We start from the raw sequence: 57,394 nt of genomic DNA, 5'->3' as shown, positions 1-57,394 counted from the left end.
TCCGCTGCTACTGGGCGCCGGAGATGGCCGACAGCAGCTCCTCCAGCTCCTCCTCGCGCTCCTGCGCGGCGACGAAGAGCAGCTCGTCGCCGCCCTCCAGGGTGTCGTCCTTGCCCGGCACCAGTACCCGGCCCTCGCGGATGATGGTCACCAGCGCGGTGTCCTGCGGCCAGGCCACGTCGCCGACCCGGGTGCCGACCAGCTCGGTGTCCGAGGCCAGGGTCAGCTCGACCAGGTTGGCGTTGCCCTGGCTGAAGCGCATCAGCCGGACCAGGTCGCCGACGCTGACCGCCTCCTCGACCAGGGCGGACATCAGGCGCGGCGTGGACACGGCCACGTCGACGCCCCAGGACTCGTTGAAGAGCCACTCGTTCTTGGGGTTGTTCACCCGGGCGACCACCCGCGGCACCGCGTACTCGGTCTTGGCGAGCAGCGAGACGACCAGGTTGACCTTGTCGTCGCCGGTCGCGGCGATCACCACGTGGCAGCGCTGCAGGGCGGCCTCGTCCAGCGAGGTGATCTCGCAGGCGTCGGCCAGCAGCCACTCCGCCATCGGCACCCGCTCCACCGAGATGGAGTTGGGGTTCTTGTCTATCAGCAGGACCTCGTGGCCGTTCTCCAGCAGCTCGCCCGCGATCGAGCGGCCCACGGCACCGGCCCCGGCAATGGCGACCCGCATCAGTGACCCTCCTCCTTCGGCCCCTGCGCGAACGCGGCCTCGACGGCCGTCAGGTCGGCCCGGCGCAGCATCACGTGCACCAGGTCGCCCTCCTGCACCACCATCTGCGGCGTGGGCAGGATGCCCTCGCCGAGCCGGGTGACGAACGCCACCCGGGCGCCGGAGGCCTCCTCCAGCAGGCTGATCCGCCGGCCGACCCAGCGCGGGTCGTAGGCGACCTCGGCCATCTGCACGCCGCCGCTCGGGTCCTGCCACAGCGGCTCGGCGCCGCTCGGCAGCAGCCGGCGCAGCATCTGGTCGGCCGTCCAGCGGACCGTCGCCACGGTCGGGATGCCCAAGCGCTGGTACACCTCGGCCCGGCGGGGGTCGTAGATCCGGGCGGCGACGTTCTCCACGCCGAAGTTCTCCCGGGCCACCCGCGCGGCGATGATGTTGGAATTGTCGCCGCTGGAGACCGCGGCGAACGCGCCGGCCTCCTCGATGCCCGCCTCGCGCAGGGTGTCCTGGTCGAAGCCGACGCCGGTCACCCGGCGCCCGTTGAAGCCGGCGCCCAGCCGACGGAACGCGGTCGGGTCCTGGTCGACCACGGCCACCGAGTGGCCCTGTTTCTCCAGTGCTCTGGCGAGGGCCGAGCCCACGCGGCCGCAGCCCATGATGACGATGTGCACCGGCGCTACCTCACCCGTTCCGTCAGGGTACTGACCTGCGCAAACACCGTTCATCTCCCTTTCCCGCCCGGTCGTCCGGGGCGAGCGTTCTCGTGGGGCGCCGGTCCCGGCACCACCCGACAATCCGTGTGGTGCCCACCGACTCGTATCCGACACGCTAGCCGGTCCGTACAACGCAGTCGCGACGAAGGGGGGGACAAACGGCGGAGCCTTGTCCGGGGAGCCCCTACGATTCCTTAACGTGCCTATGCCGAAAGACCTTCCGAAACGCATCCTGATCGGGCGTGCCCTTCACAGCGACAAGCTCGGGGAAACCCTTCTCCCCAAGCGGATCGCGCTGCCCGTCTTCGCCTCGGACGCGCTCTCCTCGGTCGCGTACGCCCCCGAGGAGATCCTGCTCACCCTGTCCGTCGCGGGCGCCTCGGCGATCCACTTCTCCTGGCAGATCGGTCTCGTCGTCGCGATCGTGATGCTCGCCGTCGTCGCCTCGTACCGGCAGAACGTGCACGCCTACCCCAGCGGTGGCGGTGACTACGAGGTCGCGACCGTCAACCACGGGCCCAACGCGGGTCTGGTGGTGGCGAGCGCCCTGATGGTCGACTACGTCCTCACCGTGGCCGTCTCGACCACCTCGGGCGTCGCCAACGTCGTCTCCGCCGTCCCCGCGCTGCGCGGCCACGAACTGACCCTGTCGGTGATCGTGGTCATCCTGCTGATGGGGATGAACCTGCGCGGCGTGCGCGAATCCGGTTCCGCCTTCGCCGTCCCCACCTACGCCTTCATGATCGGCGTGATCGGGATGGTCGGCTACGGCGTGTTCCGGCACTTCGTGCTCGGCCAGGACATGCCCGCCGAGAGCTCCGGCTTCCGCCTCGTGGCGACGCCCGGCAACGAGTCGCTGGCGGGCTTCGCGATGGTCTTCCTGCTGCTGAAGTCCTTCTCCTCCGGCTGTGCCGCGCTCACCGGCGTGGAGGCGATCTCCAACGGCGTGCCGGCCTTCCGCAAGCCCAAGAGCAAGAACGCGGCCACCACGCTGCTGATGATGGCGAGCATCGCCGTCGTGATGTTCATGGGCATCATCTGGCTGGCCCGGCTGACCGGCGTCCAGATGGCCGAGAATCCGGCCGAGCAGCTCGGCGGCGTCTCGGCCGGCTACCACCAGAAGACCGCGCTGGCCCAGATCAGCGAGGCCGTGTTCAGCAACTTCACGGCGGGCTTCTACTTCGTCGCCGCCGTGACCGGCCTGATCCTCGTCCTGGCCGCCAACACCGCCTTCAACGGCTTCCCGGTGCTCGGCTCGATCCTGGCCCAGGACCGCTACCTGCCGCGCCAGCTGCACACCCGCGGCGACCGGCTGGCCTTCTCCAACGGCATCATCCTGCTGGCGATCGCCGCGATCCTGTTCGTGATCGCCTTCGACGCCGACCCGAACCGGCTGATCCAGCTCTACATCGTCGGCGTCTTCGTCTCGTTCAACATGAGTCAGTCCGGCATGATCCGGCACTGGACCCGGCTGCTGCGCGCCGAGACCGACCCGGCCAAGCGCCGTCACATGCAGCGCAGCCGGGCGATCAACACCTTCGGCCTGGTGATGACCATGGCCGTGCTGATCGTCGTCCTGGTCACCAAGATCAGCCACGCCTGGATCGCGATCGCGGCGATGATCGTGCTGTTCGTGATGATGAAGGGCATCCGGCGCCACTACGACCGGGTCTCCGAGGAGCTGATCGCCGCCGAGGAGGCGGACGACGTGGTGCTGCCCACCCGGGTGCACGCCATCGTGCTGGTCTCCAAGCTGCACAAGCCGGCGCTGCGCGCCCTCGCGTACGCCAGGCTGGCCCGCGCCCACACGCTGGAGGCCGTCACGGTCAACGTGGACCCGGCCGACACGGCGGCGCTGCGGCGGGAGTGGGACGAGCGGGGCATCGAGGTGCCGCTCAAGGTGCTGGACTCGCCGTTCCGCGAGATCACCGGGCCGGTGCTGGACTACGTGAAGAACCTGCGGCGCAACAGCCCGCGCGACGTGGTCTCGGTCTACATCCCCGAGTACGTGGTCGGCCACTGGTACGAGCACCTGCTGCACAATCAGAGCGCGCTGCGGCTCAAGGGTCGGCTGCTGTTCAAGCCCGGGGTGATGGTCACCTCGGTGCCCTGGCAGCTGGAGTCCTCGGAGCGCCGCAAGCCGCAGAAGGCCTGGTCGGCGCCGGGTGCCGTCCGGCGTGGCGAGCCTCGGGCGCCGAAGGCCGTAAAGTCGAAGGATTCCGTCTCCGCCGGTGCGAGCACCGGCGGCGCCAGCTCCGACCTCAGCAAGGACGCCTCCCAGTGACCCGCAACACTCCGCCCCGCTCCTCGGGCTCCTCCGGCAAGGGCTCCCGCCGGGGTGGCTCCCAGCCCGGGCAGGTCTCCCGTCCGCGGTGGGGCCGGCCGTCCCGTCCGGAGGCCACCGACCGCGACGGCCTGACCGCACGCACCGCGCCGATCGTCCCGGGGGAGCAGACGCCGTCGGAGGACCGCGCGCCGGGCCGGGGCGCGGGCGACAAGGGAGCAGGCAAGGGCGCGGGCGGGAAGGGCGCGGGCGCCGGCAAGGGCGCGGCGAAGAGCACGGGCGGCAAGGGGGCTCCCGGTTCCGCCGGTTCCGCCGGCGGCGCCCGGAAGGCTCCGCGCAAGCAGGCGGTGCGGCCGCCGAAGGCACTGCGCGGCGCCGCCGCCCGGGCGCCGCGGCCCGAGACGCCGTCCGGCGAGCCGCTGGCCGGACAGCGGTACGAGGTCGAGGTCGGCCCGGTCGCGCACGGCGGCGGGCACTGTGTGGCCCGGCACGAGGGGCGGGTGCTGTTCGTGCGGCACGCGCTGCCCGGCGAGAAGGTCGTCGCGCTGGTGACCGACGGCACCACCACCTCGCGGTTCCTGCGGGCCGACGCGGTGGAGGTCCTGGAGCCCGCCAAGGACCGGATCGAGGCGCCGTGCCCGTTCGCCGGGCCCGGCAAGTGCGGCGGCTGCGACTGGCAGCACGTCACCCCGGGCGGGCAGCGCAAGCTCAAGGCCGCGGTGCTGACCGAGCAGCTGGCCAAGCTGGCCGGGCTCACCCCGGCCGAGGCGGGCTGGGACGGCAGCGTCGAGCCGGTCGGCGGCAAGCTCCCGGCCGGGCAGGTGCCGGCCTGGCGCACCCGGGTCCAGTACGCGGTGGACCCGGAGACCGGCAAGGTCGGCCTGCGCAAGCACCGCTCGCACGACGTGCAGGCGATCGACCGCTGCCTGATCGCCGCCGAGGGCGTCACCGAGCTGGGCATCGAGGCCCGCGACTGGCCGGGCGTGGCCAGCGTCGAGGCGATCGCCGCGACCGGCTCCTCGGACCGCCAGATCGTGCTGACCCCGCGCGACGGCGCCCAGCTGCCGCTGGTCGAGCTGGACAAGCCGGTGTCGATCGCCCGGGTGGACGCGCAGGGCGACGTGCACAAGGTGCACGGGCGCGGCTTCGTCCGCGAGCGGGCCGCCGGGCGGACCTGGCGGATCAGCAACGGCGGCTTCTGGCAGATCCACCCGGAGGCGCCGGACACCCTGGTCGACGCCGTGCTGGACGGCCTGGACCCGCAGTGGGGCGAGAGCGCGCTCGACCTGTACTGCGGGGTCGGCCTGTTCGCCGGTGCGCTGGCCGACCGGGTCGGCGAGGAGGGCGCGGTGCTCGGCATCGAGTCCGCCAAGCAGGCCGTGGTCGACGCCCGGCACAACCTGGCCGCGCTGGACAACGTGCGGATCGAGTGCGACCGGGTCGAGACGCTGCTGCCGCGCACCGGCATCACCGCCACCGACCTGATCGTCCTGGACCCGCCGCGCTCGGGCGCCGGGCGCGAGACCGTCGCGCACCTGGTCGGCCTGGAGGCGCGCCGGATCGCCTACGTGGCCTGCGACCCGGCGGCGCTCGCCCGGGACCTGGCGTTCTTCCGGGAGGGCTGCTACCGGCCGGTGTCGTTGCGGGCGTTCGACCTGTTCCCGATGACCCACCACTTCGAGTGCGTGGCGATCCTGGAGCCGACCGGGGAGTGACCGGGGTCGGTCGGTAGGCCGGTCGGTCGGCTTTCCGGTGGTTCGGCTGCTCGGCCGTTCGGCTGTTCGGCGTAGGAGGCGGTGCCCGCTCGGCGGGTGCCGCCTCCTCGTCGTTCGAGGGGCGGGCCGGTCAGGGCTCGTTGTGCTCCTCCTCGTCCGGGCTGTGCGGAAGGTCGATGCCGTGCTGGGAGGCGAGCCGGAGGAGCGAGGAGACCCGGCCCTCGTACGCCTGGACGCCGTCGGCGTCCCCTTCGGCCCGCGCCGCCGCGAGGTCCTGTCGGGCCCGGGCGAGCTGTTCGCGGAGCTCCTGGTCGAACATGGCTGTCATTGCCGGCCTCCCCACCGGTCGGTGCCGCTCGGTGGAACGCTCAGGGGAGTTCAGAGTCCCGGATGGTGAAGGACTCTTCAAGTCTCGCTCGTCCTGGTGGGGTGGGGCGGCGATGGGCGGGTATGGGAGGTGGGCGGCCCGGAGCGGGCGCGGGCGGCGGCTCCGGACGGTTCCGGTGACGGCTCGGCCGGCGGTTCCGGTGACGGTTTCGGTGACGGGGAGGTTGCGTGGGGGCGTGCGGCAGGTGTGCGGGCGGGGTGCGTGCGCCCTTGTTGTGCTAGCACTTCGGCGCTAGCTTGAGGGCATGGCCAAGAAGCAGCTGAACGTCCGCGTGGACGCCACGACCGCGGAGATGGCCCGGGAACGGGCGGAGCAGCAGGGGATCAGCATGAACCAGTACATCGAGCGCCTGGTCCAGCAGGACATGGGCGAGTCCGGGCGGGCCTTCGTCGACGCGGCCGCGCAGTTCATGAAGGAGTACGAGACGGCCTTCCTCGCCGAGTTCGGGGAGCCGGGCGACCTCCAGGACGTGCGCCGTTGAACCTGGAGGTCGACCTCTCGTGGCTGCTGATGACCGCCGAGCAGTACACGCCCGGTGACCCGCAGGTCACCGACTACGGCTCGCTGCTCGCGGCCGTCACCCGGCACCAGGCCGAGATATTCGACATCGCCGTCTACCCCGAACCGCAGGACCGCGCCGCCGCGCTGATGCACCAGCTGATCCGGGTGCCGGCCCTGGAGAAGACCAACGAGCTCTTCGCGACCGCCGTCGCGTACGCCTACCTCGTCGCCAGCGGTTGCACCGTCGCCACCACCGCCCGCGAGGTGCGCAGCCTCTCCCGGGCCATCCGCGAGGGGCGGATCGGGGTGTCCGGCGTCGCCGAGCGGCTGGCGGCGTGGGTGGTGGACGAGGCCGAGGGGGAGGGCGTCAGCGGGGCGGACGACGAGGACGAGGACGAGGAGTGACCGCCGTTCCCGCCCCCGCCGCCGCCCCCGGTCAGGCCCCGGGGGCGGCGGGCTCCGCGATCAGGGCCGTCGCGAACGGGCGGAAGCCGGCCCGGCGGTAGATCCGGGCGACGTCCTCGTCGGAGGCGGACAGGAAGACCGTCCGCACGCCGTTGGCCCGGGCGTGCGCGACCAGGGCCGCCGTGACCGCGAGGCCCAGGCCGCGGCGGCGCGCGGAGGGCAGGGTGCCCACGCCGACCACCTCGCCGACCGGGCCCACCGGGTTGTACCGGCCCGAGCACAGGGCGGCGCCGCCCTCCAGCGCGGCGGCCAGCACGGTGGCGCCGTCGGTGAGCCGCCGGGCGACCCGCGCCAGCCCGCCGTCGGCCGTCAGGGCCGCCGTGCTCGCCGCCAGTTCGGTCGCGCCGGCCGGGCCGACGGCGGTGCCGGGGGCGCCGAAGGCCACCTCCGGGACGGCTGCCGCCTCCGCCAGCTCGGGCGCGTCCGCGGTCAGCACCCGCACCTCGACGGGGTCCGGCAGCTCGGGTGCCGGGGCCGGTTCGTCCTGCGGGCCGAGCACCAGCAGCGGGTGCTCGTGCACGGTCAGGCCCGCGGCCTCGACCGCCGCGCGCAGCTCGGGGTTCTGCTCGGCCACCCACTCGAAGGCCTCCGGCACGCCCAGCTCGCGCTGCCGCTCCAGCACCCGGCGGACGTCCTCGGCGGTGACGGCCGGGCCGTCGTGGCCGGGCGTCGGGCGCGCGTAGTAGTGCCAGCCGGTGCCGTCCTCGCGGACGAAGAGGGTCAGCGGGCCGAAGTCCTCGGCACGGGCGGCGCTGCGCGGTGCGGCGTCGTAGTAGCGCTCGATCTCGTCGAGCAGCGGGCGGTCGGCGGCATGATCGGCAGGGGTCACGGCGTGCATCCAAGCAGCGGAGCGGGCGGGCTGCCACCGATTTACGCGCCTCGATCCGGCTGGGCGGGGGCGGCCGGGGGCTGGACGGGCGGGTTCCGGCGGGGATTGTTGCCGAACGCTTACCGGTCCGCAGCGATCTTGTGCGGCCACAGAGTGCATGCTGATTCTTTTACAGCTCTGCCGAGGGGGACGGCGGACGTCTGCACTCGGCGAGGCAAGGGGGAAGACAGGCCCATGAGGCTCTGCTTTCTGGTGGAGGAACACTACCGGCACGACGGCATGCCGCTCGACGTGGCACGTCAGCTCACCGCGTGGGGGCACCGGGTGGACGTGCTGCGCCCCGGGGACTCGCTGCTGGCGATCTCCGAGGCGGTCCGGGCCGGCAGCCACGACGCCTGGGTGCTGAAGACCGTCTCCGGCGGGCCCGGGCTGACCCTGCTGGAGGCGGCCGCCGCCGTCGGCCTCACCACGGTGAACGACGTGCGCTCGATCCGCGGCGTCCGGGACAAGGCGCTCGCCGCGGTGATCGGCCGCACCCGCGGGCTGCCCGTCCCGGTGACGTACGCGGCCGCGCGGTGGGAGCGGCTCGCGGAGATCCCGGTCGCCGAGTACCCGCTGGTGGTCAAGCCCGCCGACGGCAGCTCGGGGCGCGCCGTCCGGCTGGTGCGCAGCCCGGACCACCTGCTGGTGGTCGGGCCCGAGCTGGCGGGGGAGGGGCTGCTGATCGCGCAGCCGTACGTGCCGAACTCCGGTACCGACCTCAAGGTGTACTGCGTCGACGGCGAGCTCTTCGCGACGGAACGTTCCTCCCCGCTGCACTCCGGGCAGGGCGTGCGGGAGCGGCAGGTGCCGCTGCCGGGGAGCGTCGCGCGGATCGTGGCGCAGGTCGGCGAGGTGTTCGGGCTCGACCTGTTCGGGGTCGACGTGCTGCTCGGGCCGGACGGGCCGGTGGTGGTCGACATCAACGACTTCCCGAGCTTCCGGCAGGTGCCGGACGCGGTGGCCCGGGTCGCCCGGGCGGTGCTGCGGCTCGCGCGCAGCGGGACGGCCGTCTCGGTGCCCGGCGAGCCCGCCGCGCTGGTGCCGGCGGGCGGGGCGTCGTACGGACGACTGGGCTTCGGTGACGGGGAGTTGCTGTGAGGATCGGGCTGATCGCCGGGGATCCGGGGCACCCGGTGCTGGCGGCGGCCGCCGCGCTGCTGGTGGAGCGCGGGCACGAGGTGTCGGCCGTCCCGCCCGCCGGGCCGGTGGACGTGCTCGCGGACGTCTACCTGCTCAAGGCCCGGACGCCCCGGGCGCTGGCGCTGGCGCGCGAGTTGGAGGGCCGGGGCGCGCCGGTGGTCAACTCGGCGGCGGCGACGGAGCTCTGCCAGGACCGGGTGCGGATGGCCGAGCTCGCGCGCGCCGCCGGACTGCCGTTCGCGGCGACGGTCGACGCCGGGCGGCTGGGCGAACTCACCGCTGCCGCCGGTCCGTTCGTGGTCAAGAGCCGGCACAGCAGGCGGCACGACCTGGTCGCCCGGGTCGACGGCCCGGCCCGGCTGCGCGAACTCGCCGAGGTCTGGGCCGAGGAGCCCGTCGTCACCCAATCGTTCGTCCCCGGGACCGGGTGGGACCAGAAGCTGTGGGTGGTCGACGGGCAGGTGTTCGCCGCCCGGCGGCGCTCCGAACTGGCCTCCGGGCCGGGGGAGCCGGGGCGGGCGGCGGACTGGGAGCCGCCCGCCGAGCGGGCCGCGCTCGCGCTGCGGGTCGGCGAGGTGTTCGGGCTCGACGTGTACGGGGTCGACCTGCTCGACGGGCCGGCCGAGCCCGTCATCGTGGACGTCAACGCCTTCCCCGGGGTCCGCGGGCGGCCCGGTGCGCCCGAGGCGCTCGCCGCGCTCGCGGAGCGGGTCGCGGTGCGGCGGGGTGCGGCGGAGCGGGTCGCGGTGGGGTAGGAGGAGGCGTCGTCCGGGGTCGCTGCTCCGGGGCGGGGGCCGCAGGCAGGGGCGCCGGGTCGGTCGGCGCGGTCGGTCGGCGTGAATCGGGCAGGGCGGTTGATCGGCGCGGTTGATCGGCGCGGTCGGGCGGGGCGGGGGTCGTTAGGCTGGCTGGCGCCCCGACCGGCCGGGGCGTACGGCGAGAGAAGACGGAACGTTGCTGCAGGACATCGAGCGCTACCTGGCCTGCCCCCTCTGCGCGCAGGCCCTCACCCGGCAGGACCGCAGCCTGCGCTGCCCCGCCGGGCACAGCTTCGACCTCGCCAAGCAGGGCTACGTCAGCCTCCTCGCCGGCGATGCCCACACCGGCACCGGGGACACCGCCGAGATGGTCGCGGCCCGTGCGGACTTCCTCGCCGCCGGGCACTACCGGCCCATCGCGGACGCCCTCGCCGAGGCCGCCGCCGGTGCCGTCGCCGCGGCGCCCGCCGATGAGCCCGGCGGGCTGGTCGCCGACCTCGGCGCCGGCACCGGGCACTACCTGGCCCACGTCCTCGACGCCCTGCCCGACCGGGTCGGCGCCGCCCTCGACATCTCCAAGTACGCGCTGCGCCGCGCCGCCAAGGCGCACCCGCGGATCGGCGCCGTCGTCTGCGACGCCTGGCGCCCGCTGCCGCTGCGCGAGGCCTCCGCCGAGCTGATGCTCAACGTCTTCGCCCCGCGCAACGGGCCCGAGATCCGCCGGGTGCTGCGCCCCGGTGGCACCCTGCTGCTGGTCTCCCCCACCGCCCGGCACCTGCGCGAACTGGTGGACGCGCTGGGGCTGCTGTCGGTGGACGAGGAGAAGCAGCGGCGGATCGACGAGAAGCTCGGGCCGTACCTGACGCCGGCGGGGCGGCGGGAGGTCGAGTTCACCCTGCGGCTCGGCGCTCAGGACGTGCGCACCGTGGTGGGCATGGGGCCCAGCGCCTGGCACACCGACCCGGAACGGCTCGGTGCCGCGCTCGCGGCGCTGCCGGACCCGGTCGAGGTGACCGCCTCGGTGACGGTGGCCGCGTACCGGCGCTGAGCGCTTCGGGGGCGGTTCGGGGAGCGCTTCGAGGTTTCCGCGGGCTTCCGTGTGCTCGTGGGCGCCCCTGCGCGCTTCGGGGCGCGGGTGGGGTTGCCGGTCTCGGGCCGGGACGGCTTGTCATCGGGTCGGGACGGCCGGTCATCGGATCGGGGTGGGGCGCCACGTTGGGATGAATCTGTCGTGCAGGCACGTTTCTGTCGGCCGGCCTGAGGCTAACGTCCGACGGGTGAACCGCGACGCCACCAGGCCCGCAGGGCCGGCCCCCCTCCGACCGGGAGCCCCGGAGCCCGACCGGTCGCCCGTGCCACGCCCCACCGTCGAGGAGCTCCGGCTCACCTCGTTCAAGTCCTACCGGCGCGCGGTGCTGCCGCTCGCGCCCCTCACGGTGCTGTACGGGCCCGCCGGGGTCGGCAAGTCCAACGCCCTCGACGCGCTGGCGGTGCTGTCCCGGCTCGCGCTCGGCGAGGAGATCACCGACTCGCTGGACGGGCGGCCCGACCCTGCCGGTCCGCTCGCGCTGCCCGTCCGGGGCGGGCTCGACGGCTGCGTCCCGCACGGCCGGGACGCGATCATCCTCGGCTGCACCGTCCGCTCCCCGCACGGCCGGATCCGGCTCGACGTCGTGATCCGCACCGACGGCCCGGTCCGGATCGCCCGGGAATCGCTCACCCTCGACGGCCGGACCCTGGTGGACACCGGCGAGCAGGACCTCCGCCACCGACGCGTCAACGTCTGCTGGCACAACGACACCCGGCAGGGCGACATCCGGGCGCCCTTCCCCAGCGGCACCATGATCACCGCGCAGCTGCCGCTGCGGGTCGCGGGCTCGTCGGCCGGCGAGTGCCTGGTCCTGGCCGCCGCCGAGGACCTGCTCACCGCGCTGCGCGAGGTCTTCCCGCTGCACCCCGTCCCCGCCCTGATGCGCGGCTGGGCCACGGCCGACCCGCAGGCCCGGCTGCGCGGCAACGCCGCCAACATCTCCGCCGTCATCGCCCGGCTGGGCGACGAGTGCCCGCGCCGGTACGGGCAGCTCCTGCGGGTCGTGCAGTCCGCCGCGCCGCACCCGCTGCTCGGGCTCACCGTGGCCGAGCGCGAGAGCGACGCGGGCGTGCGGCACGTCCTGACCGTCTTCGACGAGGGCGTCCTCGGGCGCACCGGGGCCGACCAGGCCTCCGACGGCATGCTGCGCCACCTCGCCTTCGCCGCGGTGCTGCTGACCGGCGCCGGGGTGCTCGATCTCGACGTGGCCGCCGAGGTGCCGTGGGCGCACCGGCAGCTGACCGTGCTGGCCGAGGACCTGGGGGCCGGGCTCTCCACCGAGCAGGCCGGCTCGCTGCTGCGGCTGGCGCGGGACATGGCGGAGCGCGGCCAGCTGCGGGTGGTGGCGGCGCTGCAGGAGCCGGCGGCGGTCCGGGAGGCGCTGGGCGGCGCGGGCGAGGGGCGGCCCGGTGAGGCGTGGCCGGGCGGGGTGACGGTGGTCGAGTGCCGGCGGGACCCGGACTCGGGGCTCACGGTGCTGCGGCCGGAGACGGTCCGGGTGCCGGCCCAGGGCGGGCGCGGGGAGGGGACCGACGGGACCGCGGAGGGGGAACGGCCGGCGCAGGGTCCGGCGAAGGGGCCGGCGAAGGGGCCGGTGACGGAGGGGGCCGGGTCGGCGGTGGGCGGCGATGGGGTAGACCTGGAGGGGTGAGCGAACGAGTGACGGGACCGGGGGAGCCGACCCTGGAAGCCCTGCGACAGCGGCTGGTGGACTTCGCGGCGGCCCGGCGGTGGGAGCCCTTCCACACGCCGAAGAACCTGGCGGCGGCGCTGAGCGTGGAGGCGGGGGAACTGCTGGAGATCTTCCAGTGGCTGACGCCCGAACAGGCGGCCGCAGCGATGTCCGAGCCGGAGCGCGCGCACCGGGTGCGGGACGAGGTGGCGGACGTGCTGGCGTACCTGCTGCAGTTCTGCACGGCGGTCGGGGTGGATCCGCTGGAGGCCCTCGCGGCCAAGATCGAGCGCAACGAGCACCGCTTCCCGGTGCCGGACGGGGCGGCTGACGTCAACCCGGACGTGAACGACCAACCCTTGTGAGGGACGGAAGTTATCCACAACCCTGGAGTTGTCCACAGGTTCTGACAAGACGGATGCGGGTTCGCGCACTTCCTCGCACGCTGTCGCCATGACCACCCGGCCGCCCTTCCCTGCGGCCCGGGCTGACGGCGACAGCGAGCGAGAGGAGCGGTGGCCATGGAGGCGCTGCGACTGATCAGGACGGCCCGGCACGCCCTGGCCGAGGCCAGGCACGTCCCCGATGTGCTGGCCGAGGCGCGGCAGGCCGCGCTGCTCACCGAGGCGATGGGTGCCCGGTTGGCGGAGTCGGAGGACGAGGAACTCACCGGGCTGGGCCAGCAGCTCTCCGAGGCCGGGGCGCACGCGGCGGTCTGCCTGGACCGCTCCGTTACCCGGGCCGCCCTGGTGAGCGGCGGTCGGGCCGGGCGGCTCACCGAACTCGGGGAGCTGGCACCGGCTCTGGGGGCGCTGGACGGTCTGCTGCAGGAGGTCGGGGAGACGCTCGTGGTGCTGGCCTGCGGAGCCGACACCGAGAGCCTCTACTGGACGTGCATCGACGGCGTCGACGCGGTGGCGGAGTGCAAGGAGCTGGCCGGGCGGCTCCGGGACGCGGCGGGCCGGGCCGGGGGAGCGGAGCGTACGGCGCTGGGCGGGGCGGAGCCCGAACGGGCCGACTGCGGTTCGCCGTTACTCGTTCGGCTCGACCCGCCGGGCGGCGAGGGGCCGCCGGGCGACGTCGGTCTGCCGGACGTCGTCGGACCGCCGGGTGAGGGCGGGCCGACGGTGCCGGAGCGGGCGGCCGGCTACCGGGTTCCCGGCGCGGCCGGGGCCTCGGAGGTGTCCGTGCCGGTCGGGTAGGAGGCGGGGCCGGCGGCCGGCGCCCCGGAGGACTGCAGCGCGGCGAGATCCGCCGTGACGGAGGCGAGCAGTTCCTGCATCCGCTCCAGCAGGCTCCTGGAGGCGTCGGGCCCGGCCCAGGCGCCCTCGGCCGAGCCCGTCGGGCTGCTCGGGAGCTGTGGCGTGGCGGAGCGTTCGGACATGGCGGGACCTCTTCGGATCGGTGGTGCGGGGTGAAGCGGCCGACGGTGACTCGGCCCGTGCGGCGGGAGCGGTGGCTGCCCGGCCACCGGGATGCACGCCCCCGCCTCAGCACCCAACGAACCGCCCCGGCGGCCGTCACCGGGCACCACCCGATGCGGTCCGACTCGGGTGCGGCGTAAGCCTCCCGGGTGAGCCGGGGTTGCCGCTGCGACGCGGCCTGGGCTAGGTGCGGGCGCCGGTCGGGGTGCGAGCCGGGCGCGGGAAGGTTCCGTCCGAGGCGACGGGAGGAGGGCCGGAAGGAGGGCCGGAGACGGCCGGAAAGGGGGAGAAACCCCCCCTTGCCACTCTCAACGTATAGCGCACGGGGGGTCTTGCGGCAAGGCCCCCGTGGTGCCGCACAATCGCAGGCCTCAGATCGGAGCTGATGCCATGACCCCCCTGACCACCAGCGCGTTCGACCTTCCCGACGGCCTCTCCGCGAAGGCCGACCCGGCACTGATCGGCGGCGACGAGCGGCACTTCGCGGCCGTCGCGCAGAGCCTTGAGCAGGCGATCGCCGAGCTGTCCGACCGCCTCGACGTCCTGCGCCGGGCGCCGGGCGGCCTCGGCCGGGAGGCGATGGACCGGGACGTCGAGGTCCACAAGCTGACCGGCCGCCTGCGCGCCCTGCGTCGCTTCGGTCTGGACCTCTGCCTCGGGCACGTCGTCGGCGCGGACGACGCCGAGCCGGTGTACGTCGGTCGGCTCGGTCTCACCGACAGCGAGGGGCGCCGGCTGCTGGTCGACTGGCGCTCCCCGGCGGCCGAGCCGTTCTTCGCGGCGACCCACGCCGACCCGATGGGGCTGGCGAGCCGCCGCAGGTACCGCTGGACCGGCGGCCGGATCAGCGACTACTGGGACGAGGTGTTCACCGCCGAGGCCCTGGAGGGGCACGCCGCGCTGGACGACCAGTCCGCGTTCATCGCCGGCCTGGGCGGCAACCGCTCGGCCCGGATGCGGGACGTGCTGGCCACCATCCAGTCCGACCAGGACGCCATCATCCGGGCCGGGTCCCGCGGCGCCCTCGTGGTCGACGGCGGTCCGGGCACCGGCAAGACCGTCGTCGCGCTGCACCGCTCCGCCTACCTGCTCTACTCCGACCCACGACTCGGCCACCGGCGCGGCGGGGTGCTGTTCGTCGGCCCGCACCAGCCGTACCTGGCCTACGTCGCCGACGTCCTGCCCAGCCTCGGCGAGGAGGGCGTGCGGACCTGCACCCTGCGGGACCTCGTCGCCGAAGGGGCGGAGGCGGAGACCGAGGCCGATCCGGAGGTGGCCCGGCTGAAGTCCTCGGTGGCCATGGTGGAGGCGATCGAGAAGGCCGTCCGGTTCTACGAGGAGCCGCCCACCGAGGGGATGGCGGTCACCACCTCCTGGTCCGACCTCTGGCTGAGCCCCGCGGACTGGTCCGACGCGTTCGCCGCGCCGGACCCGGGCACCCCGCACAACGAGGCACGCGAGCAGATCTGGGAGGAGCTCGCCACGATCCTGAGCGAGAAGCTGGACGCGGACGAGGAGGAGGTGTCGCCCGAGCTGTTCCGCCGGTCGCTGCGGCAGGACCGGGAGCTGGTGGAGACCCTCAACCGCGCGTGGCCGCTGCTCGAAGCCGCCGACCTGGTCGGCGACCTCTGGTCGGTGCCCGCCTACCTGCGGATGTGCGCGCCCGGGCTCGACCCCGAGGAGGTCCGCGCGCTGCAGCGCAAGGATGCGCCCCAGGCCTGGACGGTGTCCGACCTGCCGCTCCTGGACGCCGCCCGGCAGCGTCTCGGCGATCCGGAGACGGCCCGGCGGCAGCGCCGGCGCGAGGCCGCGGTCGCCGCCGAACGCGCCCGCATGGCCGAGGTCATCGGCGACCTGCTCCAGGCCGATGACGACGGCGAGGGAGCGGTGACGATGCTGCGCGGACGCGACCTCCAGGACACCCTGGTCGACGAGACCGCCCTGCCCGTCGCCGACCCCGAGCCGTTGGCCGGCCCGTTCGCGCACGTGGTCGTGGACGAGGCCCAGGAGCTGACCGACACGGAGTGGCAGATGCTGCTCCTGCGCTGTCCGTCCCGGAGCTTCACCATCGTCGGGGACCGCGCGCAGGCCAGGCACGGCTTCACGGAGTCCTGGCAGGAACGGCTGGAACGGATCGGGCTCGACCGGACCACGGTGGCCTCGCTGAGCATCAACTACCGGACGCCGGAGGAGGTCATGGCGGAGGCCGAGCCCGCCATCCGGGCCGCACTGCCGGACGCCAACGTGCCGACCTCCGTCCGCAGCAACGGCATCCCCGTCGCGCACGGGTCCGTGGCGGAGCTGGACGCGGTTCTGGACGGCTGGCTCGCCGAGCATGCCGAGGGGGTCGCCTGCGTGATCGGCGCTCCGGACTTCCGGGCCCGGCCGCGGGTCCGGTCGCTGACCCCGGAGCTGTCGAAGGGGCTTGAGTTCGACCTGGTCGTCCTGGTCGATCCGGAGGCGTTCGGCGAGGGCGTCGAGGGAGCCGTCGACCGCTACGTCGCGATGACCCGGGCGACCCAGCGGCTCGTGATCCTCAGGAGCTCGTGACGCGGAGAGGAAGGAGCGAGGAGGGCGGAGACACGGAGGAGGAACGGAAGGAGGAAGGAGGGAGAACGGAGAAGGGAGGCGATGGCGGCGGAGCCGGAACGCCCGTCCCCCGGTCGAGTGACGCGGGTGTCGGCCGACGGCGTCGGGAGGCCAGACTGGGGCGATGGACGAGGAGGAACCGCTGGCGGCGTGGGCGGCCAAGCGAGAGCAACGGCTGCGGCCGGTAGGGCAGTTGCGTGCCGTACGGCTCGCGGGCGGGCGGCAGTACGGTGCCCATGTGGCGCCCGGCGAGCCGAGGCTGATCCTGCGCTGGGACGGCTACCAGTGGCTGCCGGAGACGGTGGCCGAGGACTACGCCGCCGCCCAGCGGATCCTGCACGGGATCGAGGGCGACGGCCTGCTGCGCCTCGCTCACCGGGGGCAGCGGCCGCGGAAGGCACCGGGGCGCCACCGCAAGCCCCGAGGGGTGTGAGGCACCGCCGCGCGCCCTGGCGCTGCCGCGAGCGCTGAGGCCACCGCGAGCCCTGGCACCGCCGGGCACACTCACACCGCTGCGCACCCCGACCCCACCGGACCCGGATGCGCGTGCGGACCCCGAAACGCGTGCGGAGCCCCGCCGCCACGACCGGGCTCCGGGACACGAGCGGGGCCCGGCGCCACCCGGCGCCGGACCCCGACGGTCGCTGCCCGCAGGTCAGTTGTGGGCGTGCAGGTCCGCGTTCAGACCGCCCCAGGAGCCGGAGCGGGCGATGACCTCGACCGCGCCGCTCTGCGAGTTGCGGCGGAACAGCAGGTTGTCCTGGCCGGACAGCTCGACGGCCTTGGCCACCGTGCCGTCCGGGGTGGTGACCCGGGTGCCGGCGGTGACGTAGAGGCCGGCCTCGACCACGCAGTCGCTGCCGAGCGAGATGCCGATCCCCGCGTTGGCACCGAGCAGGCAGCGCTCGCCGACCGAGACGACCTGCTTGCCGCCGCCGGACAGGGTGCCCATGATCGAGGCGCCGCCGCCGATGTCGCTGTGGTCGCCGACGACGACGCCCGCGCTGATCCGGCCCTCGACCATGGAGGTGCCCAGCGTGCCGGCGTTGAAGTTGACGAAGCCCTCGTGCATCACGGTGGTGCCGGCGGCCAGGTGGGCGCCGAGCCGGACGCGGTCGGCGTGGGCGACGCGCACACCGGTCGGGGCGACGTAGTCGGTCATCCGCGGGAACTTGTCGATGCCGTACACGGCCAGCTGGCCGCCCTGGGCGCGCACCGCGAGGCGGGCCTGCTCGACCTTGTCCACCGGGACGGGGCCGATGCTGGTCCACGCGACGTTGGCCAGCAGGCCGAAGATGCCGTCCAGGTTCTGGCCGTGCGGCTTGACCAGGCGGTGGCTCAGCAGGTGCAGGCGCAGGTACACGTCGTGCGTGTCGAGCGGCTTCTCGTCCAGCGAGGCGATGGTGGTGCGCACGGCGACCACCTCGACGCCGCGGCGCGCGTCGGCACGCAGCGCCTCGGCCGCGCCGGCGCCGAGCTCGGCCTCGGCCTGCTCGGCGGTCAGACGGACGGTGCCGGCCGGGCCGGGCTCGGCGGCCAGCGCGGGGGCGGGGTACCAGGTGTCGAGGACGGTGCCGTCGGCGGCGATGGTGGCCAGGCCGGCGGCCACGGCGCCGTTCGCCGAGGAGGTGGATTCGGGCGAGGTGGATTCAGCAGTCACATCGTGCACGTTAGCCAATGCGGGGCCCCGGTGCCGAACACGCCCACCGTGCGGACGTGCCCGACGGACGTCCCGGCCACCGGGGTGCGGCCGGGGAAAACCCGGTGCTCAGGGGCCTTCCGCTGGGCAATACTTCCGCGGGTGTTCATGTCGATCTCCACCACCGGCAGCGCCGAAGGTCCGGCCACGGATCTCGGGTTCCTGCTGCACAAGCACCCCGGCAAGGTCCAGCGGTTCACGACGTCGCACGGCGAGGCCCACGTCTTCTACCCCGAGGCGGGGGACGAGGTCTGCACGGCGGCGCTGCTGCTGGACATCGACCCGGTCGCACTGGTCCGCAAGGGCCGGGGCGACGGCAAGGGCCGCGGCGGCTCGCCCGACTTCGCGCTCGCCCAGTACGTCAACGACCGGCCGTACGCCGCGTCCTCGCTGCTCGCGGTGGCGCTGCGGACGGTGTTCCGGTCCGCGATGAAGGGCGACTGCCCGTCCCGTCCCGAACTGCCGGGGCAGGCCCGCCCGCTGCGGATCGAGCTGTCCGCCGTGCCCGCGAACGGCGCGGGCGAGGGCGGCGGCCCGGCGATGGTGGCCCGGTTGTTCGAGCCGCTGGGCTGGCGGGTCGAGGCGACGGCGATCCCGCTGGACGAGGCGTTCCCGGAGTGGGGCGACTCCCGGTACGTGCGGATCGCGCTCGCCTCCGACACCGTCCGGCTCGCCGACGCGCTCCAGCAGCTGTACGTGCTGCTGCCGGTGCTGGACGGCGCCAAGCACTACTGGGTCGCCCCGGACGAGGTGGACAAGCTGCTCGCCGCCGGCGAGGGCTGGCTGGCCACCCACCCGGAGCGCGCCCTGATCACCCGTCGCTACCTCGCCCGGCGCTGGTCGCTGACCCGGGCCGCGATGGAGCGCCTGGAGCTGGCCCGGCTGGCGGAGGCGGACGACCGCGAGGTCGAGGAGATCGACAACGCGGTCGACGACCGGCCCGGCGAGGAGACCGGGCCGGAGGACCGCGAGCAGAACGGGCCGGCGCACCGCGAGGGGCACGACGAGACGCACCGCGAGGGGAACGGCGGGGCGCGGGCGGAGCCGGAGCGGCCCCGCCCGCCCTCCCTGGCCGAGCAGCGCCGCACCGCGATCCTCGACGCCCTGCGCGAGACCGGCGCTGCCCGCGTCGCCGACCTCGGCTGCGGCCAGGGCGAGCTGATCGGCGAACTGCTGAAGGACGCCCGGTTCACCGGGATCCTCGGCGTGGACGTGTCCGTGCGGGCCCTGCAGGCGGCGAACCGCAAGCTGCGCCTGGAGCGCCTGCCGGAGCGGCAGGCGGCCCGGGTGAAGCTGGTCCAGGGCGCGCTGACGTACACCGACGCCCGGCTGAAGGGCTTCGACGCGGCGGTGCTGTGCGAGGTGATCGAGCACCTGGACCTGCCGCGGCTGCCCGCCCTGGAGTACGCCGTGTTCGGCGCCGCCCGGCCGAGGGCCGTCGTGGTCACCACGCCGAACGCCGAGTACAACGTCCGCTGGGAGACCCTGCCGGCGGGCAGCGTCCGGCACGCCGACCACCGCTTCGAGTGGTCCCGCGCCGAGTTCCGCGCCTGGGCCGAGAAGGTCGCGGCCGCCTACGGCTACACCGTGGTGCTGCGCCCGGTCGGCCCGCAGGACGAGGAGGTCGGCGCGCCGACCCAGCTCGCCCTGTTCACCACCGCCGAGCCGACCGTGCCCGAGCAGCCCACCGTGCCGAACCGCACCGCGCCCGAGCCGACCGCCACCGGGCCGCTCACCACGGACCGGCCGCTCACCACCGACCCGACGACGCCCGAAGGAGGCGAACCCCGATGACCGACGCCGCAGCCGACGAAACCACCGAGAGCACAGCCCCGCGCCGCCTCCCCGTCACCGACGTCTCCCTCGTCGTCCTGATCGGCACCAGCGGCGCGGGCAAGTCCACCTTCGCCCGCCGCCACTTCCTGCCCACCCAGGTCGTCTCCTCCGACTTCTGCCGCGGCCTGGTCGCCGACGACGAGAACGACCAGTCCGCCTCCGCCGAGGCCTTCGACGTCCTGCACTACATCGTCGGCAAGCGCCTGGCGGCCGGCCGGCTGACCGTCGTGGACGCCACCAACGTCCAGCCGGAGGCGCGCCGCCAGCTGGTCCGGATCGCCCGCGAGCACGACGTGCTGCCGATCGCGATCGTCCTGGACGTCCCGCCGGGGGTGTGCGCCGAGCGCAACCGCTCCCGTCCGGACCGCCAGCTGCCCGCCCACGTCATCCCCCGGCAGAACCGCGAGTTGCGCCGCTCCCTGCGCGGCCTGGAGCGCGAGGGCTTCCGCAAGGTGCACATCCTGCGCGGCGAGGCCGAGGTGGGCTCGGCCGAGATCGAGACGGAGAAGCGCTACAACGACCTGCGCCACCTCACCGGCCCGTTCGACATCGTGGGTGACATCCACGGCTGCCGCTCCGAGCTGGAGACCCTGCTGACCCGCCTCGGCTACGCCCTCACCCGGGACGCCGAGGGCCGCCCGGTGGACGCCGAGCACCCCGCGGGCCGCACCGCCGTCTTCGTCGGCGACCTGGTCGACCGCGGCCCCGACACCCCGGGCGTGCTGCGCCTGGTGATGGGCATGGTGGCGGCCGGCCACGCGATCTGCGTGCCCGGGAACCACGAGAGCAAGCTCGGCCGCGCGATGGACGGCAAGAAGGTCACCGTCTCGCACGGCCTGCGGGAGTCGCTGGACCAGCTGGCGGGCGAGTCCGAGGAGTTCAAGGCCGAGGTGCGCGCCTTCATGCGCGGCCTGGTCAGCCACTACCTGCTGGACGGCGGCGCGCTGGTGGTCTGCCACGCCGGGCTGCCGGAGAAGTACCACGGCCGCAACTCGGGCCGGGTCCGCTCGCACGCGCTGTACGGGGAGACCACCGGCGAGACCGACGAGTTCGGCCTGCCGGTGCGCTACCCGTGGGCGGAGGAGTACCGCGGCCGGGCGCTGGTGGTCTACGGCCACACCCCGGTGCCGACCGCGAGCTTCGTCAACAACACCGTCTGCCTGGACACCGGCTGCGTCTTCGGCGGCAGCCTGACCGCGCTGCGCTACCCGGAGCGCGAGCTGGTGAGCGTCGAGGCCGAGCGCGAGTGGTACGCCCCGGTGCGTCCGCTGATCACCGACGCGCCGGGTGCCCGGGAGGGCCGCCCGCTGGACCTCGCCGACGTCGCCGGGCGCCGGATCGTCGAGACCGGCCTGCACGGGCGGGTCGCCGTCCGGGAGGAGAACGCGGCGGCCGCGCTGGAGGTGATGAGCCGCTTCGCGCTGGACCCGCGGCTGCTCGCCTACCTGCCGCCGACCATGGCGCCGAGCGCGACCTCCCGCCGGGACGGCTACCTGGAGCACCCGGAGGAGGCCTTCCTGGCCTACCGCGCGGACGGCGTGCGGCACCTGGTGTGCGAGGAGAAGCACATGGGTTCGCGCGCGGTGCTGCTGGTCGCCCGGGACGACGCCGCGCTGGAGCGCCGCTTCGGCGTGGCGGGCCCGGGCGCGATCTGGACCCGCACCGGCCGGGCGTTCCTCAACGACGACGGGCTGACGGCCGCCGTGCTCGACCGGGTGCGGGCGGCCGCCGAGCGCGCCGGCCTCTTCGACGAGCTGGGCACCGGCTGGCTGCTGCTGGACGCCGAGCTGATGCCGTGGTCGCTGAAGGCGGTGGAGCTGCTGCGCCGCCAGTACGCGGCGGTCGGCGCGGCGGCGGGCGCCGCCCTGCCGGAGGTGCTGTCCGCCCTGGAGCGGGCGGCCGGACGCGGCCTGGACCTGGCCGGGCTGACCGACCGCCAGCGGCAGCGCTCCGCCGACGCGCGGGCGTTCACCGAGGCGTACCGGCGCTACTGCTGGCCGACCGAGGGCCTGTCGGGCATCCGGCTGGCGCCGTTCCAGCTGCTGGCCGCCGAGGGGGCGAACCTCGCGGTGCGCCCGCACGACGAGCACCTGGCCCGGATCGACCGCCTGGTGGCCGCCGACGACGGGAAGGAGCCCGTGCTGCACCGCACCGGCCGGGTCCTGGTGGACACCGAGGACGAGGCCTCGACGGCCGCCGCCACCGCCTGGTGGGAGGAGCTGACCGGGTCGGGCGGCGAGGGCATGGTGGTCAAGCCGCTGGCCTCGCTGGTGCGCACCTCGCGCGGCGAGGGCCGTCCGGGCGGGCTGGTGCAGCCCGGCGTGAAGGTGCGCGGCCGGGAGTACCTGCGGATCATCTACGGCCCGGACTACACCCGGCACCTCGACCGGCTGCGGCAGCGCGCGCTGGGCCACAAGCGCTCGCTGGCGCTGCGCGAGTACGCGCTGGGCCTGGAGGCGCTGGACCGGCTGGCGGCCGGCGAGCCGCTGTGGCGGGTGCACGAGCCGGTGTTCGCGGTGCTGGCGCTGGAGTCCGAGCCGGTCGACCCGCGCCTGTAGCGGCGGACGACCACCGGGTCGACGGCCGGGCCGGCGTACGTGCGGAGTCGGCCCACGGCAGGGGAGCCCCGGGCGGGGCTCCCCTCATCCACCCCATCTCTGTATAGAAATTCCAACAATCGTATACACTTGCCAGCCTTCAAGCCTTCCCCCTCGTCCCGTCACCCCAGGAGACCGGTATGGCCTTCAACCTCCGGAACAGGCACTTCCTCAAGGAGCTCGACTTCACGCCCCAGGAGTTCCGCTTCCTGGTGGACCTCGCCGCCGGCCTGAAGGCGGCGAAGTACGCGGGCACCGAGCAGCCCCGGCTGCGCGGCAAGAACATCGCGCTGATCTTCGAGAAGACCTCCACCCGCACCCGCTGCGCCTTCGAGGTCGCCGCCCACGACCAGGGCGCCACCACCACCTACCTGGACCCGTCGGCCTCGCAGATCGGCCACAAGGAGTCCATCAAGGACACCGCCCGGGTGCTCGGCCGGATGTTCGACGGCATCGAGTACCGCGGCCACGGCCAGGAGGTCGTCGAGGAGCTCGCCACGCACGCCGGCGTCCCGGTCTGGAACGGCCTCACCGACGAGTGGCACCCCACCCAGATGCTGGCCGACGTCCTCACCGTCACCGAGCACACCGTCAAGCCGCTGGCCGACGTCGCGCTCGCCTACCTCGGCGACGCCCGCTCCAACATGGGCAACTCGCTGCTGGTCACCGGCGCCCTGCTCGGCATGGACATCCGGATCGTCGCCCCGCGCGCGCTCTGGCCGACCGAGGACGTGCAGAAGTCGGCCCGGGCCCTGGCCGAGTCGACCGGCGCCCGGATCACCCTGACCGAGGACGTCGCCGAGGGCGTGGCCGGCGCCGACTTCCTCTACACCGACGTCTGGGTCTCGATGGGCGAGCCGAAGGAGGTCTGGGCCGAGCGGATCGAGCTGCTCAAGCCCTACCAGGTCTCCATGGACACCGTCCGGGCCACCGGCAACCCGGCCGTGAAGTTCCTGCACTGCCTGCCCGCGTTCCACGACCTCGGCACGGTGCTCGGGCGGCAGATGTACGAGGAGACGGGCATGACCGAGCTGGAGTGCACCGACGAGCTGTTCGAGTCGCCGCACTCCATCGTGTTCGACCAGGCCGAGAACCGGCTGCACACCATCAAGGCGGTGCTGGTCGCCACCCTCGGCTCCTGAGCGGACCGTCGACGGCCCTGCGGACCGCCGCCTCGCCGGCCCGCGGGCTCAGCGCGCCAGCTTGACGCAGGCCACCCGGTCGCCCGCCCCGTGCGGGCCGGCCGGGGTGCCCGCGTGCAGCACCAGTGAGCGCGCCCCGCCCGGCCGCGGCTGCCAGTCCACCGCCGTTGTCGCGGTGCCGTTGCCGTGCCCGTCGGTGCGCAGTGCCAGGCGCAGTTCGTTGCGCCCGTTGGCGTACGCCGGGTCGGTGGACGGCTGCACCGGGTCGACCGCGTCCTGGTAGTGCGGCCCGGAGGCCGCCGGGTCGGCCCCGCAGCCGCCGGTGTGCAGGTGCGCCGGGAACTCGTGGTCGGGGGCGAGCCCGGACACCGTCAGGGTGAGCACCGTCCGCCCGGGCACCGAGCGGTCGGTGACGACCCGGGCGTGCGAGCCGTACGGCACCAGGTCGTCGGCGTAGCTGATGGCGGTCGGCGGGACGAAGGCGGTGGCCGGGTCGAAGTCGGCCTCGACGACGGAGACCGGCGAGGCGGCGGGGACGAGCAGGGCCAGCGGCAGCAGGGCGGTGGCGAGCGGAACGGTCATCGGTCGGGCCTTCCACGGGCGGGGCGACGGTCACCCTGCTAACGGCCCAGGCTTGTGAAGGACACCGCCCCCTCGCCGACCGGCGCTTCTGGTGGTGAGCTTGTGGTGGTGAGCTTCTGGTGCCGACGGCGGCGGCCGGGGCGTTGGCGGGTGCGGTGTCCGGCCGATCGGGCCGGAACGCGAGCGGCGCGGCCCGGACGACGAGTGAGGCACGGCATGCACTATGGTTTATCTCGACATCGAGATAACTGCCCCTTACGATTTATCTCGACATCAAGATACTTGCCGAGAGGCGCTCACCGGCGATGCGGGCAAGGCAGGCCTAAGTAAGGCTGACCTTACCACCGTGTGGCGGCCGGATACCGCACGAAGCACCCAGAAGGAGTCAGTCGTGTCCGCGAACAGCTTCGACGCCCGCAGCCCGCTGCAGGTGGGCGACGAGTCGTACGAGATCTTCAAGCTCTCCGCCGTCGAGGGTTCCGAGCGGCTGCCGTACAGCCTCAAGGTGCTGCTGGAGAACCTGCTCCGCACGGAGGACGGCGCGAACATCACCGCCGACCACATCCGCGCCCTCGGCAACTGGGACGCCGACGCCCAGCCGAGCCAGGAGATCCAGTTCACCCCGGCCCGCGTGATCATGCAGGACTTCACCGGTGTGCCGTGCGTGGTCGACCTCGCCACCATGCGCGAGGCCGTCAAGGAGCTGGGCGGCGACCCGGCCAAGATCAACCCGCTGGCCCCGGCCGAGCTGGTCATCGACCACTCGGTCATCGCTGACAAGTTCGGCACCAAGGACGCGTTCACCCAGAACGTCGAGATCGAGTACGGCCGCAACAAGGAGCGCTACCAGTTCCTGCGCTGGGGCCAGACCGCCTTCGACGAGTTCAAGGTCGTCCCGCCGGGCACCGGCATCGTCCACCAGGTGAACATCGAGCACCTGGCCCGCACCGTCATGGTCCGCAACGGCCAGGCCTACCCGGACACCTGCGTCGGCACCGACTCGCACACCACCATGGTCAACGGCCTGGGCGTGCTGGGCTGGGGCGTCGGCGGCATCGAGGCCGAGGCCGCCATGCTCGGCCAGCCGGTCTCCATGCTGATCCCGCGCGTGGTCGGCTTCAAGCTGACCGGCGAGCTGCCGGCCGGCACCACCGCCACCGACCTGGTGCTCACCATCACCGAGATGCTGCGCAAGCACGGTGTGGTCGGCAAGTTCGTCGAGTTCTACGGCGACGGCATCGGCGCGATCCCGCTGGCCAACCGCGCCACCATCGGCAACATGTCGCCGGAGTTCGGCTCGACCTGCGCGATCTTCCCGATCGACGCCGAGACCATCAACTACCTGCGCCTGACCGGCCGTGACGAGCAGCAGCTCGCCCTGGTCGAGGCGTACGCCAAGGAGCAGGGCCTCTGGCACGACCCGTCGGTCGAGCCGGTCTACTCCGAGTACCTGGAGCTGGACGTCTCCACCGTCGTCCCGTCGATCTCCGGCCCGAAGCGCCCGCAGGACCGCGTGATCCTGGCCGAGGCCGCCGCCAAGTTCGCCGAGGCGCTGCCGGTCTACTCCGCCGAGGCCTCGAAGCCGACCGCCGTCACCGCCCCCGACGGCTCGACCTACGAGATCGACAACGGCGCGGTCGTGATCGCCTCGATCACCTCCTGCACCAACACCTCCAACCCCTCCGTCATGCTGGGCGCCGCCCTGCTGGCGAAGAAGGCCGTGGAGAAGGGCCTGCAGGTCAAGCCCTGGGTCAAGACCACCCTGGCGCCCGGCTCCAAGGTCGTCATGGACTACTACGAGAAGGCCGGCCTGCTCCCGTACATGGAGAAGCTGGGCTTCAACCTGGTCGGCTACGGCTGCGTCACCTGCATCGGCAACTCGGGCCCGCTGCCCGAGGAGGTCTCGGCCGCCGTCAACGAGTCCGACCTCGCGGTCGTCTCGGTGCTCTCCGGCAACCGCAACTTCGAGGGCCGGATCAACCCCGACGTCAAGATGAACTACCTGGCCTCCCCGCCGCTGGTGGTCGCCTACGCCCTCGCCGGCAACATGAACGTCGACATCACCAAGGACGCCCTGGGCCAGGACGCCGACGGCAACGACGTCTTCCTCGCCGACATCTGGCCGACCGAGCAGGAGGTCGCCGAGACCGTCGCCGGCTCCATCGACGAGGCCATGTTCGACAAGGGCTACCGGGACGTCTTCGCCGGCGACCACCGCTGGCAGTCGCTCCCGGTCCCGACCGGCAACACCTTCGAGTGGGACGCCGAGTCCACCTACGTCCGCAAGCCCCCGTACTTCGAGGGCATGGCCAAGACCCCGAGCCCGGTGACCGACATCGCCGACGCCCGCGTCCTGGCCAAGCTGGGCGACTCGGTCACCACCGACCACATCTCCCCGGCCGGCAACATCAAGCCGGGCACCCCGGCGGCGCAGTACCTGACCGCCAACGGTGTCGAGAAGCGCGACTTCAACTCCTACGGTTCCCGTCGCGGCAACCACGAGGTCATGATCCGCGGCACGTTCGCCAACATCCGCCTGCGCAACCAGATCGCGCCGGGCACCGAGGGCGGCTACACCCGCGACTTCACCCAGGCCGACGCGCCGGTGTCGTTCATCTACGACGCCTCGCAGAACTACCAGGCCGCCGGCACCCCGCTGGTCGTCCTGGCCGGCAAGGAGTACGGCTCCGGCTCGTCCCGCGACTGGGCCGCCAAGGGCACCGCGCTGCTCGGCGTCAAGGCCGTCATCGCCGAGTCCTACGAGCGCATCCACCGCTCGAACCTGATCGGCATGGGCGTCCTGCCGCTGCAGTTCCCGGAGGGCGAGAACGCCGACTCCCTCGGCCTGACCGGCGAGGAGACCTTCTCCATCACCGGCGTGACCGAGCTCAACGAGGGCCGCACCCCGAAGACCGTCAAGGTCAAGGCCGGTGACAAGGAGTTCGACGCGGTCGTCCGCATCGACACCCCCGGTGAGGCGGACTACTACCGCAACGGCGGCATCCTGCAGTACGTGCTGCGCTCGCTGATCGGCTGAGCCACGCACCAGTGAGTGCCCGAGGGGGCCGGACCGCACCGCGCGGTCCGGCCCCCTCGGCGTGCCGCGCCGGCTTTTGCATGCTGCACCGACCCGGCCCGTCCCCTTGCGCGGTGAACGGCAGATGGACTAAACCTCTTTCCCGTCTGGTCCAGACCATTTGACGCCGCTTCAGAGAACAGGTCCGATATGCCCACTCGCACCTCAGCCCTGCTCGCCGCCGCCACCCTCGCCGCGCTGCTCGCCGCCCCCGCCACCGCCGACGCCGCCGACGGGCGGCACGGCCCGAAGCTGAAGGGCCAGCGGGTCGGCTACTTCACCCAGTGGGGCGCCGACAGCTCCGCCAAGCGGGTCCAGGAGTCCGGCCAGGCGGCCAAGCTCACCGTCATCAACTACGCCTTCGGCAACGTCTCCGCCGACGGCACCTGCTTCGAGACCGACGACGCCGGCCAGGGCGACGCCCGCAACGACTACCAGCGCGCCTTCTCCGCCGCCGAGTCGGTGGACGGCGTGGCCGACGCCCCGGGCCAGAGGCTGAAGGGCCACTTCAACCAGCTGCGCAAGCTCAAGGCGAAGAACCCGCAGCTGCGCACGGTCATCTCGCTGGGCGGCTGGAGCTGGTCCACGTACTTCTCGGACGCGGCCGCCACCGACGAGGCCCGCAAGAAGTTCGTCTCCTCCTGCATCGGCCTCTACCTCAAGGGCGACCTGCCGGTCCTGGCGGACTCCCCGGAGGGCGGCGCGGGCGCCGCCGCGGGCGTCTTCGACGGCATCGACATCGACTGGGAGTACCCGGGCGGCGGCGGGGACGCGGGCAACGTGGTCCGCCCCGAGGACGGGCGCAACTACACCCTGCTGATGGAGGAGTTCCGCCGCCAGCTGGACGCGCTGGGCGGCAGGAAGGGCAAGCACTACCTGCTGACCGCCGCCGTGGCCGCCAACGAGACCGTCGCCGACCGGCTCGAACTGCCCGAGCTGAGCGAGTCGGTGGACTGGCTCAACCTGATGACCTACGACCTGCACGGCCCCTGGGAGGGCAAGGGCCCGGCCAACCACCAGGCCAACCTCTACTCCGACCCGGCCGACCCGGACCCCCGCCGGCGCAGCGCCGACACGGCCGTGGAGCACTACCAGGAGCGCGGCCTGCCCGCCGAGCAGCTCGTCCTCGGTGCCCCGCTCTACGGCCACGGCTGGACGGGCGTCGCCCCCGGCGAGCGCGGCGGCCTCTTCCAGAGCGCCACCGCCTCCGCGCCCGACCACTCGTACCAGGAGATCAACGCGCTGCCGGGCAAGGTCTACCTGGACCGCGACCACGGCGCGTCCTGGAAGTACGACGGCACCACCTTCTACAGCTACGACACCGCCGAGGTGCTCACCCAGAAGGCGCGGTACGTGCGCTGGAACGACCTGGGTGGCGTGATGGTCTGGTCGCTGGACGGCGACGACGCCCGGGGCAGCGCGATCGCCGCCCTGGACCGCGGTCTGCGCCGCGACTGACGCCCGCCGGACGGCGAGGGCCCGCCGTGACGCGCACGGCGGGCCCTCTCGGCTTCGAACACCGGGACCGGCCCGGGACCGGTCCCGGCACCGGTCCGGATCCCGGCGGCAGGCCCGGTCAGGCCCGGTCGCAGGCCTGCGCCCGCAGTGCGCGGGCCAGGTCGTCCCGGCGCTCCAGCACCAGGCGGCGCAGCGCCGGCGCGGCCTTCGGGTGCCCGTCCAGCCAGGCGTCGGCCTCGGCCAGGGTCGGCTCGTCGGTCTGGGCGCTCGGGAAGAAGCCGCCGACGAAGCGGATCGCGATCTCGATGGTCCGCTCGGCCCAGATCTTCTCCAGCAGCTTGAAGTACGGGGCCGCGTAGAGGGCGGTCAGGTCGCGGTGGGAAGGGATCGCGAAGCCCGCGATGTTGGCCTCGACCAGGGCGTTCGGCAGCTCGTCCGAGTCGACCACGGCCGACCAGGCGGCGGCCTTGGCCTCCGGGGTGGGCCGGGCGGCCAGGCACTGGGTGTACTGCCGCTTGCCGCCGGCGGTGTTGTCGGCGGCGAGTTCGGCGGCCAGCTCCTCGTCGGAGGCCTGGCCGGCGGCGGCCAGGGCCAGCCACAGCGACCAGCGCAGCTCCTGGTCGACCTCCAGGCCGTCGATCCGGGCGCTGCCGGCCAGCAGGCCGCGGACCAGGCCGAGGTGCTCGGCGCCGCCCGCGGTCTGGGCGAGGAAGCGGGCCCAGGCCAGCTGGTGGTCGCTGCCGGGGACGGCGTCGCGCAGCTCGCGCAGCGCGCCGTCGGCGAGCAGCCGGCCGCCCTCGCCGCGCCAGGCCGGGTCGGCGTACAGGTCGACGGCGGTCTTGGCCTGCTGGTGCAGCGACTGCAGCACGCCGATGTTGCCCTCCTGGCCCGCGAAGCGCAGCACCAGGGCGACGTAGTCGCGGGCCGGCATCAGGCCGTCCCGGGTCAGGTTCCACACGGCGGACCAGGCGAGGGCGCGGGACAGCTCGTCGTGGATGTCGCCGAGGCCGGTGCGCAGGGTCTCCAGCGAGTCCCCGTCGAAGCGGATCTTGCAGTAGGTCAGGTCCTCGTCGTTGAGCAGGACGAGCGCCGGGCGGGGGAGGCCGGCCACCTCGGTGACGACGGTGCGGGCGCCGGTGACGTCCAGCTCGATCCGCCCGGTGCGCACCAGGGCGCCGTCGGAGTCCCGGTCGTACAGGCCGACCGCGATCCGGTGCGGGCGCAGCACCTCGCCGTCCTGCAGCACGGCGAGCTCGGTGATCCGGCCCTCGGCGTCGGTGGTGACCTGCGGGGTGAGCGCGTTGACGCCGGCGGTCCGCAGCCAGGCGGCGGCCCAGGCGGTGAGGTCGCGGCCGCTGGTCTCCTCCAGGATGCCCAGCAGGTCGGCGAGTTCGGTGTTGCCGAAGGCGTGGCGCTTGAAGTAGCGGCGGGCGCCCTCGAAGAAGGCCTCCGAACCGGCGTACGCGACCAGCTGCTTGAGGACGGAGGCACCCTTGGCGTAGGTGATCCCGTCGAAGTTGAGCTTGGCGTCCTCCAGGTCGCGGATGTCCGCGGTGATCGGGTGCGTGGTGGGGAACTGGTCCTGCCGGTAGGCCCAGGCCTTGCGCTGGTTGGCGAAGGTGACCCAGGCGGAGGAGTAGCGGGTGCGGGCGCCGATCAGGCCGTAGGAGCCCATGAAGTCGGCGAAGGACTCCTTCAGCCACAGGTCGTCCCACCAGCGCATGGTGACCAGGTCGCCGAACCACATGTGCGCCATCTCGTGCAGGATGACGTTGGCCCGGCCCTCGTAGGCGGCGTCGGTGACCTTCGAGCGGAAGACGAACTCCTCGCGGAAGGTGACGCAGCCGGGGTTCTCCATCGCGCCGATGTTGTACTCGGGGACGAAGGCCTGGTCGTACTTGCCGAAGGGGTACGGGTAGTCGAACTCCTCGTGGAAGAAGTCGAGTCCGAGCTTGGTGACGCCGAGGATCTCGTCCGCGTCGAAGTACGGGGCGAGGGACTGGCGGCACATCGCGGAGAGCGGGATCTCCAGGGTGGTGCCGTCGGCGAGCTCGCGGCTGTAGTGGTCGCGGGCGACGTGGTAGGGGCCGGCGACGACCGCGGTGAGGTAGGTGGAGATCGGCTTGGTCGGCGCGAACTCCCAGGTGCGGACGCCTGCCGCGGCGGCGGCACCCTCGGCGGTGCCGCCCTCGGTGGTCCCGTCCGCGTCGGCGACGCTCTCGTGCGGGGCGTTGGACCACACGTCCCAGGCGGCCGGGGCGGTCACCGTGAAGGTGAACGGGGCCTTCAGGTCGGGCTGTTCGAAGGTCGCGAACACCCGCCGGGCGTCGGCCGGCTCGTAGTGGGTGTAGAGGTAGGTCTCGCCGTCGACCGGGTCGACGAAGCGGTGCAGGCCCTCGCCGGTGCGGCTGTAGGCGCAGTCCGCCTCGACGGTCAGCACGTTCTCGGCGGCCAGGCCCTCGACGTGCACCCGGGCTCCGTCGTAGGCCGTGGCCGGGTCGAGGGCGCGCCCGTTGAGGGTGACCGAGCGGACGGTCGGGGCGAGCAGGTCGAGGAAGGTGTCCGCGCCGGGCTCGGAGCAGCGGAAGGAGACCGTGGTGGTGGAACGGAAGGTGGCGGCCGCGGGGTCCGGCGCCGAGGTCACGTCCAGCCGGACCCGGTAGCCGTCCACGGCCAGGATGCTGGCCCGCTGCTGGGCTTCGTCGCGGCTGAGGTTCTTGCCCGGCACGGCGGTACTCCTTTGTCCGGCTCGCACGGTGGTGCGCGTGTGGGTGGTGCGGGATCGGTGCGCGGTGTCGTCCGTGCACGCGGGAGCCATCCTTTCACGCCCCCCGCGGTCGGTACCATTGCACAGACCGACGCGTCAGGACCGGAATCAGCGGCCGCGGGCGGGTGTTGGGCCACTGGGGGAGTTCACCCCTGCCCGGATCACCTCACGAAGGACGACCTGCAGTGACGACTGCCGCTGAGCGCAAGACCGCCGACTTCTGGTTCGACCCGGCCTGCCCGTGGGCGTGGATGACCTCCCGCTGGCTGATCGAGGTTCAGCAACTGCGTCCGGTCGACGTGCGCTGGCACGTGATGAGCCTGTCCGTGCTGAACGAGCACCGGGACCTCCCGGCGAACTACCGCGAGCTGCTGGACAACGCCTGGGGCGCGGTGCGGGTGTGCATAGCCGCCGCCGAGCAGCACGGCGAGGAGGTGCTCGGCCGGCTCTACACGGAGCTGGGCCTGCGCTTCCACAACCAGGGCCTGCCGCAGAACCGGGAGACCGTGACCGCCGCCCTGGTGGCCGCCGGCCTGCCCGCCGAGCTGGCCGACGCGGCCGACACGGAGGTCCACGACGAGGCCCTGCGCGCCTCCCACAAGGAGGGCATCACCCTGGTCGGCGAGGACGTCGGCACCCCGGTGATCGCGGTCGAGGGCGTGGACGGCGAGCGGGTCGCCTTCTTCGGTCCGGTGGTCACCCCCGCCCCGAAGGGCGAGGCCGCGGCCCGCCTGTGGGACGGCACCCTGCTGGTGGCCTCCACCCCCGGCTTCTACGAGATCAAGCGCACCCGGACGGCCGGCCCGTCCTTCGAGTAGGCGCCGCCCGTTCCCCGGCGGCGCCGCCCGCCTCCGAGCGGCGAGTGGCGCCGCCGACGGCGACGCGAAGGGCCCGGTACCGGACATCGGTACCGGGCCCTTCGGCGCACGGGCGGGGGCTCAGCGGGGCCTCAGCGGGCGGCGGCGTCCCGGCGCTGCTTGAGCAGGCCGGCGGCGCTCAGCAGCACGACCAGCACCCCGGCCGCGTACAACTGCTCCCGGTTGCCCTCGGTGGTGGTCATCAGCGCGAGGATTCCGGCCACCCCGGCCATCGCGACCCAGGTCAGGTACGGGTATCCCCACATCTTCACGGTGAGCAGCTCGGGCGACTCGCGCTCCAGCCGGCGGCGCATCCGCAGCTGGACCACGCAGATGAACAGCCAGACCACCAGGATCGCCACGCCGGTGGTGTTCATCAGCCAGGTGAACACGGTGTCCGGCCAGAACTTGGCGGCCAGCACGGCGCCGAAGCCGAACAGGCAGGAGGCCAGCACGGCCCGGCGCGGCACCCCGCCGCTGACCTTGGCCAGCGCCTTCGGGCCCTGGCCGCGGCCGACCAGCGAGTACGCCATCCGGGAGGCGCCGTAGATGTTGGCGTTCATCGCGGACAGCAGCGCGACCAGCACCACGACCTGCATGATCGTTCCGGCGCCGGGCACCCCGAGGTGGCGCAGCACGGTGACGTACGGGCCGTCGGCGACGACCGCCGGGTCCTTCCAGGAGACCAGGGTGACCACCAGGGCCATCGAGCCGATGTAGAAGATCGCGATCCGCCACACCGCGGTGCGCACGGCGTTGGCGACGTTCTTCTTCGGGTCGTCGGACTCGGCGGCGGCGATGGTGACGGTCTCCAGACCGCCGTACGCGAAGACCGAGGCGAGCAGACCGACGATCAGTCCGCTGACGCCGGTGGGCAGGAAGCCGCCGTGGCCGGTCAGGTTGGTGGTGCCGGGGGCGCCGGGGCCGAGGACCCCGGCGATGCCGAGCCCGCCGAGGACCAGGAAGGCGATGATCGCGGCGACCTTGATGGTGGCGAACCAGAACTCGAACTCGCCGAAGTTCTTCACCGCGGTGAGGTTGCTGGCGCAGAAGAAGACCATGAACAGGGCGACCCAGACCCAGGCGGAGACGCCCGGTATCCAGCCGTTGACGATCTTCCCGGCGGCGGTGGCCTCGGCGGCGACGCCGCAGCAGAGCATCACCCAGTACATCCAGCCGGCGGTGATCCCGGCCCACGGGCCGACCTCCTTCTCGGCGTGCACCGAGAACGAGCCGGAGGCGGGGCGGGCCGCGGACATCTCGCCGAGCATCCGCATGATCAGCATGACCAGCAGGCCGGAGAGCACGAAGGCCAGGATGATCGCCGGGCCCGCGGCGGCGATGCCCGCGCCGGAGCCGACGAAGAGGCCCGCGCCGATCACGCCACCGAGGGCGATCATCGACAGGTGGCGCTGCTTGAGCCCGTGGGCGAGCTGCTGGCCGTTCGACGCCGGGTCCGCGGCCGGGTGGGCGCCGTCGGTCGTCCCGGGCGCCGTGGGCGCGGAGGTGGGGGCCATAGGGGTGGATCCAGACTGTGCGGAATGCGACATGAGTTGTCCAATATCCGGGGATACCTCGGGCCATGCCAAGAATGTCCGACTCGGGCTCACATTGCGGACCGGGCCGGTACCCGGCGTCGCCGAGCTGTCACCGTGCGTCGTTTCCGGCCGGGTTCCGACAACGCCCGAGGGCGGGGCTTTGTCCGAAACCGTGCAGCTCGCGCAGTGGATCACCGCGTAGGTTCACAGGTGTTCACTCACCTGGACCCCACGGAGGATCCCCCGATGGCCACCGCCACCACCCCGATACCGCGCCGCGCCGTCCTCGCCGACCTGCTGCCCGCCGCCGCCACCCGCCTCGGCGGCCAGGTCCGCGACCTGGCCCTGGTGGCCGGCGGCGCCGCGCTGACCGGCGTGGCCGCCCAGCTGTCGGTGAACGTCCCCGGCTCGCCGGTGCCGGTCACCGGCCAGACCTTCGCCGCCCTGCTGGTCGGCACCGCGCTCGGCGCCCGCCGCGGCGTCGCCTCGCTCGCCCTCTACCTGCTCGCCGGCATGGCCGGCCTGCCCTGGTTCGCGGCGGGCACCTCCGGCTGGGCGATGCCCTCCTTCGGCTACGTGCTCGGCTTCGTCCTCGCCGCCGCCCTGACCGGCGCGCTGGCCCGCCGCGGCGCCGACCGCACCCCGGTGAACACCGCCGTCACCATGGTCCTCGGCAGCCTCGCCATCTACGCGGTCGGCGTCCCGTACCTCGCCCTCGCGCTGCACGTGCCGCTCGCCCGCGCCGCCGAGCTCGGTCTCTACCCGTACCTGGTCGGCGACGCCCTCAAGGCCGCCCTCGCCGCCGGGGCCCTGCCGCTCGCCTGGAAGCTCCTCGGCCGGCGCTGAAGCCCCCGTTGTCGGGCCCGGGCGCACGCGCATGCCACACTCATGGCATGCGCGTGTACCTGGGCTCCGACCATGCCGGATACGAACTGAAGAACCACCTCGTGGAGTGGCTCAAGGGGGCCGGCCACGAGCCGGTCGACTGCGGGCCGCACATCTACGACGCCGAGGACGACTACCCGCCGTTCTGCCTGCGCGCCGCCGAGCGCACCGCCGCCGACCCCGAGGCGCTGGGCATCGTGATCGGCGGCTCGGGCAACGGTGAGGCGATCGCCGCCAACAAGGTCAAGGGCGTCCGGGCCGCACTGGCCTGGAGCACGCAGACCGCCGAGCTCGGCCGCCAGCACAACAACGCCAACGTGATCTCCATCGGCGGCCGGATGCACACGCAGGAGGAGGCCACCGGGTTCGTCGAGGTCTTCCTCGCCACCCCCTACAGCGGCGAGCCGCGGCACACCCGCCGGATCGAGATGCTGAGCGAGTACGAGACCACCGGCGAGCTCCCGCCGATCCCGGCCCACCACCCCCAGGGCTGATCCCCCTCACCCCGTCCTCCTCCGGCCGGCCGCACACCCGTGCGGCCGGCCGCCGCCGTTTCCGGGGCGCTCCGACGACCCCGTCCGTCCTGTGGGATCGGCCACAACCCCCCGGCGCGCGGACGACGCCGCGCGCGGGGCACACACGCCGCCCGCTCGTTTCGTACGCCCAACCGCCGCACGCCTCCTGACGACCTGCCCGCGACCGCCCCGATCGGCCGAAACCCTCTGAGCGCCCCGCGCTCCGGCGCCACCGCCCGCGTCCGAGCCGTCGACGCCGGGCCGTACCCGTGGATAGGGTCGGGCCCCATGGCTGGCAGACCGCCGGGCGCACCGCCCCAGACGACTGCGACGAGGCCCGGCGCCGCCCCGGCGCCCGAGCCCGTGACGGCCCGGTTGCGCAAGAAGCTCCGCCGGGTCCGCCGAAGGCTGCGCACGGCCGGTGTGGACTACTTCCGCGGCGGCGCCGCCGACTGGCCGGTGCTCTGCGCGCTCGCCCTGCTCGTCCCGCTGCTGATCCTGCTCAACATCTGGTTCCCCGACTGGGCCCCGCCCACCTCCCTGGTCCTGCCGATCCTGGCCGGCGCGCTGCTGCTGCGCCCGGGCAGCCTGGTGGTGCTCTACGCGCTGGCCGCGCTGGGCCTCTCCGCCGAGTCCGTGATCCACACCGGCCAGCGGGTCGCCAGCGACAACCCGGAGGCCTACCTCTACGGGGTGACCCCGGGTGCCGCCCTGGTGGTCGGCGCCGCCGGGGTGGGCGGCCTGCTGCTGGCCCAGTTCCGGGCCCGGGTCGGGGTGCCCTGGTGGGGCGGCTCCACCATGCTGTTCGACCTGCGCGAGCGGCTGCGGGTGCAGAGCCGGGTGCCCGCGCTGCCGGCGGGCTGGCACGCGGACATGGCGCTGCGGCCGGCCGGCGGCCAGTCCTTCTCCGGGGACTTCGTGGTCGCCGCCCGGACCGGCCCCGGCCGACGGCTGCTGGAGGTGGTCCTCGCGGACGTCTCCGGCAAGGGCATGGACGCCGGCTCCCGCGCGCTGCTGCTCTCCGGCGCCTTCGGCGGCCTGGTCGGCTCGCTGCCCGCGCACGACTTCCTGCCCGCCGCCAACGGCTACCTGCTGCGCCAGTCCTGGGAGGAGGGCTTCGCGACCGCCGTCCACCTGGTGCTGGATCTGGACACCGGCGAGTACGAGCTGCTGTCGGCCGGGCACCTGCCGGGCATGCAGCGCCTCGCGGGCGCCGGCCGCTGGGAGGTCAAGGAGGCCGAGGGCCCGCTGCTCGGGATCTACGACGGCGCCAAGTTCGAGGGCGTGCGCGGCCGGCTGAACCGGGGCGACGTCCTGCTGCTGTGCACCGACGGCATGGTGGAGGCGCCGGGCCGCGACCTCACCGAGGGCATGGACCGGCTGATGGGGGAGGCCGACCGGCTGGTGCCAGGCGGCGACCGGGGCGCGGGCGCGGGTGCCGCGGCCGCGCTGATCGAGACCGTCGCCCGGGACATCAACGACGACCGCGCGGTGCTGCTGCTCTGGCGCGACTGAGCGGAACCGGGAGCGACCGGGCCCGGCCGGCAGGTGCCCTGCCCGGGTGCCCGGCACATGCCGGAGGCAGCGGCTGTCAAGCCTGGTAGCTGATCTTCGGCCAAATCGGACGGCCCGTCGGCGGACCGGACCAGTGGCTTCCGGTAACCGCCCCCGGACGCGTCCCGGCCGCTCAGCCCGGCCCCGCCGACGATTCGTCAGCACTGCTCGGCTATCGTCCCGGTCGGCGGAAACTCGTCTCGCATCGCAGGATAACGGGGTCGGGCAGGCGGTCAGACCTTTACGCAATTGGCACGGTCGACCACACTGAGTCCGGGCGGGACTGTTCAGGATTCGGGGGATAGGGGGCGTCACGTGCGGCACGACAGTCAGCGGTCGACCGTGGGCTCCCTCACCGGCGGTGTGTCGGACGGTCCGCGATTCCGCCTCGGGACCGTGGGACATGCCGGGGTCCGGCTTTCGCTGGTGTCGCCGGGTGGTGGCACCCCGCTATGAAAACGAGGAAGTGAGTCCGGGTGGCACTCTCCGTCTCCGCGCTGGTCCTGTTCGCGATCCTGTGCATCATCTTCATCCGCAACAAGCAGCTGAAGATCCCGCACGCGATCGTCGCCGCCCTGTTCGGTTTCATGCTGCACGAGACCACGGTCGCGACCTCGATCAACTCCCTGCTGGCCAACCTCGCACACAGCATCTCCAGCATCACCGGAGGCTGATCCAGGCGCATCGCCCGCCCCGGCCGATCACCGGGGCGCGCGGAGGAGCAGCAATCACCGGCCGGCTCGTCTGGCCTCCCACCAGCGAGCGAACAGACCCCGGGGGCGCGCCGCCGCCGGGGCCCGGACACGCATCGGTGCGGGTGCCGCGGCACCCGCCGCCGTGCCTTGCTCCGGTGCTTCCCGTTCGGCCGTCAGCAGGACGAACAACCGTGCCCAGCACAGCCGTTCACCCCGCGGCCAGTCCAGCGCGCGCAACGCCGCCGACGCCGCCTCGGACACCTCGCCGCCCACCCGGACCTCGGCGACGTCGTCCCCCGCCTTCCCGCCCAGGAAGAGCTTGACCCCGACCGGCCCCGGCCCGGTCAGCTCCGCCCGCAGCGCGGGCGCCAGCGCCGGAAGCACCCGGTTCTCGGCGAGCCAGCCCGCCAGGCGCTCGTTGCCGAAGCCGAACACCGCCGCCGGCCCCTGCACCGCGCGCCAGCCCGGGAGCCCGGGCAGATCGGGGCGGTCGGCGTGCACCCCGCGCCCCTCGGCCAGCTCGACCAGCACCGAGGCGGTGGTGGTCGCCCACATCCGCACCGCGTTGGCGAGCTTCTCCTCCTCGGTCTTGCCGAGGCCGGCCGCGCAGTCCCACACCACCGGCGCGTCCGCCCGGCCGAGCCGCAGCACGAAGCCGAGGTCCACGTGCCCGGCGCCGTCGTCCCCGGGGTGCTCGCGCACCGCTACCGCCGTGGTGCCCGGGCCCCGCACGACCTCGCCGTCCAGGCGGAACACCTGGCCCAGTCGCGCCATCTCCCGCACCACGCAGTGCTGTATGACGGCCAGTCGCTCCTGCGGACCCACCGGGACTCCTCCATCTCGGGAGCGCGGCGGCTGAGCTCGCGCTCGAACTGCGCTCGAACGCCGCCGAGGCTATCGGCCCGGCACCCAACCGGGAAACCGTCCGGACGCCCGGCCGCTCCGGTCGCGGAAACGTCCTGAATGCCCCACTTTGGGCAGCGGAAACCGAAAGCCGTCCGCCCGGAGAGCCCGCATGCCCCGCACCATCGACCTGACGACTCCTCCGCCCCCGGCCCGGCCGCTCCCGCTCCGCCCGGACGGCTCCGGCCTGGTCGCCGAGATCGAGGCGTACCTCGCCTCGCTGCCCGCCCCCGCGCGCACCCCCGCGCCCTACGTCTGCCCGTACGGCAGCGCCCCACGCCCCTGGTGCGCCGGCCACCCGACACCCCGGGCCACCCTGCTCGACCGGGCGCTGCGCCGCCCCGCCCGTCCCGTCCCGGTCACCGCGGCCGAGCACCTCCGGCTCGCCTCCCGCTACATCGGCGCCCACGGCTGGCTGCAGGGCGCGATGTGGGACGAGACCGGCCGGGTCTGCCTGCTCGGCGCCCAGGCCGCGGTGCTGGCGCACGGCTACGGCACCCCGGCCACCGTCCGCACCGCCCGGGTCCAGCTGATGGAGGTGCTGCACGGCACCGGCCGCCCGGCGCGCTCCCCGGACGAGTACAACGACCGCCCCACCACCCGGGAGGGCGACGTCCACCTGCTGCTCGACCGGGCGGCCGCCCGGGCCGCCCGCCTGCGGCTCTGAGCCGTACGGGGCGGGGCGGGCGGCCGAGAACCGCGACCCTGGAAACGCAGCCGGCCCCGGTGCGCTGAGCGCGCACCGGGGCCGGGCGAAGAGCGGGCGACGAGAATCGAACTCGCGTGACTAGTTTGGAAGACTAGGGCTCTACCATTGAGCTACGCCCGCGCGACCCCCCAGCCGTGACCGGCCGGAAGTTCGGGGAACAGCGTACCTGGTCCGGCGGCCCGTGTGCACACCCCGTTTCGCGCCGCCCCCCGCGTGCCCGCGGCGGCACGCGCCGTCGTCGCGCCCGCGCGGAATAGGCGGCGAGCCGAACAGGCCCGCCGTGTACGCTTCCTCTCGGCACCACGGGGTGTGGCGCAGTTTGGTAGCGCGTCCGCTTTGGGAGCGGAAGGCCGTCGGTTCGAATCCGGCCACCCCGACAGTGCGGCAGGGTCTCGTCCACGGGGGCGGGGCCCTGTTCTGTTCGGCCGGTACGGTGGCGCCTGGCGTCCGCCTTTCGTGGTACCGGTAGGATGGGGCGCTGGCGGTAGTCCCTGTGGCGTCAACCCAGGTCGACCGCACGAGGGCGAGGAGTCAAGCTCACCGTCCACCCCACGGGAGATGCAGCTCCGACCGCCCATCGCCCGTCTCGTCCGACCCACCCGTACGGCTCAGGCCTGGCGGCGGGCCGGGCGGAGACAACCTGACCGCAAGCCCCTAGGAGACCTAACCGTGAAGAGCGCCGTCGAGACTCTGAACCCGACCCGGGTTCGACTCACCGTCGAGGTGCCCTTCGAGGAGCTCAAGCCCAGCCTCGACGCGGCGTACAAGAAGATCAACCAGCAGGTCACGGTTCCGGGCTTCCGCAAGGGCAAGATCCCGGCTCGCGTCATCGACCAGCGTTTCGGCCGTGGTGCCGTGCTGGAGGAGGCCGTCAACGACGCCCTGCCGCGCTTCTACACGCAGGCCGTCGACGAGGGCAAGATCGAGGTCCTCGGCCAGCCCGACATCACCAACATCGAGGGTGTCGAGAAGATCGCCGACGGTGGTGACCTCAAGTTCACCGCCGAGGTCGACATCCGTCCGGAGATCACCCTGCCGGAGTTCTCCTCCATCGAGGTGGCCGTCGACCCGATCGCCGTCTCCGACGAGGACATCGAGAAGTCGCTGGAGCAGCTGCGCGAGCGCTTCTCCTCGGTCAAGGACGTCGAGCGCGCCGCGGCCGCCGGCGACATCGTGGTCGTCGACCTCGTCGCCAAGGTCGACGGTGAGGTGCCGGAGGACGGCACCGCCACCGGCGTCAGCTACGAGATCGGCTCGGGCCGCCTGATCGACGGCATCGACGAGGCCGTCGTCGGCCTGTCCGCCGGCGAGGAGAAGACCTTCGAGACCGAGCTCAAGGGTGGCACCCAGGCGGGCAAGACCTCCGAGGTCACCGTCACCGTCACCGCCGTCCAGGAGAAGGAGCTGCCCGAGCTGGACGACGAGTTCGCCCAGCTGGCCAGCGAGTTCGACACCCTGGAGGAGCTGCGCGCCGACTCCCGCAAGCGCCTGGAGCGCATGAAGGAGTACGACCAGGCCACCCAGGCCCAGGAGAAGGTGCTGGACGCCCTGCTCGCGCTGGTCGAGATCGAGTACCCCGAGAAGCTCCTCGCGGACGAGATCCAGACCCGCAAGCACAACGTCGAGCACCACCAGCTGGAGCCGATGGGCCTGAACCTCGACGCGTACCTGGAGACCCAGGGCAAGACCCGCGAGGAGTGGGACGCGGAGATCGAGGAGCAGGCGAAGAAGGGCATCAAGACCCAGTTCGTCCTGGACCAGATCGTCGCCGACGAGGAGCTGGGTGTTAACCAGGAGGAGCTGACCGAGCACCTCATCCGCCGCGCCGCCGGTTCGGGCCTCACCCCCGACCAGTTCGCGCAGCAGGTCGTCCAGGGTGGCCAGGTGCCGCTGCTGGTCGGCGAGGTCGCCCGCGGCAAGGCGCTGGCCACCGTGGTCGAGGCCGCCAAGGTCGTCGACACCGAGGGCAACGAGATCAACTTCGACGACGAGGACGAGACGGGCGAGACCGTCGAGGCCGCCGACACCGTCGAGGCCGCCGCCGAGGAGAAGACCGAGGCCTGAGCCCCGGCAGCCCCCTGAGGCGCACAGCGGGCCCGGACGCCGTCATGGTGTCCGGGCCCGCTGTCTTCCCTCCCGCGCGGCACCGCGACCCTGCGCTCACAGCGAACAGTTCTGCGTGAGGGATTCTGCGGCCGGGACCGCGCGTTAGGGTCCTTGGACAGCAACAATCACGACGTGATACCCGGAAGCTGTGCGACATCGTGACGGCCGTGGATCGACCGTCCAAATCGACTGAGCAGGTGGCTAAGTGACGTTCCCGCAGATGCAGATGCCTGGCCCGATGGCGCCGCACGCCGCCGCTGGTGACGTGCTCGGCGGCCTTGGCGACCAGGTCTACAACCGGCTGCTCAACGAGCGGATCATCTTCCTCGGCCAGCAGGTCGACGACGACATCGCCAACAAGATCACCGCCCAGCTGCTGCTGCTGGCCGCGGACCCGGAAAAGGACATCTTCCTCTACATCAACTCCCCGGGCGGCTCGATCTCGGCCGGCATGGCGATCTACGACACCATGCAGTACATCAAGAACGACGTCGTCACCATCGCGATGGGCATGGCCGCCTCCATGGGCCAGTTCCTGCTGACCGCCGGTGCCAAGGGCAAGCGCTTCTCGCTGCCGAACGCCAACATCCTGATGCACCAGCCCTCCGCGGGCCTCGGCGGCTCCGCCACCGACATCCGGATCCAGGCCGAGCAGCTCCTCCGCACCAAGCGCCGGATGTCCGAGCTGATCGCCTTCCACAGCGGCCAGTCCTTCGAGCAGATCACCCGGGACTCCGACCGCGACCGCTGGTTCACGCCGGAGGAGGCCCTGGAGTACGGCCTGATCGACGCGATCATGCACAGCGCCGCGGACGTCCCCGGCGGCGGCGGCACGGGCGCCTGAGCCTCGGCCCGGCCCACGAGACCACAGCCCCAACGCCCCGGAGGACCAGAATCCCCATGAACATCCCCAGCCTGTCGGCCGCCCAGGCCCGCGTCGAGGACATGCGCGCCGAGGGCCGCTACATCGTCCCCCGCTTCGTCGAGCGCACCACGCAGGGCATCCGCGAGTACGACCCGTACGCCAAGCTGTTCGAGGAGCGCATCATCTTCCTCGGCTCGCAGGTCGACGACGTCTCGGCGAACGACATCATGGCGCAGCTGCTGTGCCTGGAGTCGATGGACCCGGACCGCGAGATCCAGATGTACATCAACTCGCCCGGCGGCTCGTTCACGGCCCTGACGGCCATCTACGACACCATGCAGTACGTGAAGCCGGACATCACCACGGTCTGCATGGGCCAGGCGGCCTCCGCCGCGGCCGTGCTGCTCGCCGCCGGCACCCCCGGCAAGCGGATGGCGCTGCCGAACGCCCGGATCCTGATCCACCAGCCGTACACCGAGACCGGCCGCGGCCAGGTGTCCGACCTGGAGATCCAGGCCAAGGAGATCTTCCGGATGCGCGAGCAGCTGGAGCAGATGCTCTCCAAGCACTCCAACAAGTCGGTGGAGCAGGTGCGCGAGGACATCGAGCGCGACAAGATCCTGACCGCCGAGGAGGCCGCCGAGTACGGCCTGGTCGACCAGATCATCTCCACCCGCAAGACCTCGCTGACCTCCTGAGGTCGGCTCCCTCCCGGCCCGCGACCGGGCCGGAGGGACACATCGGGGCGGGGCGCGCACCGCTGGGGCGCGCCCCGCCCCCACCCATCGGCGGGCCCGTGCCACGGCATCTGTTCGGTATCAATTCGCCCAGGGCGTAGGGCAGACCTGGCGAAGAGGACGGAATCACGGGCCCGGCAGAGTACCGTCGGATAGCGAGACCGAGCGCCGTCGGCGTTGACGGTCCACAGCACCAGGCCCCGGAACCCCTGCGGGGCCCCTGGCGAAGGGGAAGCACCTCGTGGCACGCATCGGAGACGGTGGCGACCTGCTCAAGTGCTCGTTCTGCGGCAAGTCGCAGAAGCAGGTGAAGAAGCTGATCGCCGGCCCAGGCGTGTACATCTGCGACGAGTGCATCGACCTGTGCAACGAGATCATCGAGGAGGAACTCGCCGAGACCTCCGAGGTCCGCTTCGAGGAGCTCCCGAAGCCGCGCGAGATCTACGAGTTCCTGGACCAGTACGTGGTCGGCCAGGACCTGGCCAAGAAGGCGCTGTCGGTCGCCGTCTACAACCACTACAAGCGCGTCCAGGCGGGCGAGGCCGGCCGCAGCGGCGGCAACGGCCGCGAGGACGCCATCGAGCTGGCCAAGTCCAACATCCTGCTGTTGGGCCCCACCGGCTCCGGCAAGACCCTGCTGGCGCAGACCCTGGCCCGGATGCTCAACGTGCCGTTCGCGATCGCGGACGCCACCGCGCTGACCGAGGCCGGCTACGTCGGCGAGGACGTCGAGAACATCCTGCTCAAGCTGATCCAGGCGGCCGACTACGACGTCAAGAAGGCCGAGACCGGGATCATCTACATCGACGAGATCGACAAGGTCGCGCGCAAGAGCGAGAACCCGTCGATCACCCGGGACGTCTCCGGCGAGGGCGTGCAGCAGGCCCTGCTGAAGATCCTGGAGGGCACCACCGCCTCGGTGCCGCCGCAGGGCGGGCGCAAGCACCCGCACCAGGAGTTCATCCAGATCGACACCACCAACGTGCTGTTCATCGTCGGCGGCGCGTTCGCCGGCCTGGAGCGGATCATCGAGGGCCGCGCGGGTGCCAAGGGCATCGGCTTCGGCGCCAACATCCGCTCCAAGCGGGAGTCGGACGCCAGCGACCACTTCCGCCAGGTGATGCCCGAGGACCTGGTGAAGTTCGGCATGATCCCCGAGTTCATCGGCCGCCTGCCGGTCATCACCAGCGTGCACAACCTGGACCGCGAGGCGCTGCTGCAGATCCTCACCGAGCCGCGCAACGCCCTGGTCAAGCAGTACCGCAAGCTCTTCGAACTGGACGGCGTGGAGCTGGAGTTCTCCCGGGACGCGCTGGAGGCGATCGCCGACCAGGCGATCCTGCGCGGCACCGGCGCGCGCGGGCTGCGGGCCATCATGGAGGAGGTGCTGATGTCCGTGATGTACGAGGTCCCCTCGCGCCAGGACGTCGCCCGCGTGGTGGTCACCGGGGACGTGGTCTCCAAGCACGCCATCCCCACCCTCGTCCCGCGCGACATGATCAAGCGCGAGCGCCGCGAGAAGAGCGCCTGACCCGACGGCCGTCACCCGACGGCACGCGAAGACGCGCGAGAGCACCCGAGGGGCCCCGCACCGGATCCGGTGCGGGGCCCCTCGGGTGTGACGAGCGCGGTGCTACTTGGCGACGACCATGGCGTCGCGGATCGCCCGCGTCCTGGCGGCCGCCTGGTCCGGGCTGAGCCCCTGACCGCCGCCGCCGGTGCCCAGGTTGAGCTTGCTGAAGGTGATCCGGCCGGTGGTGGACTTGTCCGCCCACACGCAGACCGTCGGGCCGGGCTTGCCGGCGAGCAGGCCGGCCACGCCGCAGGAGAGCTTCGCCGAGGAGTTGTTGGCGTCCTGCGCCGGGAAGTCGGTCATCGGCGTGGTCCAGGTCAGGCCGCCGGTGTCCTTCTTGGAGTCCTCGATGATCTGCGCGGGGTCGTTCAGGTTCCCGTACACGCCGACCACCGAGAAGGTGTCCAGCGCGTCCGACCCCTTGCTGTAGCTGGCCACCAGGACCTGCAGGTCGGTGCCGAACTTCGACGCCTCGGGCTTGTTCATGTCGGCGGCCTGCTCCTTCGCCGACTTCTGCACGTAGCCGTCCGGCAGCGTCTGCGGGGCGGTGATCTTGTACTGGCCGCCCTGGTCGCCGCCGAGGAACGTCCAGGCGGCGAAGCCGCCGCCGCCCAGCACCAGCGCGCCGACCACCAGACCGATGACCAGGCCGCCCTTGCCCTTCGGCGGCGGCGCCACCGGGTAGCCCGGCTGGCCGTACGGCGCCTGTGGCGGTACCCCGTACGGCGGCGGCGCGCCGTACGGCTGCTGGGGCGCGCCGTACTGGGGCTGCGGCGGCTGGCCGTAGGGCGGTTGCGGGGCGCCGTACGCCTGCTGCGGCGGCGCGCCGTACTGCGGCGGGGCCCCGTAGGGCTGCGGCTGCGGTTGTCCCTGCGGATACTGCTGTCCCTGGCCGTACATCTGCTCCGTGCTCCCCCGCCGCACCAGCGGCCTGTCTGTCGTCGTGGACCCGTTCCGTGCCCGTCCGGTCGACCGGACGAGTGCCCGGGCACGCTACCGCACGGCGCCCGCCGCGGCCCCGTCCGGGCGCGGCGGGTCCACGGACCGAAAGCGGTTCGTAACCCGCCCCCCCGGTTACGTAAACTGTGCGTCGTGACCGACACGACGAACCAGCGCCCCGTGAGCACCTCTGCCGGGGACGAAGCAGCCACCCTCCCGACGACCTACACCCCCGCGGACGTAGAGGGCGAGCTGTACGAGCGCTGGGTGGAGCGTGGGTACTTCAGCGCCGACGCGAAGAGCGACAAGCCGCCGTTCACCATCGTCATCCCCCCGCCGAACGTCACCGGCAGCCTGCACCTGGGCCACGCCTTCGAGCACACGCTGATCGACGCGCTGGTCCGCCGCAAGCGCATGCAGGGCTACGAGGCCCTCTGGCAGCCCGGCATGGACCACGCCGGCATCGCCACCCAGAACGTGGTCGAGCGCGAGCTCGCCAAGGAGGGCAAGTCCCGCCACGACCTGGGCCGCGAGGCCTTCGTCGAGCGCGTCTGGAAGTGGAAGGCGGAGTCCGGCGGCCAGATCTCCGGCCAGATGCGGCGTCTCGGCGACGGCGTGGACTGGTCCCGCGAGCGGTTCACCATGGACGAGGGCCTGTCCCAGGCCGTCCAGACCATCTTCAAGAAGCTCTACGACGACGAGCTGATCTACCGCGCCGAGCGCATCATCAACTGGTGCCCGCGCTGCCTGACCGCCATCTCGGACATCGAGGTGGAGTACCAGGACGACGACGGCGAGCTGGTCTCGATCCGCTACGGCGAGGGCGAGAACTCCATCGTCGTCGCGACCACGCGCGCCGAGACGATGCTCGGCGACACCGCGGTCGCCGTCCACCCGGAGGACGAGCGGTACCGGCACCTGGTCGGCACCGAGATCGAGCTGCCGCTGACCGGCCGCCGGATCCCGATCGTCGCCGACACCCACGTCGACCCGGAGTTCGGCACCGGTGCCGTCAAGGTGACGCCCGCGCACGACCCGAACGACTTCGAGATCGGCCAGCGGCACGACCTGCCGAACATCGCCGTCATGGACGAGCACGCCGTCATCACCGTGCACGGCCCCTTCCTCGGCCTGGACCGCCTGGAGGCCCGCTCGGCTATCGTCGCCGCGCTGCGCGCCGAGGGCCGGATCGTCGCCGAGAAGCGCCCGTACACCCACTCGGTGGGCCACTGCTCGCGCTGCAAGACCACCATCGAGCCGCGGCTGTCCATGCAGTGGTGGGTCAAGGTCGGCCCGCTCGCCCAGGCCGCCGGTGACGCGGTCCGCGACGGCAAGGTCAAGATCCACCCGCAGGAGATGGAGAAGCGGTACTTCGACTGGGTCGACAACCTGCACGACTGGTGCATCTCGCGCCAGCTGTGGTGGGGCCACCGCATCCCGGTCTGGTACGGCCCGAACGGCGAGATCGTCTGCGTCGGCCCCGACGAGCAGCCGCCGACGGGCGAGGGCTGGCACCAGGACACCGACGTCCTGGACACCTGGTTCTCCTCCGGCCTGTGGCCGTTCTCCACGCTCGGCTGGCCGGAGCAGACCGACAGCCTCGCGAAGTTCTACCCGAACTCCGTCCTGGTCACCGGCTACGACATCCTGTTCTTCTGGGTCGCCCGGATGATGATGTTCGGCCTCTACGCGATGGACGGCACCCCGCCGTTCCACACCATCGCGCTGCACGGCATGGTCCGTGACCAGAACGGCAAGAAGATGTCGAAGTCCTTCGGCAACGTGGTCAACCCGTTGGACTGGATGGACAAGTACGGCTCCGACGCGCTGCGCTTCACGCTGGCGCGCGGTGCCAACCCGGGCGTCGACGTGCCGATCGGCGAGGACTGGGTCCAGGCGGCCCGCAACTTCGCCAACAAGATCTGGAACGCCACCCGCTTCGCGCTGATGAACGGCGCCACCGTCGAGGGCCCGCTGCCCGCGCCGGAGGAGCTGACCGCGAGCGACCGCTGGATCCTGTCGCGCCTCAACAGCACCGTCGCCGAGGTGGACGGGCTGTACGAGGACTACCAGTTCTCCAAGCTCTCCGAGGCGCTGTACCACTTCGCCTGGGACGAGGTCTTCGACTGGTACGTCGAGCTCTCCAAGACCACCCTGGCCAAGGGCGGCCCGCGGGCCGACGCCGCGCGCCGGGTGCTCGGCGAGGTCCTGGACGTCACGCTGCGGCTGCTGCACCCGATCGTCCCCTTCGTCACCGAGACGCTGTGGACCACGCTGACCGGTGCCGAGTCGGTCGTCATCGCCGACTGGCCGGCCGACAGCGGCTACCGCGACGCCGAGGCCGAGGCGGAGATCGCCACGCTGCAGCAGGTCGTCACCGAGGTCCGCCGGTTCCGCACGGACCAGGGCCTCAAGCCGGGCCAGCGCGTCCCGGCCAAGCTGGAGCTGGGCGGCACCGCGCTCGCCGCCCACGAGGACGCGATCCGCTCGCTGCTGCGGCTGACCGCCCCCGAGGAGGGCTTCGCGGCCACCGCCTCGCTGCCGGTGGCCGGTGCCACCGTCGCGCTGGACCTGTCCGGCACCATCGACGTCGCGGCGGAGCGCAAGCGCCTCGCCAAGGACCTCGCGGCCGCCGAGAAGGAGAAGGCCCAGACCACCGCCAAGCTCGGCAACGAGGCGTTCCTCGCCAAGGCGCCGGACGAGGTGGTCGCCAAGATCAAGGGCCGTCAGGAGGCCGCCGAGGCCGACATCGCCCGGATCACCGCCCAGCTCGCGGCGCTGCCGCAGGGCTGAGCCCGTACCGGCCCGTGAGGGGCCGCACTCCGCGACGCGCGGGGTGCGGCCCCTCGGCGTTTCGGCGGTGCGGCCCCTCGGCGTTTCGCGGTCCCGGCTCCTGGTGCCGGCGGAGGGCCGTTTTTTGTTACGCCTAATAGCGCAGCAACATTGCTCCCTTCCGGCGAATATTCATCCTGGACCGGGTGAGGTCCTATTCCGAGCGAATTGATTCCGGTCTTGCCCGCGCGCGTTCGCGGAAGTTTGCAGGTCGGATGTGTACGGTGTGCACGGAGTTTCCGAGGGGCGTTTCTGCCGAGCGTTCCCGCGGGGTGTCCCTGATGGGCGACGGACGGGAGGGCACGGCGTGGTGGTGACCGAGGAGTTGGCCGACGAACTGCCTGCCGAGGCGGTCGAGGAAGCCAAGGCCAGGGCGGCGACCCTGTTGCTCGCCTTCCGGCACGGGAACCAGCTCGCGTTCGACCACGAGCTGGACGTGCTGTTCGCCGAGCGGGCCGAGCGCGAGGTGACCACCCTGCTCGCCTGGATCGCCGCCGAGGCCGTCCGCAAGGCGTACGCCCCCGAGGTCGGGGACAGGGTGTTGCGGGCGATGGCCCGGCGCGCCCCGGCCGACACCGGCGCGGTCGCGGTGGACGAGGAGAGCGCGAGCGCGGCCCGGCTGATCGAGGCGGTGGCGGCCGGCGAGGTGGCCGAGGTCCGCGGTCTGGTCGCCTCGACGGCCGACACCACCTTCCTGCTGGGCGGTCTGCTGCAGGGCGTCGCGATGATGCTGCCGCTGCTGCCCGAGGGCGAACTGGCCGAGATCACCGCCGAGTTGCGCCGTCGGCATGGTGGCACCGTGCACCTGCCGGAGGCCCGGGCCGGGGTCTGACCCGGGCCTGCGGCAGGCCGCCCGCCGTGCCCTACGGCATGGCGTGCAGGTGGGCGCCGATGGTACCGGCGACGGGGTTGCCCGCCTTGGCGTCCCAGTTGGTGGACCAGGTCATCGCGCCGCCGATGCCCGGCCAGGTGGTGTCGGGCCGGTAGCTGCCGCAGTTGGCGCCGGACGCCAGGCAGTCCAGCGCCCGGTCGACCGTGCCGGCGTCGAGGTAGCCGCCGCCCGCCGCGCTGGTCGAGGCCGGCACCCCGAGGCCCACCTGGTCGGGGCGCAGCCCGCCCTTGAGCTGGATGCAGGCCAGCGCGGTGAGGAAGTTCTCGGTGCCCTGCGAGTAGACGTTGCCGTCGCAGCCGTTCATCGCGCCGGAGTTGTAGTACTGCATGTTGACGATGGTGAGGATGTCCTTCACGTTCAGCGCCAGCTTGAAGTACTCCATGCCGGTCGACTGCATGTCGATCGTCTGCGGCGCCATGGTGAGGATGAATCCGCTGCCCGCCTTCGCCGCCAGCGCGTGCAGGGCCTGGCCCAGGTAGGTGGAGCTGACGCCGTTCTCCAGGTCGATGTCGATCCCGTCGAAGCCGTAGGCCTGCATCAGCGCCCAGGCGGTGCTGGTGAAGGTCGCGGCGGAGGCGGAGTCACCCACCCAGACCGTGCCGTTCTGGCCGCCGATCGAGAGCACCACCCGTTTCCCGGCGGCCCGCTTGGCGGCGATGTCGGCCTTGAACTGGGCATCGGTGTAGCCGCCGAGGCGGGCGGCGAGCGCGGGGTCGAGCGTGAAGGACAGCCCGCCGCGGGTGGCGGTGGCGTCGGCGAAGGAGACCGCGATGATGTCGTAGGCGGCCGGGACGTCGCTGATCCGTTGGACGGTGGCGCCGTTGTCGAAGTTCTGCCAGTAGCCGGTGAGGATGTGCTTGGGCAGGCCGGGCGGCTTGCCCGTCGAGGTGGCGGTCGGGCTCGCGGTGCCGGTCGGGCTCGTGCTGCCGGTGGGGGAGGGGCTGCCGGGGTCCGTCGCGGTGGCCGTCGGGCTCGGGGACGCGGTCGCGGTCGGGCTCGGGGACGGCTGCGGGCCGCCGGGGCCGAGCAGTGACACGTCGTCGGCGAGGAAGGCCGGCTGTCCGTACCAGCCGTGCAGGTAGACGGTGACGCTGGTGGTGTCGGGGCCGGTGGTGAAGCCGCTGCTCAGCTGGGCCCAGCCCGGGGAGGTCGTCCAGGTGCTCGGATCGGTGCCGCCGGTGCCGCGGGCGCCCAGGTAGACGTACGAGCCCTGCACCCAGGCGCTCAGCGTGTACGAGGAGGAGGGCTTCACCGGGACGGTCTGGGTGCACTCGCCGGTGTCGCCCGTGCCCGGGCTGGACTGCAGGGCGTACCGGCCGGAGTGCGCGGTGGTGCTCTGGACGGCGCCGACGGTGCAGCTCCAGCCGGTCGGGTTCCCGGTCTCGAAGCCGCCGTTGGTGATCAGGTCGGTGTCGGCGGCGTGCGCGCCGGTGTCGTCGGCGAGCACGAGCCCGCTCAGGCCGATGGCGACGGCGCTCGCTCCGGCGAGCAGGGAGTGGACGGCGCGCGGGCGCCGGTGTCGGGCAGGTGGCATGACTCCGTCTCCAGTGGGGGAGGCCCGGCGGAGCGCGGTGGGGGAGCTCCGTCCGGGGTGTCGATGGTGCGCGTGCGGGAGCTACCGACAACTCAAGTCCCTGTCGGGAAAGGAGACTTGACTCACAAGGTGGAGTAGACCAATCCGGCTGTCAAGAGGGCACCACCCTCTTCGGCCCCGGCCTCAGGCGGCCGTCGGCAGCGCCGCTGCCCCGGTGGCCCCGGCGAGCGCCCTGGTCAGTGCGGCGATCCGGGCCGAGGCCAGGCCGTCGCCGTAGGGGCTCGGGGCGGCCGCGAGCCGGGCCAGGCGCTCGGGGGTGTCGGAGAGCCAGTCACGGGCCAGCCCGCCCAGCTCTTCGCCGGGCCCGACCAGCGCGGCGAAGCCGGCCGCCACCGCCTCCGGGCGCTCGGTGGAGCGGCGCACCACCAGCAGCGGACGGCCGAGCACGGTGCACTCCTCCTGCACGCCGCCGGAGTCGGAGACCAGCAGCGCCGCGTGGCTCGCCAGGCCCAGGAAGTCGGCGTAGCCGACCGGGCCGGTGACCGCCAGCCGCTCCAGCAGGTCGTCCAGGCCGAAGCGCTCGACGGCGGCCCGGGTGCGCGGGTGCATCGGGAACAGCACCGGGGTGCCGGCCCGGGCGATCCGGTCCAGCTCGGCGAGGACGGCGCCGAGCGCCTCGGCGGTGTCGGTGTTCTCCGGGCGGTGCACGGTGGCCAGCACGTATCCGTCCGGGCGCAGCCCGTGCGCGGCGAGCAGCGCGGCACGGACGGTCTCGTCCGGCAGCTGACGGCGGACCACCTCGACGACGGTGTTGCCGGTGAGCTCGATCCGGTCCTCGGCCAGCGACTCGGCGCGCAGGTTGGCGACGTTGTCCGAGGTGGCGGCGCAGAGCAGGTCGGAGACGTGGTCGACCATCACCCGGTTGTGCTCCTCGGGCATCGCCCGGTCGAAGCTGCGCAGCCCTGCCTCGACGTGGACCAGCGGGATCTCCCGGGCGTTGGCGGCCAGCGCCCCGGCGAGGGTGGCGTTGGTGTCGCCCTGGACGACGACGGCGACGGGGCGGTCCTCGGCGAAGGCGGCGTCCAGCTGGCCCAGGGACTGGGCGATCTGGCCGGCCCGGGGGCGGCCGCCGACCCCGGTGAGCAGTTCGGGCCGGGGCAGGTCCAGGTCGCGCAGGAAGCGGCCGGACATCGCCTCGTCCCAGTGCTGGCCGGTGTGCACCAGCCGGGTGGCGTCGCCGAGCTCGTGGATCAGCGGGGCGAGCTTGACCAGCTCGGGGCGGGTGCCGAGGACGACGGCGACGCTGGACGGGGGCAGGCAGGTGCTCATGCGGGAGGCTCCGGGGGAGACGGGGAGGGGCACGGGCCGGGGGCGGGGCCGGGCGCGCGGGGCTGGGGTGGCGGCTCAGGATTCGAGCGCGGTGGGGGCGCCGAGGGCGACCTTCTCGGCGTTGCGGCGGGTCTTGGCCCAGCCGTTGCGTCCGAGCAGCAGCCGGACGGCGGCCCGGGCGGCGACCACGAAGAGGTGGTAGGCGTAGAGCCAGACCAGGACGCCCCAGAGCAGCCCGGTGAGCCGGCGGCGGTCCGGGTGGACGGCCTTGCGGTAGGCGAGGCCCCAGAACACCATCGGCAGCGTGGCGAGCACGAAGACGAGCAGCATCCACGGCCCGAACCGGAGCTGGAAGTCGGTGGTCTCGGCGGGGAAGAGCACCAGCCCGGCGGCGGTGATCCCGAGCGAGAGCGGGAACAGCAGCACCAGGAGGACGCAGACCACGGGCTGCAGGAAGGTGTACATCACCTCGGCCTTGCCGGACCAGGTGTAGTGCGGGGAGCGCAGCACCCGGCCGGTGTAACGCAGGCACTGCATGTTGCCCTGGGCCCAGCGGGTGCGCTGGGTGAGGAAGCGGCGCAGCGAGACCAGGCCCTCCTGGGAGACCTGGGTCTCGGTGACGTGGGTGAGCCGCCAGCCCGCCAGGCGCAGGTCCAGTCCGGACTCGTAGTCCTCCAGCAGTGCCCGTTCGGGCCAGGGGCGGCCGGCCCGGCCCTCCTCGGTGGTGAGCGAGTCGAGGGCGCTGAGCCGGACGAACTGGCCGTTGCCGCCGAGGCCGACGCTGCCGGTGCGTCGGCGCAGCAGCTGCATGCCGGCGTTGTTGGCCTGGAACTCGACGTCCTGCATCCGCACGAGCGCGCGGGCGACGGCGTTGGCGGCGCGGCCGCGGCCGGGCAGCGGGAGCTCGTCGTCGGCGTTGCGCATCCGGACGCCGATCTGGACGGCGCCGGTGTCGGGGCGGCCGAGGGCCTTGGCGTTGCAGACCTGGGCGAGGGTGCCCGGGTCGAGCCGGCCGTCGGCGTCGACGACGCCGATCACCACGCGGGAGCGGTCGGTGTCCTCGGGCAGCCGGGCGGAGATCTCCCGGTAGGCGGCGTTGAGGGCGGCGCCCTTGCCGATCCGGGCGTGCGGACGGCGGCGCTGGACCAGGTGGACGCGCGGGTCGCGGGCCGCCGCGGCGAGCACCAGCTCGCGGGTGGCGTCCTCGCTGTCGTCGTCGATCACCCACAGGTGGGCCTCGGGCGCGGCGGCCCGCAGGCCGTCCAGGGTCTGGGTGACCACGGCCTCCTCGTCACGGCACGGGATGACCAGGTGCCACTGGAAGGCGGCGGGGTCGCCGGGCTCGGCGGGCCGGTTGTGCCGGAAGGCGTGGCGGGAGCCGGCCCAGTAGACGAGGAAGCGTCCGAAGACGAGCGCCAGGTAGGCCACGAGGGCCAGCGAGATCAGTTCGGCGACCCAGACGACGGCGTCCTGGCGAAGCACGATCCAGTCGTGCAGGGCGTCGGGCATGGCGCAGTGCTCCTCGTGATCAAAGGTTGGCGGCTCCCGTTGACTGCGAATCGATGCTTCATTGCGGCTCAAACTCGCTAAATGAATAGTAAAGGGATCAAACTGGTGTGTAGCGGTGAAGCCCGGACAAAGTGGCCGTTCTCACCCCGCCCCTCACCCTGTGAGGAGGTCACGCCAGCGCTCCGTAGACTGTGGTCGTGAGCGACAAGGCCGACCCGAACCCGTACACCATCCGCCCCGCCGACGGCGGCACCGGCGACGCCCTGCGCGACGTCGAGACGGACCTCTCCAAGCGCTGGCCGGAGAACAAGCTGGAGCCCTCGCTCGACCGGATCGAGGCGCTGATGGACATCCTGGGCCAGCCCCAGCGGTCCTTCCCCTCCATCCACATCACCGGCACCAACGGCAAGACCTCCACCGCCCGGATGATCGAGCAGCTGCTCAACAGCTTCGAGCTGCGCACCGGCCGCTACACCAGCCCGCACGTCGAGTCCGTCACCGAGCGGATCAGCCTGGACGGCGCCCCGATCGCCCCCGAGCGCTTCGTCGAGGTCTACCGCGACATCGAGCCCTACGTGCAGATGGTCGACGCGGCGCAGCCGGTGCCGATGTCCTTCTTCGAGGTGCTGACCGGCATGGCCTACGCCGCCTTCGCCGACGCCCCCGTCGACGTCGCCGTGGTCGAGGTCGGCATGGGCGGCTCCTGGGACGCCACCAACGTCATCGACGCCGCCGTCGCCGTGATCACCCCGATCGGCCTCGACCACACCGACAAGCTCGGCGGGACCACCGGCGAGATCGCCGTCGAGAAGTCCGGGATCATCAAGCCCGACGCCGTCGCCGTCGTCGCCCAGCAGCAGCTCGACGCCGCCCAGGTCATCCTGCGCCGCGCCGTCGAGGTGGACGCCACGGTCGCCCGCGAGGGCATGGAGTTCGGCGTGATCCGCCGCGAACTCGCCGTCGGCGGCCAGCTGGTGACGCTGCGCGGACTCGGCGGCGAGGAGTACGAGGACGTCTTCATCCCGCTGCACGGCGAGTACCAGGCGCACAACGCGGCACTCGCGCTCGCCGCGGTCGAGGCCTTCTTCGGCGTCGGCGGCGCCCGCGGCGGCCAGCTCGACGTCGACAAGATCCGCCAGGCCTTCTCCGGCGTCTCCTCGCCGGGCCGCCTGGAGGTCGTCCGCCGCAGCCCCACGATCGTCCTGGACGCCGCGCACAACCCGCACGGCGCCCGCGCCACCGTCGCCGCCCTCACCGAGTCCTTCGGCTTCACCCGGCTCGTCGGCGTGATCGGCACCTCCGGCGACAAGGACGTGGCCGGCGTGCTGGAAGCCTTCGAGCCGATCCTGGCCGAGGTCGTCATCACCCAGAACTCCACCCACCGCGCGATGGACGTCGACGAGCTCGCCGCCCTGGCCGTCGAGGTCTTCGGCGAGGACCGCGTCCAGGTCGAGCCCCGCCTCGACGACGCCATCGCCGCCGCCGTCACCCTCGCCGAGGAGGAGGGCGACCTCGGCGGCGCCGGGGTGCTGGTCACCGGTTCGGTCATCACGGTGGGCGAGGCCCGCCTGCTGCTCGGGAGGAAGTGACATGAGGACGCTCTGCTCCTCGACGCTGATCGGCGAAGCGCTGCTGGCGATGTTCGCCGGACTGGTCGCGATGCGGCTCTCCGACGTCCCGACGGCCACGGTCTGGACCGTCACCGGCATCGCGATGGTCCTGTGCGTCGCGCTCTGCGGCATGATCGACCGCCCCGGCGCGGTGCCGATCGGCTGGGCGCTGCAGATCGGTCTGATCGCCAGCGGCTTCGTGCTGCCGACCATGTTCGGCCTCGGCGTGGTCTTCGCCGGCCTGTGGTGGTGCTCGGTGCACTACGGCCGCAAGGTGGACGCCTTCAAGGCCGCCCGCGCGGCCGCCACCGAGGCCGCGGCCGCCCGGGTCTAGGGCAGGTCCGGGGCCCGGACCGGCCGACCGACACGCCGTGTACGCAAGGTAACCTCTGCCGTGTCGGCCCACTCGTCGACCCGACCGTCCGCCGCACCGAATCCCCAGGAGACGCACCGTGTCCCAGCGCACTCTCGTCCTGCTCAAGCCCGACGCCGTCCGCCGCGGCCTGGCGGGCGAGATCATCAGCCGCATCGAGCGCAAGGCCGGCTGGCGCTTCGCCGCGATCGAGCTGCGCACCTTCGACCGGGCGACGCTGGAGCAGCACTACGCGGAGCACGTCGGCCGCCCGTTCTACGAGCCGCTGCTGGAGTTCATGACCTCCGGCCCGTCCCTCGCGCTGATCGTCGAGGGCGAGGAGGTCGTGAAGGGCATCCGCATGCTCGCCGGGGCCACCAACCCGCTGGAGGCCGGCGCCGGCACCATCCGCGGCGACTACGCGACGATCACCCGCGAGAACCTGATCCACGCCTCCGACTCCCCGGAGTCCGCCGAGCGCGAGATCAAGATCTTCTTCCCCGCGCACGCCTGACCCGGACGGGCGCGACGCCCGGAGGACCCCGGGACCGCCCCGGTCGGGACCATTGGCCCGGCCGGGGCATTCTTATCGTGAAATAGGGAACTGGGGATGCCGACACGGCGTCCCAATCCGGGGAGAAGCGATCACGCTCCGGACAATGGACGGTATGCCCCACGTCGACGTCCGTACCGCGAGGCGTGACTACGATGGACGCGACTCAAGGGCCCGGTAAGGCAGCTCAGCTGGTCTCCGCCCAAGCGTGGGCGCACGCAGTCGTCCACCCCCCATGAACTCCGAGCCCGGGAAGGCACCCACACCCCATGGCGAGCAACCTGTCGTTCATCGGCCGCGACTTGGCGATCGACCTCGGAACTGCCAACACGCTGGTGTACGTCAGGGGCAAGGGCATCGTCCTGAACGAGCCGTCGGTCGTCGCCGTGAACACCAACACCGGCGGCATCCTCGCCGTCGGCGCCGAGGCCAAGAAGATGATCGGCCGCACCCCGGGCAACATCGTCGCCATCCGCCCGCTCAAGGACGGCGTGATCGCCGACTTCGAGATCACCGAGCGCATGCTGCGGTACTTCATCCTCAAGATCCACCGCCGCCGCTACCTCGCCCGCCCGCGCGTCGTCGTCTGCGTCCCCTCCGGCATCACCGGCGTCGAGCGCCGCGCCGTCATCGAGGCCTCCTCGCAGGCCGGCGCCCGCCAGGTGCACATCATCGAGGAGCCGATGGCCGCCGCCATCGGCGCCGGCCTCCCCGTCCACGAGGCCACCGGCAACATGGTCGTCGACATCGGCGGCGGCACCACCGAAGTCGCCGTCATCTCCCTCGGCGGCATCGTCACCGCCCAGTCCATCCGGGTCGCCGGCGACGAACTCGACAACGCGATCGTCCAGCACATCAAGAAGGAGTACTCGCTCCTCCTCGGCGAGCGCAGCGCCGAACAGATCAAGATGAGCATCGGCAGCGCCTTCGGCCTGGATGGCGAGAAGGACGAACACGCCGAGATCCGCGGCCGCGACCTGGTCAGCGGCCTGCCCAAGACCGTCGTCATCTCCGCCGCCGAGGTCCGCGAGGCCATCGACGAGCCGGTCAACTCGATCATCGACGCGGTCAAGACCACCCTCGACCAGTGCCCGCCCGAGCTGGCCGGCGACGTCATGGACCGCGGCATCGTGCTCACCGGCGGCGGCGCCCTGCTGCGCGGCCTCGACGAGCGACTGCGCCGCGAGACCGGCATGCCGATCCACATCGCCGAGAACCCGCTCGACTCCGTCGCGCTCGGCTCCGGCAAGTGCGTCGAGGAGTTCGAGGCCCTCCAGCAGGTACTCGACGCCCAGCCGCGCCGCTAGCACCACAGCACACATCCGACACGACTGAACGGGCCGCCGCCCCGGCCCCACCGCCCGGGCGGCCGCCCGGGACGAAGGGGGCGTTCCCCCACCCGGCGGGACACACGAGATAGCCGGCTACAGCTGATACTGGTGGGGGGCGGGGCCGTAGCGCGGA

At 72.8% G+C, this 57,394-nt stretch carries 47 protein-coding genes and 2 tRNA genes; 34 read left to right on the top strand and 15 right to left on the bottom strand.

What is annotated here, in order from left to right; genetic code table 11:
* Positions 1 to 7 precede the first annotated feature (7 nt).
* Positions 8 to 679 carry a TrkA family potassium uptake protein gene (locus AB0Q99_RS30395; protein WP_049657526.1) on the bottom strand — a complete coding sequence of 224 codons (672 nt, stop codon included), beginning with the start codon at positions 677 to 679 and terminating at the stop codon, positions 8 to 10.
* Complete coding sequence (locus tag AB0Q99_RS30390) at positions 679 to 1,347, bottom strand: TrkA family potassium uptake protein (protein ID WP_363576790.1); 669 nt, start codon at positions 1,345 to 1,347, stop codon at positions 679 to 681. Before AB0Q99_RS30390 ends, AB0Q99_RS30395 begins: the two co-directional genes overlap by 1 nt.
* A gap of 247 nt (positions 1,348 to 1,594) precedes the next feature.
* On the opposite strand from AB0Q99_RS30390, the gene AB0Q99_RS30385 reads away from it, so the two are divergent.
* The gene (locus AB0Q99_RS30385) at positions 1,595 to 3,673 is read left to right on the top strand and encodes an APC family permease (protein WP_363576788.1); all 2,079 of its coding nucleotides are present in this window, start codon (positions 1,595 to 1,597) and stop codon (positions 3,671 to 3,673) included.
* Positions 3,674 to 4,092: 419 nt separating this feature from the next.
* Positions 4,093 to 5,388: a class I SAM-dependent RNA methyltransferase gene (locus tag AB0Q99_RS30380; RefSeq protein ID WP_363576804.1), complete on the top strand. Its 1,296-nt coding sequence runs from the start codon at positions 4,093 to 4,095 to the stop codon at positions 5,386 to 5,388.
* A 130-nt stretch (positions 5,389 to 5,518) separates the two neighbouring features.
* Here AB0Q99_RS30380 and AB0Q99_RS30375 read toward each other — a convergent pair whose 3' ends face one another.
* Positions 5,519 to 5,716 (bottom strand): hypothetical protein, encoded by a 198-nt coding sequence (locus AB0Q99_RS30375; protein WP_363576786.1) that lies wholly within the window; start codon positions 5,714 to 5,716, stop codon positions 5,519 to 5,521.
* Between the two features lie 304 nt (positions 5,717 to 6,020).
* Between AB0Q99_RS30375 and AB0Q99_RS30370 the strand changes: the two genes are divergently transcribed.
* Positions 6,021 to 6,257: a toxin-antitoxin system HicB family antitoxin gene (locus AB0Q99_RS30370; RefSeq protein ID WP_350526055.1), complete on the top strand. Its 237-nt coding sequence runs from the start codon at positions 6,021 to 6,023 to the stop codon at positions 6,255 to 6,257.
* Positions 6,254 to 6,682: a fic family toxin-antitoxin system, toxin component gene (locus AB0Q99_RS30365; protein ID WP_363576784.1), complete on the top strand. Its 429-nt coding sequence runs from the start codon at positions 6,254 to 6,256 to the stop codon at positions 6,680 to 6,682. The genes AB0Q99_RS30370 and AB0Q99_RS30365 overlap by 4 nt, the downstream gene beginning before the upstream one ends.
* 31 nt (positions 6,683 to 6,713) lie before the next feature.
* Here the strand turns inward: AB0Q99_RS30365 and AB0Q99_RS30360 are convergent, their stop codons facing one another.
* Positions 6,714 to 7,580 carry a GNAT family N-acetyltransferase gene (locus AB0Q99_RS30360; protein ID WP_363576782.1) on the bottom strand — a complete coding sequence of 289 codons (867 nt, stop codon included), beginning with the start codon at positions 7,578 to 7,580 and terminating at the stop codon, positions 6,714 to 6,716.
* A 225-nt stretch (positions 7,581 to 7,805) separates the two neighbouring features.
* On the opposite strand from AB0Q99_RS30360, the gene AB0Q99_RS30355 reads away from it, so the two are divergent.
* The 6 genes from AB0Q99_RS30355 (at position 7,806) to AB0Q99_RS30330 (ending at position 13,475) form a co-directional block, all read left to right on the top strand.
* Positions 7,806 to 8,711: an ATP-grasp domain-containing protein gene (locus AB0Q99_RS30355; protein WP_363576780.1), complete on the top strand. Its 906-nt coding sequence runs from the start codon at positions 7,806 to 7,808 to the stop codon at positions 8,709 to 8,711.
* Positions 8,708 to 9,508 (top strand): alpha-L-glutamate ligase, encoded by an 801-nt coding sequence (locus AB0Q99_RS30350; protein ID WP_363576778.1) that lies wholly within the window; start codon positions 8,708 to 8,710, stop codon positions 9,506 to 9,508. The genes AB0Q99_RS30355 and AB0Q99_RS30350 overlap by 4 nt, the downstream gene beginning before the upstream one ends.
* Positions 9,509 to 9,707: 199 nt before the next feature.
* Complete coding sequence (locus AB0Q99_RS30345; RefSeq protein ID WP_363576777.1) at positions 9,708 to 10,559, top strand: putative RNA methyltransferase; 852 nt, start codon at positions 9,708 to 9,710, stop codon at positions 10,557 to 10,559.
* A gap of 304 nt (positions 10,560 to 10,863) precedes the next feature.
* Positions 10,864 to 12,252 (top strand): ATP-binding protein, encoded by a 1,389-nt coding sequence (locus AB0Q99_RS30340; RefSeq protein WP_363576776.1) that lies wholly within the window; start codon positions 10,864 to 10,866, stop codon positions 12,250 to 12,252.
* Positions 12,249 to 12,638, top strand: coding sequence for a nucleotide pyrophosphohydrolase (locus tag AB0Q99_RS30335; protein WP_363576775.1), 390 nt, complete (start codon positions 12,249 to 12,251; stop codon positions 12,636 to 12,638). Before AB0Q99_RS30340 ends, AB0Q99_RS30335 begins: the two co-directional genes overlap by 4 nt.
* A 156-nt stretch (positions 12,639 to 12,794) precedes the next feature.
* A complete protein-coding gene (locus AB0Q99_RS30330; protein ID WP_363576774.1) occupies positions 12,795 to 13,475 on the top strand; it encodes a DUF6099 family protein in 681 nt (226 codons plus the stop codon).
* On the opposite strand, the gene AB0Q99_RS30325 is transcribed toward AB0Q99_RS30330, so the two are convergent.
* Positions 13,421 to 13,657 (bottom strand): hypothetical protein, encoded by a 237-nt coding sequence (locus AB0Q99_RS30325; RefSeq protein ID WP_363576773.1) that lies wholly within the window; start codon positions 13,655 to 13,657, stop codon positions 13,421 to 13,423. The two genes, AB0Q99_RS30330 and AB0Q99_RS30325, sit on opposite strands and share 55 nt — an antisense overlap.
* Before the next feature lie 430 nt (positions 13,658 to 14,087).
* On the opposite strand from AB0Q99_RS30325, the gene helR reads away from it, so the two are divergent.
* Together helR and AB0Q99_RS30315 are read left to right on the top strand one after the other, a co-directional pair.
* A complete protein-coding gene (gene helR / locus AB0Q99_RS30320; RefSeq protein WP_363576772.1) occupies positions 14,088 to 16,247 on the top strand; it encodes an RNA polymerase recycling motor ATPase HelR in 2,160 nt (719 codons plus the stop codon).
* 163 nt (positions 16,248 to 16,410) lie between these two features.
* Positions 16,411 to 16,719 carry a DUF6087 family protein gene (locus AB0Q99_RS30315; RefSeq protein ID WP_363576771.1) on the top strand — a complete coding sequence of 103 codons (309 nt, stop codon included), beginning with the start codon at positions 16,411 to 16,413 and terminating at the stop codon, positions 16,717 to 16,719.
* A 222-nt stretch (positions 16,720 to 16,941) separates the two neighbouring features.
* Here the strand turns inward: AB0Q99_RS30315 and dapD are convergent, their stop codons facing one another.
* Entirely contained in the window at positions 16,942 to 17,946 is a 1,005-nt protein-coding gene (dapD, locus tag AB0Q99_RS30310; RefSeq protein WP_363576770.1) for a 2,3,4,5-tetrahydropyridine-2,6-dicarboxylate N-succinyltransferase, read from the bottom strand.
* Positions 17,947 to 18,087: 141 nt separating this feature from the next.
* Here dapD and AB0Q99_RS30305 point away from each other — a divergent pair, with 141 nt between their 5' ends.
* The 3 genes from AB0Q99_RS30305 to argF all read left to right on the top strand — a co-directional run bounded on the left by AB0Q99_RS30305 (position 18,088) and on the right by argF (position 23,560).
* Positions 18,088 to 19,779, top strand: coding sequence for a 3' terminal RNA ribose 2'-O-methyltransferase Hen1 (locus AB0Q99_RS30305; protein ID WP_363576769.1), 1,692 nt, complete (start codon positions 18,088 to 18,090; stop codon positions 19,777 to 19,779).
* Entirely contained in the window at positions 19,776 to 22,379 is a 2,604-nt protein-coding gene (locus AB0Q99_RS30300; protein ID WP_363576768.1) for a polynucleotide kinase-phosphatase, read from the top strand. Before AB0Q99_RS30305 ends, AB0Q99_RS30300 begins: the two co-directional genes overlap by 4 nt.
* 179 nt (positions 22,380 to 22,558) lie before the next feature.
* Positions 22,559 to 23,560: an ornithine carbamoyltransferase gene (argF, locus tag AB0Q99_RS30295; protein WP_363576767.1), complete on the top strand. Its 1,002-nt coding sequence runs from the start codon at positions 22,559 to 22,561 to the stop codon at positions 23,558 to 23,560.
* 48 nt (positions 23,561 to 23,608) lie between these two features.
* On the opposite strand, the gene AB0Q99_RS30290 is transcribed toward argF, so the two are convergent.
* A complete protein-coding gene (locus tag AB0Q99_RS30290) occupies positions 23,609 to 24,142 on the bottom strand; it encodes a superoxide dismutase family protein (protein ID WP_363576766.1) in 534 nt (177 codons plus the stop codon).
* Positions 24,143 to 24,533: 391 nt separating this feature from the next.
* Between AB0Q99_RS30290 and acnA the strand changes: the two genes are divergently transcribed.
* Entirely contained in the window at positions 24,534 to 27,179 is a 2,646-nt protein-coding gene (gene acnA, locus AB0Q99_RS30285) for an aconitate hydratase AcnA (protein WP_363576765.1), read from the top strand.
* A gap of 189 nt (positions 27,180 to 27,368) precedes the next feature.
* Positions 27,369 to 28,676 (top strand): glycoside hydrolase family 18 protein, encoded by a 1,308-nt coding sequence (locus tag AB0Q99_RS30280; RefSeq protein ID WP_363576764.1) that lies wholly within the window; start codon positions 27,369 to 27,371, stop codon positions 28,674 to 28,676.
* A 118-nt stretch (positions 28,677 to 28,794) separates the two neighbouring features.
* Here the strand turns inward: AB0Q99_RS30280 and pepN are convergent, their stop codons facing one another.
* Complete coding sequence (gene pepN, locus AB0Q99_RS30275) at positions 28,795 to 31,404, bottom strand: aminopeptidase N (RefSeq protein WP_363576763.1); 2,610 nt, start codon at positions 31,402 to 31,404, stop codon at positions 28,795 to 28,797.
* A 224-nt stretch (positions 31,405 to 31,628) separates the two neighbouring features.
* On the opposite strand from pepN, the gene AB0Q99_RS30270 reads away from it, so the two are divergent.
* A complete protein-coding gene (locus AB0Q99_RS30270) occupies positions 31,629 to 32,261 on the top strand; it encodes a DsbA family protein (protein ID WP_363576762.1) in 633 nt (210 codons plus the stop codon).
* A 131-nt stretch (positions 32,262 to 32,392) separates the two neighbouring features.
* Here the strand turns inward: AB0Q99_RS30270 and AB0Q99_RS30265 are convergent, their stop codons facing one another.
* Complete coding sequence (locus AB0Q99_RS30265; protein WP_363576803.1) at positions 32,393 to 33,700, bottom strand: amino acid permease; 1,308 nt, start codon at positions 33,698 to 33,700, stop codon at positions 32,393 to 32,395.
* Positions 33,701 to 34,084: 384 nt separating this feature from the next.
* Between AB0Q99_RS30265 and AB0Q99_RS30260 the strand changes: the two genes are divergently transcribed.
* The 4 genes from AB0Q99_RS30260 to AB0Q99_RS30245 all read left to right on the top strand — a co-directional run bounded on the left by AB0Q99_RS30260 (position 34,085) and on the right by AB0Q99_RS30245 (position 37,466).
* Entirely contained in the window at positions 34,085 to 34,684 is a 600-nt protein-coding gene (locus AB0Q99_RS30260; protein WP_363576761.1) for a biotin transporter BioY, read from the top strand.
* A gap of 47 nt (positions 34,685 to 34,731) precedes the next feature.
* Positions 34,732 to 35,217 carry a ribose-5-phosphate isomerase gene (locus AB0Q99_RS30255; protein ID WP_363576760.1) on the top strand — a complete coding sequence of 162 codons (486 nt, stop codon included), beginning with the start codon at positions 34,732 to 34,734 and terminating at the stop codon, positions 35,215 to 35,217.
* Positions 35,218 to 35,526: 309 nt separating this feature from the next.
* Positions 35,527 to 36,753, top strand: a complete 1,227-nt coding sequence (locus AB0Q99_RS30250; protein WP_363576759.1) for a PP2C family protein-serine/threonine phosphatase — start codon at positions 35,527 to 35,529, stop codon at positions 36,751 to 36,753.
* 515 nt (positions 36,754 to 37,268) lie between these two features.
* Positions 37,269 to 37,466 (top strand): hypothetical protein, encoded by a 198-nt coding sequence (locus AB0Q99_RS30245; protein WP_360504084.1) that lies wholly within the window; start codon positions 37,269 to 37,271, stop codon positions 37,464 to 37,466.
* Positions 37,467 to 37,520: 54 nt separating this feature from the next.
* Here the strand turns inward: AB0Q99_RS30245 and AB0Q99_RS30240 are convergent, their stop codons facing one another.
* On the bottom strand, positions 37,521 to 38,312 hold the full coding sequence (locus tag AB0Q99_RS30240) for a DUF6348 family protein (protein ID WP_363576758.1): 792 nt from the start codon (positions 38,310 to 38,312) through the stop codon (positions 37,521 to 37,523).
* Positions 38,313 to 38,502: 190 nt separating this feature from the next.
* On the opposite strand from AB0Q99_RS30240, the gene AB0Q99_RS30235 reads away from it, so the two are divergent.
* The gene (locus AB0Q99_RS30235; RefSeq protein ID WP_363576757.1) at positions 38,503 to 39,057 is read left to right on the top strand and encodes a hypothetical protein; all 555 of its coding nucleotides are present in this window, start codon (positions 38,503 to 38,505) and stop codon (positions 39,055 to 39,057) included.
* 91 nt (positions 39,058 to 39,148) lie between these two features.
* Here the strand turns inward: AB0Q99_RS30235 and AB0Q99_RS30230 are convergent.
* Positions 39,149 to 39,219, bottom strand: a tRNA-Gly gene (locus tag AB0Q99_RS30230).
* A 183-nt stretch (positions 39,220 to 39,402) separates the two neighbouring features.
* On the opposite strand from AB0Q99_RS30230, the gene AB0Q99_RS30225 reads away from it, so the two are divergent.
* The 5 genes from AB0Q99_RS30225 to clpX all read left to right on the top strand — a co-directional run bounded on the left by AB0Q99_RS30225 (position 39,403) and on the right by clpX (position 44,338).
* Positions 39,403 to 39,476: transfer RNA gene (locus AB0Q99_RS30225), tRNA-Pro, on the top strand.
* 292 nt (positions 39,477 to 39,768) lie between these two features.
* Positions 39,769 to 41,163 carry a trigger factor gene (gene tig, locus AB0Q99_RS30220; protein WP_363576756.1) on the top strand — a complete coding sequence of 465 codons (1,395 nt, stop codon included), beginning with the start codon at positions 39,769 to 39,771 and terminating at the stop codon, positions 41,161 to 41,163.
* A 280-nt stretch (positions 41,164 to 41,443) separates the two neighbouring features.
* Complete coding sequence (locus AB0Q99_RS30215; RefSeq protein ID WP_363576801.1) at positions 41,444 to 42,049, top strand: ATP-dependent Clp protease proteolytic subunit; 606 nt, start codon at positions 41,444 to 41,446, stop codon at positions 42,047 to 42,049.
* A gap of 56 nt (positions 42,050 to 42,105) precedes the next feature.
* Positions 42,106 to 42,768 carry an ATP-dependent Clp protease proteolytic subunit gene (locus AB0Q99_RS30210; protein ID WP_329931164.1) on the top strand — a complete coding sequence of 221 codons (663 nt, stop codon included), beginning with the start codon at positions 42,106 to 42,108 and terminating at the stop codon, positions 42,766 to 42,768.
* A 280-nt stretch (positions 42,769 to 43,048) separates the two neighbouring features.
* Entirely contained in the window at positions 43,049 to 44,338 is a 1,290-nt protein-coding gene (gene clpX / locus AB0Q99_RS30205; protein WP_045696864.1) for an ATP-dependent Clp protease ATP-binding subunit ClpX, read from the top strand.
* A gap of 102 nt (positions 44,339 to 44,440) precedes the next feature.
* On the opposite strand, the gene AB0Q99_RS30200 is transcribed toward clpX, so the two are convergent.
* Positions 44,441 to 45,280 (bottom strand): hypothetical protein, encoded by an 840-nt coding sequence (locus AB0Q99_RS30200; protein ID WP_363576755.1) that lies wholly within the window; start codon positions 45,278 to 45,280, stop codon positions 44,441 to 44,443.
* 192 nt (positions 45,281 to 45,472) lie between these two features.
* Between AB0Q99_RS30200 and AB0Q99_RS30195 the strand changes: the two genes are divergently transcribed.
* Positions 45,473 to 48,112 carry a valine--tRNA ligase gene (locus tag AB0Q99_RS30195; RefSeq protein WP_363576754.1) on the top strand — a complete coding sequence of 880 codons (2,640 nt, stop codon included), beginning with the start codon at positions 45,473 to 45,475 and terminating at the stop codon, positions 48,110 to 48,112.
* Between the two features lie 346 nt (positions 48,113 to 48,458).
* The gene (locus tag AB0Q99_RS30190) at positions 48,459 to 48,983 is read left to right on the top strand and encodes a hypothetical protein (RefSeq protein WP_363576753.1); all 525 of its coding nucleotides are present in this window, start codon (positions 48,459 to 48,461) and stop codon (positions 48,981 to 48,983) included.
* Between the two features lie 31 nt (positions 48,984 to 49,014).
* On the opposite strand, the gene AB0Q99_RS30185 is transcribed toward AB0Q99_RS30190, so the two are convergent.
* From AB0Q99_RS30185 to AB0Q99_RS30175, 3 genes are all read right to left on the bottom strand, one after another.
* A complete protein-coding gene (locus AB0Q99_RS30185; protein WP_363576752.1) occupies positions 49,015 to 50,577 on the bottom strand; it encodes a glycosyl hydrolase family 18 protein in 1,563 nt (520 codons plus the stop codon).
* 183 nt (positions 50,578 to 50,760) lie between these two features.
* Complete coding sequence (wecB, locus tag AB0Q99_RS30180; protein ID WP_363576751.1) at positions 50,761 to 51,906, bottom strand: UDP-N-acetylglucosamine 2-epimerase (non-hydrolyzing); 1,146 nt, start codon at positions 51,904 to 51,906, stop codon at positions 50,761 to 50,763.
* A 75-nt stretch (positions 51,907 to 51,981) separates the two neighbouring features.
* A complete protein-coding gene (locus tag AB0Q99_RS30175; protein ID WP_363576750.1) occupies positions 51,982 to 53,415 on the bottom strand; it encodes a glycosyltransferase family 2 protein in 1,434 nt (477 codons plus the stop codon).
* Between the two features lie 230 nt (positions 53,416 to 53,645).
* Here AB0Q99_RS30175 and AB0Q99_RS30170 point away from each other — a divergent pair, with 230 nt between their 5' ends.
* The 4 genes from AB0Q99_RS30170 to AB0Q99_RS30155 all read left to right on the top strand — a co-directional run bounded on the left by AB0Q99_RS30170 (position 53,646) and on the right by AB0Q99_RS30155 (position 57,237).
* The gene (locus AB0Q99_RS30170) at positions 53,646 to 55,004 is read left to right on the top strand and encodes a folylpolyglutamate synthase/dihydrofolate synthase family protein (protein WP_363576799.1); all 1,359 of its coding nucleotides are present in this window, start codon (positions 53,646 to 53,648) and stop codon (positions 55,002 to 55,004) included.
* A gap of 1 nt (position 55,005) precedes the next feature.
* A complete protein-coding gene (locus AB0Q99_RS30165) occupies positions 55,006 to 55,359 on the top strand; it encodes a DUF4233 domain-containing protein (RefSeq protein WP_363576749.1) in 354 nt (117 codons plus the stop codon).
* Between the two features lie 118 nt (positions 55,360 to 55,477).
* Positions 55,478 to 55,891 (top strand): nucleoside-diphosphate kinase, encoded by a 414-nt coding sequence (gene ndk / locus AB0Q99_RS30160; protein ID WP_360248577.1) that lies wholly within the window; start codon positions 55,478 to 55,480, stop codon positions 55,889 to 55,891.
* 320 nt (positions 55,892 to 56,211) lie between these two features.
* On the top strand, positions 56,212 to 57,237 hold the full coding sequence (locus AB0Q99_RS30155; RefSeq protein ID WP_363576797.1) for a rod shape-determining protein: 1,026 nt from the start codon (positions 56,212 to 56,214) through the stop codon (positions 57,235 to 57,237).
* Positions 57,238 to 57,394 lie beyond the last annotated feature (157 nt).

The sequence above is a fragment of the Kitasatospora sp. NPDC086791 genome (assembly GCF_040685975.1).
Classification (GTDB): domain Bacteria; phylum Actinomycetota; class Actinomycetes; order Streptomycetales; family Streptomycetaceae; genus Kitasatospora.
The sequence above is the reverse complement of the archived record's forward strand: the minus strand, read 5'-3'. Positions and strand labels throughout refer to the sequence as shown.

Bases quoted from the DNA above. Each gene is read 5' to 3' on its own strand.
- AB0Q99_RS30395 (WP_049657526.1), bottom strand. From the start codon at position 679: ATGCGGGTCGCCATTGCCGGGGCCGGTGCCGTGGGCCGCTCGATCGCG.
- AB0Q99_RS30385 (WP_363576788.1), top strand. From the start codon at position 1,595: ATGCCGAAAGACCTTCCGAAACGCATCCTGATCGGGCGTGCCCTTCAC.
- AB0Q99_RS30375 (WP_363576786.1), bottom strand. From the start codon at position 5,716: ATGACAGCCATGTTCGACCAGGAGCTCCGCGAACAGCTCGCCCGGGCC.
- AB0Q99_RS30370 (WP_350526055.1), top strand. From the start codon at position 6,021: ATGGCCAAGAAGCAGCTGAACGTCCGCGTGGACGCCACGACCGCGGAG.
- AB0Q99_RS30360 (WP_363576782.1), bottom strand. From the start codon at position 7,580: ATGCACGCCGTGACCCCTGCCGATCATGCCGCCGACCGCCCGCTGCTC.
- AB0Q99_RS30355 (WP_363576780.1), top strand. From the start codon at position 7,806: ATGAGGCTCTGCTTTCTGGTGGAGGAACACTACCGGCACGACGGCATG.
- AB0Q99_RS30330 (WP_363576774.1), top strand. From the start codon at position 12,795: ATGGAGGCGCTGCGACTGATCAGGACGGCCCGGCACGCCCTGGCCGAG.
- AB0Q99_RS30325 (WP_363576773.1), bottom strand. From the start codon at position 13,657: ATGTCCGAACGCTCCGCCACGCCACAGCTCCCGAGCAGCCCGACGGGC.
- helR (WP_363576772.1), top strand. From the start codon at position 14,088: ATGACCCCCCTGACCACCAGCGCGTTCGACCTTCCCGACGGCCTCTCC.
- AB0Q99_RS30315 (WP_363576771.1), top strand. From the start codon at position 16,411: ATGGACGAGGAGGAACCGCTGGCGGCGTGGGCGGCCAAGCGAGAGCAA.
- AB0Q99_RS30300 (WP_363576768.1), top strand. From the start codon at position 19,776: ATGACCGACGCCGCAGCCGACGAAACCACCGAGAGCACAGCCCCGCGC.
- argF (WP_363576767.1), top strand. From the start codon at position 22,559: ATGGCCTTCAACCTCCGGAACAGGCACTTCCTCAAGGAGCTCGACTTC.
- AB0Q99_RS30290 (WP_363576766.1), bottom strand. From the start codon at position 24,142: ATGACCGTTCCGCTCGCCACCGCCCTGCTGCCGCTGGCCCTGCTCGTC.
- AB0Q99_RS30280 (WP_363576764.1), top strand. From the start codon at position 27,369: ATGCCCACTCGCACCTCAGCCCTGCTCGCCGCCGCCACCCTCGCCGCG.
- AB0Q99_RS30265 (WP_363576803.1), bottom strand. From the start codon at position 33,700: ATGATCGCCCTCGGTGGCGTGATCGGCGCGGGCCTCTTCGTCGGCTCC.
- AB0Q99_RS30260 (WP_363576761.1), top strand. From the start codon at position 34,085: ATGGCCACCGCCACCACCCCGATACCGCGCCGCGCCGTCCTCGCCGAC.
- AB0Q99_RS30255 (WP_363576760.1), top strand. From the start codon at position 34,732: ATGCGCGTGTACCTGGGCTCCGACCATGCCGGATACGAACTGAAGAAC.
- AB0Q99_RS30250 (WP_363576759.1), top strand. From the start codon at position 35,527: ATGGCTGGCAGACCGCCGGGCGCACCGCCCCAGACGACTGCGACGAGG.
- AB0Q99_RS30235 (WP_363576757.1), top strand. From the start codon at position 38,503: ATGCCCCGCACCATCGACCTGACGACTCCTCCGCCCCCGGCCCGGCCG.
- AB0Q99_RS30215 (WP_363576801.1), top strand. From the start codon at position 41,444: ATGGCGCCGCACGCCGCCGCTGGTGACGTGCTCGGCGGCCTTGGCGAC.
- AB0Q99_RS30210 (WP_329931164.1), top strand. From the start codon at position 42,106: ATGAACATCCCCAGCCTGTCGGCCGCCCAGGCCCGCGTCGAGGACATG.
- AB0Q99_RS30200 (WP_363576755.1), bottom strand. From the start codon at position 45,280: ATGTACGGCCAGGGACAGCAGTATCCGCAGGGACAACCGCAGCCGCAG.
- AB0Q99_RS30185 (WP_363576752.1), bottom strand. From the start codon at position 50,577: ATGCCACCTGCCCGACACCGGCGCCCGCGCGCCGTCCACTCCCTGCTC.
- wecB (WP_363576751.1), bottom strand. From the start codon at position 51,906: ATGAGCACCTGCCTGCCCCCGTCCAGCGTCGCCGTCGTCCTCGGCACC.
- AB0Q99_RS30175 (WP_363576750.1), bottom strand. From the start codon at position 53,415: ATGCCCGACGCCCTGCACGACTGGATCGTGCTTCGCCAGGACGCCGTC.
- AB0Q99_RS30165 (WP_363576749.1), top strand. From the start codon at position 55,006: ATGAGGACGCTCTGCTCCTCGACGCTGATCGGCGAAGCGCTGCTGGCG.